The sequence below is a fragment of the Algoriphagus algorifonticola genome (assembly GCF_007655305.1).
Taxonomy (GTDB): Bacteria; Bacteroidota; Bacteroidia; order Cytophagales; family Cyclobacteriaceae; genus Algoriphagus; species Algoriphagus algorifonticola.
The window spans coordinates 173,014-223,982 of sequence record NZ_VLOG01000039.1; the positions used below are offsets into that span (position 1 = coordinate 173,014).

The 50,969-nt window shown below is 38.1% G+C and carries 38 protein-coding genes (1 of these 38 running past the window's edge); 29 read left to right on the forward strand and 9 right to left on the reverse strand.

Annotated elements, in window-relative coordinates:
- The 10 genes from FL972_RS09110 to FL972_RS09155 form a co-directional block, all read left to right on the forward strand.
- On the forward strand, nt 1-327 hold the 3' portion of the coding sequence (locus FL972_RS09110; protein ID WP_144604972.1) for a hypothetical protein. Its footprint begins 351 nt before the window's first position; the window shows 327 of its 678 coding nt (coding positions 352-678); its start codon lies beyond the left edge, outside the window; the stop codon is at nt 325-327.
- Nucleotides 314-1,978: a S8 family serine peptidase gene (locus FL972_RS09115; protein ID WP_144604974.1), complete on the forward strand. Its 1,665-nt coding sequence runs from the start codon at nt 314-316 to the stop codon at nt 1,976-1,978. Before FL972_RS09110 ends, FL972_RS09115 begins: the two co-directional genes overlap by 14 nt.
- Before the next feature lie 37 nt (nt 1,979-2,015).
- The gene (gene rpe, locus FL972_RS09120; RefSeq protein WP_144604976.1) at nt 2,016-2,666 is read left to right on the forward strand and encodes a ribulose-phosphate 3-epimerase; all 651 of its coding nucleotides are present in this window, start codon (nt 2,016-2,018) and stop codon (nt 2,664-2,666) included.
- 123 nt (nt 2,667-2,789) lie between these two features.
- Nucleotides 2,790-3,302, forward strand: coding sequence for a hypothetical protein (locus FL972_RS09125; protein WP_250161328.1), 513 nt, complete (start codon nt 2,790-2,792; stop codon nt 3,300-3,302).
- Nucleotides 3,303-3,391: 89 nt separating this feature from the next.
- Complete coding sequence (locus tag FL972_RS09130; RefSeq protein ID WP_144604980.1) at nt 3,392-4,411, forward strand: hypothetical protein; 1,020 nt, start codon at nt 3,392-3,394, stop codon at nt 4,409-4,411.
- A gap of 95 nt (nt 4,412-4,506) precedes the next feature.
- Entirely contained in the window at nt 4,507-7,029 is a 2,523-nt protein-coding gene (gene gyrA / locus FL972_RS09135) for a DNA gyrase subunit A (RefSeq protein WP_144604982.1), read from the forward strand.
- A gap of 25 nt (nt 7,030-7,054) precedes the next feature.
- Nucleotides 7,055-8,257, forward strand: a complete 1,203-nt coding sequence (locus FL972_RS09140) for a tetratricopeptide repeat protein (RefSeq protein ID WP_144604984.1) — start codon at nt 7,055-7,057, stop codon at nt 8,255-8,257.
- A 136-nt stretch (nt 8,258-8,393) separates the two neighbouring features.
- The gene (locus FL972_RS09145) at nt 8,394-9,530 is read left to right on the forward strand and encodes an acyloxyacyl hydrolase (RefSeq protein WP_186300067.1); all 1,137 of its coding nucleotides are present in this window, start codon (nt 8,394-8,396) and stop codon (nt 9,528-9,530) included.
- 78 nt (nt 9,531-9,608) lie between these two features.
- Complete coding sequence (locus FL972_RS09150; RefSeq protein ID WP_144604988.1) at nt 9,609-12,074, forward strand: PIG-L family deacetylase; 2,466 nt, start codon at nt 9,609-9,611, stop codon at nt 12,072-12,074.
- A gap of 102 nt (nt 12,075-12,176) precedes the next feature.
- A complete protein-coding gene (locus FL972_RS09155) occupies nt 12,177-13,877 on the forward strand; it encodes a sodium:solute symporter (RefSeq protein ID WP_144604990.1) in 1,701 nt (566 codons plus the stop codon).
- A gap of 48 nt (nt 13,878-13,925) precedes the next feature.
- Here the strand turns inward: FL972_RS09155 and FL972_RS09160 are convergent, their stop codons facing one another.
- Nucleotides 13,926-14,774: a DUF2911 domain-containing protein gene (locus FL972_RS09160; RefSeq protein ID WP_144604992.1), complete on the reverse strand. Its 849-nt coding sequence runs from the start codon at nt 14,772-14,774 to the stop codon at nt 13,926-13,928.
- 237 nt (nt 14,775-15,011) lie between these two features.
- On the opposite strand from FL972_RS09160, the gene FL972_RS09165 reads away from it, so the two are divergent.
- On the forward strand, nt 15,012-15,932 hold the full coding sequence (locus FL972_RS09165; RefSeq protein WP_144604994.1) for a 2-hydroxyacid dehydrogenase: 921 nt from the start codon (nt 15,012-15,014) through the stop codon (nt 15,930-15,932).
- 9 nt (nt 15,933-15,941) lie between these two features.
- Nucleotides 15,942-16,784: a universal stress protein gene (locus FL972_RS09170; RefSeq protein WP_144604996.1), complete on the forward strand. Its 843-nt coding sequence runs from the start codon at nt 15,942-15,944 to the stop codon at nt 16,782-16,784.
- Between the two features lies 1 nt (nt 16,785).
- On the opposite strand, the gene FL972_RS09175 is transcribed toward FL972_RS09170, so the two are convergent.
- The gene (locus FL972_RS09175) at nt 16,786-17,475 is read right to left on the reverse strand and encodes a tetratricopeptide repeat protein (protein WP_144604998.1); all 690 of its coding nucleotides are present in this window, start codon (nt 17,473-17,475) and stop codon (nt 16,786-16,788) included.
- A gap of 120 nt (nt 17,476-17,595) precedes the next feature.
- Between FL972_RS09175 and holA the strand changes: the two genes are divergently transcribed.
- Genes holA through trmB form a run of 9 tightly spaced genes read left to right on the forward strand, consistent with a single transcriptional unit; the run spans nt 17,596 to nt 28,257 of the window.
- The gene (gene holA, locus FL972_RS09180) at nt 17,596-18,618 is read left to right on the forward strand and encodes a DNA polymerase III subunit delta (protein WP_144605000.1); all 1,023 of its coding nucleotides are present in this window, start codon (nt 17,596-17,598) and stop codon (nt 18,616-18,618) included.
- 16 nt (nt 18,619-18,634) lie between these two features.
- Nucleotides 18,635-21,622 carry a tetratricopeptide repeat protein gene (locus FL972_RS09185; protein WP_144605002.1) on the forward strand — a complete coding sequence of 996 codons (2,988 nt, stop codon included), beginning with the start codon at nt 18,635-18,637 and terminating at the stop codon, nt 21,620-21,622.
- 2 nt (nt 21,623-21,624) lie between these two features.
- Nucleotides 21,625-23,322 (forward strand): TonB-dependent receptor, encoded by a 1,698-nt coding sequence (locus FL972_RS09190; protein ID WP_144605004.1) that lies wholly within the window; start codon nt 21,625-21,627, stop codon nt 23,320-23,322.
- Between the two features lie 56 nt (nt 23,323-23,378).
- On the forward strand, nt 23,379-24,263 hold the full coding sequence (locus FL972_RS09195) for an SPOR domain-containing protein (RefSeq protein WP_144605006.1): 885 nt from the start codon (nt 23,379-23,381) through the stop codon (nt 24,261-24,263).
- Between the two features lies 1 nt (nt 24,264).
- Nucleotides 24,265-24,954: a MotA/TolQ/ExbB proton channel family protein gene (locus FL972_RS09200; RefSeq protein WP_144605008.1), complete on the forward strand. Its 690-nt coding sequence runs from the start codon at nt 24,265-24,267 to the stop codon at nt 24,952-24,954.
- Between the two features lies 1 nt (nt 24,955).
- Entirely contained in the window at nt 24,956-25,345 is a 390-nt protein-coding gene (locus FL972_RS09205; RefSeq protein WP_091654043.1) for an ExbD/TolR family protein, read from the forward strand.
- Nucleotide 25,346: 1 nt separating this feature from the next.
- Nucleotides 25,347-26,303 carry an energy transducer TonB gene (locus tag FL972_RS09210; RefSeq protein ID WP_144605010.1) on the forward strand — a complete coding sequence of 319 codons (957 nt, stop codon included), beginning with the start codon at nt 25,347-25,349 and terminating at the stop codon, nt 26,301-26,303.
- A 2-nt stretch (nt 26,304-26,305) separates the two neighbouring features.
- Nucleotides 26,306-27,592, forward strand: a complete 1,287-nt coding sequence (locus FL972_RS09215) for a bifunctional folylpolyglutamate synthase/dihydrofolate synthase (RefSeq protein ID WP_144605012.1) — start codon at nt 26,306-26,308, stop codon at nt 27,590-27,592.
- 2 nt (nt 27,593-27,594) lie between these two features.
- The gene (gene trmB, locus FL972_RS09220) at nt 27,595-28,257 is read left to right on the forward strand and encodes a tRNA (guanosine(46)-N7)-methyltransferase TrmB (protein WP_144605014.1); all 663 of its coding nucleotides are present in this window, start codon (nt 27,595-27,597) and stop codon (nt 28,255-28,257) included.
- Here the strand turns inward: trmB and FL972_RS09225 are convergent.
- The 5 genes from FL972_RS09225 to FL972_RS09245 form a co-directional block, all read right to left on the reverse strand.
- Entirely contained in the window at nt 28,254-30,644 is a 2,391-nt protein-coding gene (locus FL972_RS09225) for a hybrid sensor histidine kinase/response regulator (protein WP_144605016.1), read from the reverse strand. The two genes, trmB and FL972_RS09225, sit on opposite strands and share 4 nt — an antisense overlap.
- Before the next feature lie 206 nt (nt 30,645-30,850).
- The gene (locus FL972_RS09230) at nt 30,851-31,726 is read right to left on the reverse strand and encodes a 3-hydroxyacyl-CoA dehydrogenase (protein WP_144605018.1); all 876 of its coding nucleotides are present in this window, start codon (nt 31,724-31,726) and stop codon (nt 30,851-30,853) included.
- A gap of 1 nt (nt 31,727) precedes the next feature.
- Nucleotides 31,728-32,753 (reverse strand): phosphotransferase family protein, encoded by a 1,026-nt coding sequence (locus FL972_RS09235; protein ID WP_144605020.1) that lies wholly within the window; start codon nt 32,751-32,753, stop codon nt 31,728-31,730.
- A complete protein-coding gene (locus FL972_RS09240; RefSeq protein ID WP_144605022.1) occupies nt 32,750-33,958 on the reverse strand; it encodes an acyl-CoA dehydrogenase family protein in 1,209 nt (402 codons plus the stop codon). The genes FL972_RS09235 and FL972_RS09240 overlap by 4 nt, the downstream gene beginning before the upstream one ends.
- Before the next feature lie 3 nt (nt 33,959-33,961).
- Nucleotides 33,962-34,729, reverse strand: a complete 768-nt coding sequence (locus FL972_RS09245; protein ID WP_144605024.1) for an SDR family NAD(P)-dependent oxidoreductase — start codon at nt 34,727-34,729, stop codon at nt 33,962-33,964.
- Nucleotides 34,730-35,098: 369 nt separating this feature from the next.
- On the opposite strand from FL972_RS09245, the gene FL972_RS09250 reads away from it, so the two are divergent.
- Nucleotides 35,099-36,067: a zinc-dependent alcohol dehydrogenase family protein gene (locus FL972_RS09250; protein WP_144605026.1), complete on the forward strand. Its 969-nt coding sequence runs from the start codon at nt 35,099-35,101 to the stop codon at nt 36,065-36,067.
- Nucleotides 36,068-36,147: 80 nt separating this feature from the next.
- Nucleotides 36,148-36,570, forward strand: coding sequence for a hypothetical protein (locus FL972_RS09255; protein ID WP_144605028.1), 423 nt, complete (start codon nt 36,148-36,150; stop codon nt 36,568-36,570).
- Nucleotides 36,571-37,108: 538 nt separating this feature from the next.
- Here the strand turns inward: FL972_RS09255 and trpS are convergent.
- Nucleotides 37,109-38,083, reverse strand: coding sequence for a tryptophan--tRNA ligase (trpS, locus tag FL972_RS09260; protein ID WP_144605030.1), 975 nt, complete (start codon nt 38,081-38,083; stop codon nt 37,109-37,111).
- Between the two features lie 70 nt (nt 38,084-38,153).
- Between trpS and FL972_RS09265 the strand changes: the two genes are divergently transcribed.
- The 6 genes from FL972_RS09265 (at nt 38,154) to FL972_RS09290 (ending at nt 50,411) form a co-directional block, all read left to right on the forward strand.
- Entirely contained in the window at nt 38,154-39,236 is a 1,083-nt protein-coding gene (locus tag FL972_RS09265; RefSeq protein ID WP_144605032.1) for a DUF1573 domain-containing protein, read from the forward strand.
- A gap of 38 nt (nt 39,237-39,274) precedes the next feature.
- The gene (locus FL972_RS09270) at nt 39,275-42,997 is read left to right on the forward strand and encodes a T9SS type A sorting domain-containing protein (RefSeq protein WP_144605034.1); all 3,723 of its coding nucleotides are present in this window, start codon (nt 39,275-39,277) and stop codon (nt 42,995-42,997) included.
- 845 nt (nt 42,998-43,842) lie between these two features.
- Nucleotides 43,843-45,303: a DUF3375 domain-containing protein gene (locus tag FL972_RS09275; RefSeq protein WP_144605036.1), complete on the forward strand. Its 1,461-nt coding sequence runs from the start codon at nt 43,843-43,845 to the stop codon at nt 45,301-45,303.
- Complete coding sequence (locus FL972_RS09280) at nt 45,300-45,878, forward strand: DUF4194 domain-containing protein (RefSeq protein WP_144605038.1); 579 nt, start codon at nt 45,300-45,302, stop codon at nt 45,876-45,878. Before FL972_RS09275 ends, FL972_RS09280 begins: the two co-directional genes overlap by 4 nt.
- A 37-nt stretch (nt 45,879-45,915) precedes the next feature.
- The gene (locus tag FL972_RS09285; RefSeq protein ID WP_222116017.1) at nt 45,916-49,266 is read left to right on the forward strand and encodes an ATP-binding protein; all 3,351 of its coding nucleotides are present in this window, start codon (nt 45,916-45,918) and stop codon (nt 49,264-49,266) included.
- Nucleotides 49,263-50,411, forward strand: a complete 1,149-nt coding sequence (locus tag FL972_RS09290; RefSeq protein WP_144605042.1) for a Wadjet anti-phage system protein JetD domain-containing protein — start codon at nt 49,263-49,265, stop codon at nt 50,409-50,411. Before FL972_RS09285 ends, FL972_RS09290 begins: the two co-directional genes overlap by 4 nt.
- 342 nt (nt 50,412-50,753) lie before the next feature.
- On the opposite strand, the gene FL972_RS09300 is transcribed toward FL972_RS09290, so the two are convergent.
- Nucleotides 50,754-50,969: acyl-CoA dehydrogenase family protein (locus FL972_RS09300; RefSeq protein WP_262710895.1), on the reverse strand; the 216-nt coding region annotated here is incomplete at its 5' end.

Below are 50,969 nucleotides of genomic sequence, written 5' to 3' on the forward strand. Positions count from 1 at the left end.
AATCAACCTATAGTTATTTTGATCGAATCAATTCGTGATGGAGTCACATGGGATGGCAATAAATATAGAAGTCAAAATTCAGATGAGTTTGTGGCCAAAAGAGTAGGGGACACATCTTCAGAAATATTTCAAATCGAGCAAGAGGATTCTGATGATCAAATTACATTCAGAGATATTCGCTATGAAAGCTATGAAAAAGGAGTTGGAATGGTGGAGTTGTACTATGAAGTATTAACTTATTGTTCTAGAAATGATTGTTTGGGTGAACAATTAATTGACTCCGGGAGTAAGATTCATATGAAATTATTGAATTATGAGAGCGAGTAAGCTATTGGTTTTAACCTTTATTTACTTTTTGGCAGTTGGATCTATTTGGGCGCAGGATAGATATGCTGTTTTTTATAAGTATAAACCTCAAAATGGATTAAGCTTAGAAAAGCCTCAGGATTTTCTGACTTCGAAAGCCATACAGAGAAGAGCAAGAGAAGGAGTACAGGCAGATAGTACTGACCTACCGGTGGCACAGAAATATGTAGATGCTGTATTTGAAAAGTCAAATTATATCCTTTACCAAAGTAAATGGCTGAATGCCTCGATTATCGTGGCTGATGAAGCTGGAGTGGCTGAGATAGCTTCATTCCCTTTTGTAGATAAAGTCACGCTCATAGGCAGGGGATTTCTTCCCAATCCAAATGCGAGGGTGAGCAGAAGACTTTTCGCATCATCTACCGCAAAAGCTTGTAAATCGGACAGTAAATCTGAAAGAGTTTTGGAAAGCTTGGAATCTCCTTCCGATTTCCAGAATAAACTTTTGGGAATCGATGAAATGCACAAATTAGGTTTCAAAGGAGCGGGCATTACCATAGCTGTCTTTGATGCTGGTTTTCCCGGTGCAAATACCGCATCTTCATTAAGTCATTTATTTCAAAATAATCAGATTGTTGCAACACGTGACTTTGTTAGACCTTGGAATAACAATGTTTATGGCGATAATCAGCACGGAACAAACGTATTGTCTTTGATAGCATCCAATGAGGATGGGAAAATAATAGCAGGAGCACCTGATGCCAGCTATATTTTGGCTATGACAGAGGAGGTGGCGACTGAATATTGGGTAGAGGAATACAATTGGCTCAGAGCAGCCGAATTTGCAGATTCTTTGGGTGTAGATATCATCAATAGTTCTGTTGGATACTGGGACTTTGATGATACTTCTATGAACTATACCATCAATGACTTGGATGGAAATACCACCACTATCACCAAAGCAGCCAATATTGCAGCATCTAAAGGTATTTTGGTAGTAAATAGTGTAGGAAATTATGGTTCTAGAGTTTCCTCTTTAGTAGCTCCTGCCGATTCTCCCAATATCCTAGCTATAGGGTCAGTAAATCAGGACCTTTCTGTTTCAGGCTTCAGTTCGAGAGGCCCCACAGGCGATGGCAGGATCAAACCTGATTTGGCAGCTTATGGTAATGGTACAGCTTTAATCAGGTCTAATGGGAATGTGGGTTTTGCCAACGGAACCTCTTTTTCAGCTCCACAAATAGCAGCTTTAGCAGCTGGCTTATGGCAGGCTAAACCAGAATGGACCAGAGCGGAGTTGATAGATAATCTTCTGAGAAGCGCAAGTCAATTTGAAAAGCCGGATAATCTTTTGGGTTATGGAATACCTAACTTCTTCAAGGCTTATTATGGAGAAATCCTAAGTGTCGAGGAAAATGAGGAAACTATTTTATGGAAGGTTTATCCTAACCCAATTGAGGAAAATGAGTTGAGCATTTATTTTGGAACCGGTAATGAAGCCTCATTTGAACTAATTGATTTCAGCGGAAAATCAGTTTTGAAATCCACCATCCTAAGAGGATCCAATCAAAATCCATATTGGATTAATTTGGAAGGAATCAAACCAGGCCTTTATCTAATTAGACTCCAAGAGGGTAAATTGATTAAGCAGACTAAGTTATATAGATATTAAAAAGGACAGGTTGATCGAAACAGTCCTTAAAAGAATTATGAAACCAAAAATTGCACCCTCCATCCTTGCAGCAGACTTCGCAAACTTACAGCGCGATGTAGAGATGCTTAACGAATCCGATGCAGATTATATTCATGTGGATATCATGGATGGTTTATTTGTACCTAATATATCTTTTGGGATTCCGGTTACCGAAGCTATTCACCGCCATGCAAGGAAGCCTTTGGATGTGCATCTAATGATCATGGATCCGGATAATTATCTGGAGGCATTTAAAAATGTAGGTGCTTCTATTATCAGTGTGCACTATGAGGCATGTAAGCATTTGAATAGATCGCTGCAGGCAATCCGTCAATTAGGAATTAAAGCTGGCGTGGCGATCAATCCTCATACGCCTGTGGAGCTTTTGAGCGATAGTTTAGAAATGTTGGATTTGGTTTGTATCATGTCTGTTAATCCTGGCTTTGGAGGGCAAAAATTTATAGAAAATACCTATTCCAAGGTTTCTCGTTTGAAGGAGATGATTGATACGAATGGTTGCGAGACTTTAATAGAAATTGATGGCGGGGTAAATCTTGATAATGCTCCCAAATTGATGGAGGCAGGAGCCGATATATTAGTAGCGGGCAGTTTTGTATTTAACTCTTCAAATCCCAAAGAGACAATTTCAGAATTAAAAAATATTTAAACATATAATTTAGGTTGATTACCATTTATCCTAAAAAACCTTAATTCTGGCGATTTTTACTTGATTTTTTGACTTTAAGGTATTTCTTTGAAAGCTTATCGTAAACTAAACTCACTAATGATTATGAAAAAAGTATTGCTATTTGGGTCTTTCTTTATGTGTCTAGCATTGTCCACATTTGCACAAGAAGCTGCGAATGAACCAGTAACAGATGAGGATCTAACCCAGTATGCAACGGTAGAAGTGATGACTTCATTGTACGTTGAGGATAAAACCGATGAATTGAGAAATATGATTCTTAATAATGAGGTGATTGACGGAGGAGCTCGATATAATGAGATCAAAGCTGCATGGGGAGATGACGCTAAAATGGCGGAAGCAAATGTAACAGATGAGGAGAAGGCGGCTTACCAAGCAATTTTGGATTTCCAAAACTCCTTGCAACAAAGCGTAGTGGATTACAAAACAAATTTGATCACTGACAGCGATGTAATCAGTGTATCTGTATACAATAAAGTTTTGGCTGCTATTAAAGGTGATCCTTCTGTGAAGGAAAAACTGGACTCAATGATTTTGACGATCAAAGAGGAAAAAGATGCTGAAAGAGCAGCCGCAAAAGAAGACGGAGAAAATTAATAGATCAATAAAAACACTGAAAGCCTCCAAATTTTGGAGGCTTTTTTTTTACTTTCACACTTTGAACAAATTTTGAGCGTTCTCTTCGTATGAAAAAATCCTGTTTTCTTCTATCTGCTATCTTGTTATTTTCTTTTTGTGACCTTCAAGCCCAAGACGAAGATATTTTTGGTATCAGTAGAAAGGCCAAAAATCCTAAAAGTGAGTCCTCTGTCGGAAATTTGAGCAGGAATATCTTAGAAATGTTTGCCGTGGAGATTTCGGGGGGAGCTGCTTATCATCAATTTGGAACAGGTTTTTATACTGAGAATTTAGGTTTGTATGATAATTTTAGCAGGTTTAGAGAATCTGATTTGACCTTAGATATATCAGAGGAAAATCCCCTGGAAATGAAATCGAATGATTGGACAGCTCCATTATTTAATGCAGGACTGAGAATTAATGTTTTTAACATTATTACCATCGGGGGTGGTTATGGACAAGAGTGGGGAAATCTAAGCCCAATGCAAGGAGGAGATTGGCAGTTTGATTTTGAAGGAGCCTCCTATCAAGTCAGTAAATTGTACGGAACAGTTGGATTGGTACTTTGGGACGCCAATAAAAGAGCAAAGTTTTTGCAATGGCAGTATAGAAAATATGCCGGTGCTAACATTTATATGCAGTCCGAATTGAAACAAAGAGTGAGGCAATTGTATCCTTGGAGAGTCATATTAGAGGGTGAATTTGGACAGTTAACACTAAAAAAAGCCTTTGATCCTTCTTTGAATGCCAATGGAAATTATACCCCCCGCTTGGCCGTTGCTAACGAACCATACTATGGAATCGGTCTGCGATTAGAGCGTGATTTTTCTGAATATACCAAATTGTTTATCAAAGGAGGAGCTGAATTTAGGAAGTTTACCTTTGCCTCCTCTGACTATTCTGAGTTGCAAAACATTGACCAACAGGTATATGCGATGCAGATAGGTTTTTCTGTGCGTTTCCCTGGAACAAAAAGATGTAAAGTTCAGGGCTGTGGTGTAGTAATGAAACACATGCACAATGGAATAGAATATAGAGGCAGTTCAATTTTTAATCTACAGAATAGAAAAATAGGCCAATGGTATTAAGCTCGTTTTTCCTTGCCTAGAGTTCACATTCTCTTTTCAAAAGCTTAGGCTTTTTACTATCTTGCAGGCTTAATATACCCTGTGAATAGCATACTATGGCTCAAGGAGAAAACGAGAACATTATACCCATTAACATTGAAGAGGAAATGCGCGGAGCCTACATCGATTATTCGATGTCGGTTATTGTTTCAAGAGCGCTTCCAGATGTCCGAGACGGACTCAAACCAGTTCATAGAAGAATCCTTTACGGGATGCAGGAATTGGGAGTATTACACAACAAACCTTATAAAAAGTCTGCCAGAATTGTTGGTGAGGTACTAGGTAAGTATCACCCACATGGTGACTCAGCAGTTTATGATACCATGGTTCGTATGGCCCAGCCTTGGTCTTTGCGATATCAGTTGGTAGATGGACAAGGTAACTTTGGTTCCATCGATGGAGATAATCCAGCCGCGATGCGTTATACCGAGGCAAGGTTGAAAAGAATCGCCGAGGAGCTTTTGGTAGATATCAATAAGGAAACTGTTGATTTTCAGTTCAATTTTGATGACTCTCTAAAAGAACCGATTGTTCTTCCTGCTAAGGTTCCTGCTCTATTACTTAATGGAGCTTCCGGAATTGCAGTAGGTATGGCTACTAATATGGCACCTCATAATTTGACAGAGGTGATCAACGGCATCGTAGCCTATATTGATAATAGAGATATTACCGTAGCAGAACTGATGGAGCATATTGTAGCTCCTGATTTCCCAACCGGTGGTATTATATATGGATACAATGGAGTTAAGGCTGCCTTCGAAACAGGTAGAGGTCGAATTGTAGTTCGCGGAAAAGCGAATGTAGAGACCAAAGAAGGTGGCAACAAAGAAATGATTGTCATCACCGAAATTCCATATATGGTGAATAAGGCGAGCATGGTAGAAAAAACCGCTGCCTTAATCAACGAAAAGAAAATTGATGGAATTTCTGCCATTCGCGACGAATCTGATAGATCAGGTATGCGAATCGTATACGAACTGAAAAGGGATGCGATGGCGAATGTTGTCTTAAACAACCTGTACAAGCAAACCCAGCTACAGACTTCATTCTCAGTAAATAACGTAGCCCTTGTTAAAGGAAGACCACAGACCCTGAACCTGAAGGATCTAATCGTACACTATGTAAGCCATAGGCATGAAGTAGTAGTAAGAAGAACTGAGTATGAGCTAAGAGAAGCAGAAAAAAGAGCTCATATTTTGGAGGGTTACTTGATCGCTTTGGATCATTTAGATGAAGTAATTGCTTTAATTAGAAATTCAGCTGATCCTGAAACTGCTAGAAACGGTTTGATGGAAAGGTTTGAATTAAGTGAGATTCAAGCCAGAGCGATTTTGGATATGAGATTGCAGCGTTTGACAGGAATGGAGCGCGACAAAATCATCCAGGAATACAAGGAGATTATGGCTTTGATAGAAGAATTGAAAGAGATTCTTGCTAACGAAGACAAAAGAATGGAGATTATTAAGACGGAACTTCAGGAAATGAAGGATCGTTATGGAGATGATCGCCGAACTGAAATTGAGCACAACGCGGAAGATTTCAGCTATGAAGACATGATCCCAAATGAGGAAGTAATTATTACTGTTTCTCATCAGGGATATGTTAAAAGAACAGCCCTTACAGAATATAAAACCCAGGGTAGAGGTGGAGTTGGTTCTCGAGGTGTTAGCACCAAAGAGGATGATTTCACTGAATACTTGTTTACCGCGTCTACCCACAATTACTTATTGATCTTCACCGATAAAGGGAAGTTATTCTGGTTGAAAACTTATGCCATTCCTGAGGGTGGAAAAACATCTAAAGGTAGACCAATCCAGAACCTGATAAATATTCAGCAAGACGATAAGATTAGGGCGATTATTCAAGTAGACGACTTGAATGATGAAGATTATGTGAATAATCACTTCTTGGTAATGGTCACTAAACAAGGCATCATTAAAAAGACTACTCTTGAACAATATAGCAGACCAAGGTCTAATGGAATTATAGCTCTGAATATCAGAGAAGATGATCAATTGGTTAATGTCGATATGACTAATGGAGATCAGCACATTGTGATTGCAGCGAAGTCGGGAAGAGCTATTCACTTCCACGAATCAGCAGTAAGGCCTATGGGTCGAACTGCTACGGGTGTTAAAGCCATAACCTTAAATAATCCTAACGACTATGTGGTTGGCATGGTATGTGCATCCGAAGAAAATGCAACGCTGTTGGTAGTTTCCGAAAAAGGTTACGGAAAACGTTCCAACCTTGACGAATATAGAATCACCAATCGTGGGGGTAAGGGTGTCAAAGCAATGAACACTACCGAGAAGACTGGCGCGCTAGTGGCGATCAAAGAGGTAGTTGACACAGATGACTTGATGATTATTAATAAATCTGGAATTATTATCAGGATTTCAGTGAATAATCTGAGAGTAATGGGTAGAGCCACCCAAGGAGTACGATTAATAAAAGTTGGGGAAAATGATGAAATTTCTTCTGTTGAAAAAATCTCGAAAGAAGAAGATGTAGAAGAAATAGATTCTTCCCAAATTGCAGAAAATTCTTCTGAGAATTCGGAAGATAAAGAAGAATAACCAAACAATTTATAACGCTAAATAAATGAAGAAGCTAATTCTATCATTGGTTTTGGTCGGCGCAACGACTTTGGCCTTTGGACAAAAGAAAGTGGTACGCTCAGCAGAGAAAAACTTTAAAAGTGGTGATTTAGCCACCGCTCTTTCTGAAGTGAATACTGCTCTACAGGACCCTGAAACTGGTGCTGATCCTGAAACACATTTGTTGAAAGCTAAGATCCAATTGAAAATGTTCGGATCTGACTCTTCCAATACAATGGAAACTTTGGAAAAAGGTCAAGCATCTTACGAGACTTTCCAGCAAACTCTGGAAAAAGCCGGTGCATCCTCTAAAGTTGGTGAAGCAATTCTGGAAGATGATATCCCAGGAGTTCCTGAAAACTTAAGACCATATTCTATTAACACCCTTAAAAATACCTCGTTTGATAAGGCAATTACGCAATACAATGAGGATGATTTTGAGATGGCCTATGAGTTCTTTAATCTTGCAGGTGAGGTAGATAAATCAGATACGACCATTCATTACAATGCTGGTTTCTTGGCCAATGATCTAGGTAGATTTGAAGATGCTAAAAAGCACTTTGGCTATTTACTAGAGATCCCTGAATACAATAAGCTAAATGCCTATTACTTCATGGTGCAGATTTTAAGTACTGAGGAAAAAAACCCAGAAGCTGCTTATGATATTGTAATGGCTGCTAGAGAAGATTATCCTTCAGATAAAATTTTGGCTGAGTATGAGATTCAGTTGTTACTTCAATTGAACAAAATGGATGAGGCTATGGCTCAAATCAAAGAGGCTTTAGCTAATGATCCAGAAAATACTTCCATCTTGTTGAGATCTGGTTACTTGAAAGAGCAATCTGGTGATATTGATGGTGCTTTGGCTGATTATAAAAAGTCTGTTCAGGTTGACCCTGATTTCTACGAAGGAAACTACTATGCAGGAGCTCTTCTATTGGAGAAATCTAGAGAAATTCTTGCTGAGCTTAACTCACTTTCTGATGCTGAATGGGAGAAGAGATCTGAGTCAATGGGCAAAGAAGCAAACCAGTATTATTCAGATGCAATTCCTTACTTTGAGAAGTCTTTGGAATTGAGACCTGATGATACAGATATCATGGGTATTCTCTACCAGATTCACACTCGTTTGAAGAACACAGCTGAAGCTGAAAAATATAACAATAAGCTGATCGAATTGTTAGGTCCAAATTGGATGGAAAGATAATCTCGGTTAAAAATTGAAATAAAAGGATCACATTTTGTGGTCCTTTTTTATTTATTAGGAATAAAAACTACTTTTTGAAACAAGAGTTCAGGTCTACATCGTATAAATGGACTTAAAATTGCACTCGAAAACCCTTATGAATACTATTATTTCTTTGCGGCTTTTTTTGGTTTTAGGAATAATGATTTTTTCTCTTCCATCACTGGGACAACAGAAGTATCAGAAAATTCTAGAATTGTCCTATGAAAATGGTCCTATGATCAGTAATGGGAAAGAGTGGGCTGATGAAATTAGAGACCTTGTGTCCTATCGTGGAGCAGATATTAGATTAGGCTGGAGAAAAACTTCCAATAATTTTTATAATAAATTATATCGTTACCCGACTTTTGGAATTGGTTTTTCTACGGCTCTTCCATATTATCCTGAAATCGGCAGACCTCAGGGTTTTTATGGTTTTGGAGAGTTTCCATTTTCAAGTAAAAACCTAGACAAAAGACTTTACCTGGCCTACTTTGCTCAATTGGGACTTGGTTTTAATCTCAATCCTTATGATTCCTTGGATAATCCATTGAACCAATATATTGGCTCAGAGCTCAATGCCTATATTCATTTTGGTTTCAAAGCAAATTATCGACTCAACCAAGACTTTGAGCTCTTTTCCACAATAGGATTGAAGCATTATTCCAATGGAGCTACGAAGCGTCCTAATGCCGGAATTAATCTCGCTCCAATTGCTTTAGGTGTACGATACAATATTGATAAAATTAGCCCCGAATCACTTAGATCAATCGATTATCCAGAACTTGAAAAGCGGGGATATTGGAATTTTGCTCTGTATTTGGGCTCAAAAAATTATGAGGTCGGAGACCCTTCTTATTTTAGAGGTGGATTTGGTGTCAATTACTTGTGGGATGCATCCTATAAGTACCGGATTGGACTTGGTTTAGATTACTTTATTGCTCCTGGATTCGAATCGAGATACCCGGGTAGAATAGGTACCTTTTCTAATCAGTCTTCTTTGGCAATAGTGGGCTCTTGGGAATGGAAACTGAATGATAGGCTGTATATGCCAATAGGTTTGGGAGCTTATCTCCACTACAATTCTGAAAATCAGGAAAGTTGGTTTTATGAAAGAATAGGTGTTAGATATAAAATGAATGAACATTTATTCGGTGGATTACAGATTAAAGCTCATAAAGCCAAAGCCGATTTCTTTGAATTTACTATCGGTTACACAATCCCCGGAAAAATACAAAAGGTAGTTGGCAATTGAACTTTTCCACTAATCACAAAAAATTTTTATTTCCGTCCAGCAAAAGGTAGTTTGTGAAAGTTTTCGCGAAAACTTCCTATGCTAAACCCAAAACTTACCCGCTGCTTGCTTGCCTTCATGGCGAGTATTATTTCTTTGCAATCACAATCTCAATCTCTTCCCTCTTCAGAGCTTTATCATGAGCTTTTAAAAATTGAAGAGACCAAAAGAGTGCTTTATGTAGCAGCACACCCTGACGATGAAAATACTCGGTTAATATCCTATTTGGCTAATGAGGAGATGGCTCAAGTTGCTTATTTGAGCCTTACACGTGGAGATGGTGGCCAGAATTTGATTGGGCCAGAGTTGGGGATTGGGTTGGGACAAATTCGAACTCAAGAACTACTCAAGGCTAGAGAAACAGACGGGGGAAGGCAATTTTTCACCCGGGCGAAAGACTTTGGCTATAGTAAAAATCCAGACGAAACCCTGACTAACTGGGGAAAGGAGCAAATATTAGCCGATGTTGTATGGGTCATTCGCAAATTCCGACCGGATATTATCATCACAAGATTCAATACAATTCCTGGGGTAACACATGGGCATCATACCACATCTGCCATTTTAGCAGAGGAGGCCTTTGATTTAGCAGGTGACCCAAAGGCCTTTCCTGAGCAGCTGAAGTATGTGGAAGTTTGGCAACCGAAACGGATTTTTTGGAATGCTTATAACTTCCGTGGAGAATTTGTAGAAGAGGAGGGGCAAATATATCACGCATTTCCTACTGGAAATTTTAATCCTCTTTTGGGACAGACATATAGTCAAATTGCCGCTGATAGCAGGACCATGCATAAATCTCAGGGTTTCGGCTCCACGGCTGGAATTGGAGAAGCTTTAGATCATATTCAATTTACCAAAGGGGAGGAATTTAACGATACACCTTTTGATGGGGTGAAATCAAGGTGGAATGAATTGTCTAACTCAAATGAAGTTCAAGATCTTTTGAAGAAGACTATTAAGGATTTTGACTTTATAAATCCTGAATCAAATCTTCAAAATCTTTTAGCCCTAAGGAGAGCTTTTGCTACTCAAAAAAGCAAAGCCACCTGGTTTCTTGAAAAGAAAGAAGCACTGGATCGCCTGATTTTGCAAGTGTTGGGTATAGATTTCGAATTCAATACAAATAAAGAAACCGGTTTTCCAGGTTCAGAAGTACAGGGCTTTTTCATTTTTAATAATCCTTCCAAAAGTGCTGTGGAAAATCTTGAGTTTGAGGTTTTCAATTCCATCTTAAAAGGCGAAATAGACCAAATCTCCAATAATCAGCCTGTAGAAATCGATGTGAATTTTAGGATTCCAGATAATGCTTCCTTTTCTCAACCTTATTGGCTAAAAGATTATAAGGAAGGAGACGCGATGTATACCGTCAAGGATCAGACCCTTATTGGAAAGCCTTTCAATGATATACAGATAGGTGGAAATGTGAACTTTACTTTAGGAGGAGAGCAATTTTATTTCCCCGTTCAGCTATTTCATAAATTCAATGATCAGGTGGACGGAGAGGTGAAGCAACCCTTCACCATAATTCCCAAAATAGATCTTAGCCTATCCAAAGAAGCAGTTTTTCAGTTGCCAACTTCTAACCCAACTTTGGAAGTTACAGTGAATTTTAGAGGTCAAATTTCTGATGGAAAGCTGAATTTTAAAGGGTTAGAGCCAAATCAATATCAAATATTAGAGGTAACTGATAATCCTGTTTTGAAGCAGAGAATTTACAAGGTTGGTTTTCTTCCGAATGGAAAGGGGAAAAAGGTGATTACTACTCAATATATTACCTCAGATGGAGCTGTATTCGATCAAATCACGCATCATATTCGATACAAGCACATTCCGAATTTGACCTACTTTACTACTGCAGAAGTTTCCTTAATTCAGGAAGACTGGAAAGTTTCAGGCGATGTTTTGGGATATATTCCCGGCGCAGGAGACGATGTGCCACAGGTACTTGAAGCTTTAGGTTATCAAGTAAAAATGATTGGACCTGCTGATTACACCGTAGAAAAATTAGCTGAATTCAAAACCATTATTGTTGGTATCAGAGCTTACAATACAAATCTAGATTTGGCCTCCAATCAGCAAGCTTTAATGGGTTATGTGCGTTCTGGTGGCAACTTGATCGTACAGTATAATACTTCATCTCCTTTACTTACCAACCAATTGGGACCTTATCCATTTACCATAACAAGGGATAGAGTTTCTGTGGAAGGGGCGGAAGTACAAGCAGATTATCAACATCCACTTCTAAAAGGGCCAAATCCAATCACTTCAAGTGACTTTGAAGATTGGATTCAGGAAAGAGGACTGTATTTTGCTGGAAAATTATCAGAAGAGTACAGCACTCCTTTGGTGATGAATGATCCAGGAGAAGACCCAAAAACAGGTTCATTGATTTATGCAAAGTATGGTAAGGGAACCTATGTGTACACCGGGCTTTCCTTCTTTAGAGAATTACCGGCAGCCGTTCCCGGTGCTATTAAATTATTCATTAATCTGATCGAACAATAAATTGGAAGAGCGAGATATCAAATGGAGAAACCTGTATATTGGCTTAATGCTTAGTTTAGGCGGATTGATCGTCCTATTTTTCTTGCTAATGAAATCCTTCTCATGAGTTTAATTGATTGGATTGTACTCTTTGGAACCTTGGGTTCCATCGCTGCTTATGGTATTTATATGACCAGAGGCAAAAAGAACCTAGATTCTTACCTAAGAGGGGGCAATACTATGAACTGGTGGACCATAGGGCTTTCAATTATGGCGACTCAGGCTTCTGCTATTACTTTTCTCAGCACACCAGGGCAGGCTTATGAAAGTGGAATGGGCTTTATCCAATTCTATTTCGGCTTGCCATTGGCTATGATCATTATCTCAGTTTTTTTTATTCCTATTTATTACAAACTGAAAGTCTACACTGCTTATGAGTTTCTGGAAAATCGTTTTGATTTAAAAACCAGAACACTCGCAGCCTTATTATTTATAGTGCAAAGAGGGCTAGCGGCAGGAATTACCATTTATGCGCCGGCGATCATCCTATCTACCTTATTAGGCTGGAACTTAACCTGGACTGTAATTTTCATTGGGGTTATTGTCATTATTTACACCGTTTCAGGAGGAACTAAGGCAGTGTCCATTACGCAAAAGCAGCAAATGGCAGTAATGATGGGAGGGATGATTTTGGCAGGAATTATAGTGATACAGCTGATACCTGTTTCATTAACTGAGGCGCTGCACGTGGCTGGAAAAATGGAAAAACTGAATATCGTCACCTTTGAATTTGATCCTTCTGATCGATATAATGTCTGGTCAGGGATGACTGCAGCGGTATTTTTGTTTTTATCTTATTTCGGAGCAGATCAAAGTCAGGTTCAGAGATATTTATCCGGTCAGTCCCTCGCTCAAAGCCGAATGGGGTTGATAATGAATGGTTTTTTAAAGATTCCAATGCAATTCATTATTCTTTTCATCGGAGTAATGGTTTTCGTTTTTTATCAATTCTATCAGCCTCCAGTCATATTCAATCAGGTTCAAACAGAAAAATTGGAAGATAGTCCTTACTCTGAGGAATATCAGGTTCTGAAAGACAATTACACTCGAAATTTTGAAACGAGTAAGTCCAGCTATATGGAAATGTTGGCAGCGATTGAAAAAGAAGATGAGGCCAAAGAAAGAGAGTTGCAGCAGCAACTTCAAACACTCAAGGCAGAGCAAAATCAAATAAGGGATGATGTAAAGGAGTTAATTGTCAAAAATGATCCTGTTGCTGAAACTAGGGATACGGATTATGTATTCATGCGCTTTGTCATGGATCATTTACCAAAAGGAATCATTGGGTTACTCTTTGCGGTGATATTTTCAGCGGCTATGTCATCCAGTGCCTCAGAGTTGAACTCATTGGGATCTACAACTACCATAGACCTTTATAAGCGTTCAATGAAAAAGGATGGAACGGATAATCATTACGTCTTTTCTTCTAAATTCTTCACCGCATTTTGGGGGGCAGGGGCTATATTATTCGCCATATACGCTTCCCTTTTTGAAAATCTAATCCAAGCTGTGAATTTGTTGGGATCCTTGTTTTATGGAACAATCCTTGGAATTTTCTTGGTAGGATTTCTGATGAAGTGGGTGAAAGGGCAAGCTGTTTTTATATCAGCATTGATGTCACAAGCCCTGATTTTATTGATTCATTTCAGAAATGGTGTAGGCCTTTTTGGAATTGAATGGGAAATAGGATTTCTCTGGTACAATGCCATCGGATGTTTGTCTGTAATGCTATTCAGTACAATCATACAGGCTATAAAAAAATAAAGGTTCCTCCAAAAGAGGAACCTTAAAGAAATCTTATCGTGAAGATTATTAATCCAAACTTTTGATCAATCGCTCATTGAGCCCTACATAATCAGGGTTTTTAGCTTCTTCAGCCAGTTTCATGGATTCTTGTGCAGACGTTTTTGCGGCTTCCTTTTTACCTAATTTGGCTTCAATTTTAGCTTTAAGATGCATGGTCCAATATTTTGGATCTGAGGATACAGATTCAGAAATCCACTCATACGCTTGGTCTAGATCTTTATTATTGGTGAAGTAATAGTTAGATGCAGCATAAAGTAGGCTTGGATCTTTGGTTTTAGTATCGATTACATTTTCCTTGATTTGCGCCATCACAATAGGATCTACCTCTGTTGTGATTCTAAAATCCACTCTGGTATTTTCCCATTTCATAGAAAGGTCAGCTCCATTATCAGTCATGTTATTGAAGCTGATTTCAAAAGTTTCGTACTTTCTGCTTAGTTTATTGGGGGTAACATCAAACCTGAGAATATCATCTTCTGGGCTATATCCAATCGCTCCCCAAAGCTGAGTGTTTTTGGATAGAACTACTGTCCACTTATTTTTCCCCGGAATGCTGTATAAGGCATATTTACCCTTTGGAATGCTATTACCTTGGATATTTACTTCTGTTGAAAATTCAACGGTAGTTGCCGAATTGGCACCGGTTCTCCAAACCTGTCCAAAGGGAACTAATTCCCCGAAAATTTTTCTTCCTTTGGTACTTGGTCTGGAATAATCTACAGTGACATCTGTTAAACCTACTTTCTGAGAAATTTTGGCAGAAGGTGATGCCTGAGGCATTTGAATTTGCTGTGCGAACCCAAAACTGAAGGAAAATAGGGTAAATAATAAAATTGGAATAATTGACTTTCTCATTGATATAAATTTAGTTTAAATGCGTTTTGTTAAGCTTCAAAGACGCATCAATTTATATGCCTTTAAATACCATTGCGGTATATTGGAATGAATTTTTTATTGCCTTTGTTTTAAGCTATAACTGTCTAACAGGGCTTAAAATTCTAACAAGCTCAAAAATAATTTCTTTTTTGATCAGTGGGCCTATGATTCTTTGCAGTTATTCGAAAGGAGTAAAGGAATTTAGAACTTTGCATTATGAATTTAGCAATCATTTGTCCGGGGAAGAATCCAGAACCATGGATTGAAGCATTAAAGTCTTACCAAGAAGACCTAGATATTCAGGTTTATCCAGAAATTACTGAACCTGAGAAAGTTGAAGCAGTTCTTGTTTGGCAGCATCCCAAAGGGATTTTATCTGATTTTCCGAATCTGAAGCTAGTTAGTTCTATGGGAGCTGGCGTTGATCATATTTTAACTGATCCCAGTATTCCGGCTCACCTTCCCATTGTTCGAATCGTAGATGATAGACTCACTTGGTCTATGACCAATTATGTGGTGATGGGAGTGTTGAACTACCATAGACAAATCACCCGATATCAAAAGGATCAAAAGCGTAAAGTTTGGGATATGAGTAATCCTGAGATTCCAGTTAAAGTTGGTGTCATGGGAGTAGGGGCTTTAGGCTATGATGTTTTGGAAAAGTTAGATTTTATGGGCTTTGAAGTCGCTGGTCTTGGTTTTACTGCCAAAGAGAATTTCAAGTTCCCATATTATACCAAAGAGCAACTGAATGAATTTTTGCAGGAAATAAATGTGGTCGTTTGTCTTTTACCACTAACCAAGGATACTGAGAATATACTTGATATGGAATTTTTCAAATCCTGTCAAAAAGGGACTTATTTGATCAATGTGGCTAGAGGAAAACATTTGGTAGAAGAGGATTTAATCAATGCTATAAATGAAGGATATATCTCAGGTGCCTTGCTTGACGTTTACAGAAAAGAGCCCTTACCAAAAAATCATCTATTTTGGGATCAAGAAAAAATCACCATTACTCCTCATATTGCTAGTGTTACTAACCCAAAAGCTGCCGTTCCTCAAATTTTAGAAAACTTTAGTAGAGTTAAGAATAACCATGAACTATTAAATTCCGTAGACCGTGAAAAAGGATATTAAACTGCACGAATGAATAAAACACATACTATACTTTGTCCGACTGATTTTTCTGAGTGTTCTCTGAATGCAATTGAATATGCTGCTAGGATAGGAGAAAAGTATAATTCAAGGCTAATTCTGTTTCATGTAGCCAATACGGAAGATTATCTTAAGCTATCTCCTATGGACATCAACGCTGTTTATCAGATGGATTTTTTAAAAGATAAACTTAAAAGCTTGCATAAAGCGATAGAACGGGAGAGTTTGCCAAATGGATTGGAATCCTGTGAGTGGAAAATAGTAGATGGAAAAATTGTGGAAGAATCCCTGTCTTTGGCAAAAGAAGTCAAGGCGGATATTATTGTTGTGGGAACCGAAGGAATGAATGAGTTAAGGAAAAATATTATCGGTTCTAGAGCGAGTAAAATAGTAGAGCAATCCGAAATAGATGTTTTGGTAGTCCCAAGAAAAGTATTTTTCAAGAGACCTAAAAAATTGATTTTTGCCACCAATTATTTGGAAGAAGATAAATTGGCCGTGCAAAAAATCATAGATCTTGCCAGGTACTATGATGCTGAGGTGGATATAGTTCATGCGAGTCAGGGTAAACGTGCCACGGATAAATCTCTTCATCAAATTATGACAGATGAACTTAGGCCCTTTATCAAGTATGATAAGGTCAACTATGTGTTGAAAAGCTTCCGCGACGATCTGGCTTTGGGTTTGGAAAATTACCTGCAAACCTCCAAAGGGGATATGCTGATAACTCTCAGTGAAAAGAAGGATTTTTTCGACCGGGTATTTACTAGGAGTCTTTCAAAAAAAATGGCTTATTTCATCAATAAGCCACTTTGGGTAATCAAAGGTTTTTGATTTATTGAAAAGGTTTTTTCAGGAAAGTAATAAACTCTTTCCTGGCCTTTTCATCCACAATTACTGATTTTAAAGTTTTGAAAAAATAGGATAAAGTCAGCTTTTCTTCCTCTTTGGCAATGGGCTGAATAGGCTTCTTTTCTTCAGTTCCAATCTTCGGAAGTGCGTCTTCTTGATCTTGGTTTGGTTTGTATCCTACCAATTCATCCGCTTTTTCAAAACTCTTTTTTGAATGTGACTGATAGCCGAGTTTTTCTTCCACCAATCCTTTATTGTTATAAGCTACTGCATCCTCAGGATCCAGTTCAATTGCTTTTTCATAATCCTCAATAGCTCCCTTCAAATCACCGATTCTGTCTTTGAAAAAAGCCCTGCTGCTATATCTATAGGGATTGGATGGGTCTAAGTTAGCTGCCTTATCAAATTCAGTTAAGGCTTCTTCATTTCTTTTGAGCAGGTGAAGAACAACAGCTCTATCAGAAATGAAATTGGTATTGTATGGTTCCAGGGCTACGATTTTATCAAAATCAGCCAAGGCATTTTCTGTTTGACCTAGCCTGGATAGTATTCTCCCTCTATATAAAAGCAACTCTGTGGAAGAGTCATCCTTTTCTATCAGGAAGTTAAAAACCTCTAGCGCTTCCTGAAACTTACCTTCTTTATATAAACTGATACCTGTTTCGAAATTCATATTCAATCGTTTTATTTAATACAAAATTAAGCCCTGAATAGTTTAGCCAAATAAACTTCCTTTGGTTTTTGTTCCCATTCGGACTGTCCTGTTATCTTTAAAGCCGAATCAATTGAGTCTATGCCACAGAATCCAGTTAATGTTCTTAAAGATCTGCAAGGAGGGAAATTTGCTCCTATTTATTTTTTAGATGGAGAAGAGCCTTTTTACGTGGATTTGATTACCAGTTTTATTGAGAAAAATGCCATTGCTGAGCATGAGAAAAGCTTCAATCAAATTGTGCTTTATGGAAAAGATTCCAATATGGGGTTGATTCTCAACAATGCCCGAAAGTTTCCAATGATGGCTGAAAGGCAAGTAGTCATTGTCAAGGAATTTCAGAGTTTACCAGATCTAGGCAAAGAGGATTCAGTAAAGCTTTTGCAGGGATATCTTCAAAATCCTTTGCCCAGCACCATTTTAGTTCTGGCGCATAAGCATAAAAAATTGGATGGTAGATCTGCGCTATACAGAGACTTAGATAAAAAAGCAGTCTATGTAAGATCTGATAAAGTTCAGGATTATAAACTTCCGGCTTGGATAGATGCTTATTTCAAAGATATGGGGCATAGCATTGAACCCAAAGCTTGTCAATTATTAGCAGACTCCATTGGAAATAACCTGGAGGTATTGACCAATGAGGTAGGTAAAATGTTGATCAATTTTCAGGGAGCCACTCAGGTAACTGTAGATCATATCTCCAAGTACATTGGCATCAATAAGGATTACAACAATTTTGAATTACTCAAAGCGATTGGTTTTCGGGATGTGGGAAAAGCTAATAAAATCATTCACTACTTTTCTCAGAATCCAAAAGCACATCCGGTAATTCCACTTTTCTCCCTGATTTACAATTACTTTACCAGGATAGCGCTGATTCATCAATCCAAGGTATATTCAGATTCCCAGGTAGCCAGTGTAATCGGAGTTCCTCCCTTTGTTGCAAAGGAATACGTGATCGCAGCCAGAAACTATAAATTGGGCAAGGTAATTGAGGTGTTCAGATACATCAAAGAGGCTGATCTTCGTTTTAAAGGAGTTGACTCCGGAAGTTTGAGCGAATCAGAAAACCTCCGCGAGCTTGTGTATAAGATTTTACACTGAACCCCTTATTCCATTTATGAAATACCACCTGGTGCTTCTAGCAAGCCTGGGTCTGTGTTTGAAAGTCCAAGCTCAATCCGGTTTGTACCAAACCAGTCCCCAGCGATCTATCGATGAGCAAGTCGAGTTGTTTGATAAGCAGCTTTTTTCTGCCGCTCTTTTGGATAATCTGCAAATCCAAAACTTACCATTAAGTTCCGAACAAAGTAGAAGTGGACAACTTCATGCAGCCATGTCTGCTTTGCAGTTGGAGGCTCCCAATGGACCCGGCTTAATGAAAACCTATATACTGGAAAATGGAAATCATCCATCTGTAGCTACTGCGGGCTTATATATGGGGGATCATTTTTTCTATAAAAGAAATTATAGGGAAGCTCTAGAAGGATATAGCTTAGTCAAAAGCGAAAAATTAGATGCGGAAGCTAGGGCAGATGTATTATTTAAGCAGGGTTATGCTTACTTCCAATTGAATGAATACTCCAAGGCAGCTCCTTTTTTTGATCAAGCAAAGACTTTAAACCAACCGGTAAGTTTTGATGCCTATTATTACTCAGGATATATCGCCCTGAAAAACGGGAATTCACAGAAAGCTATCGCAGATCTTCAAGCGGCTTCTAAGTCTCAGTTTTATGCCAATAAAGTTCCTTATCTATTGGCGGCCATGTATTATGAGCAGAAAAATTTTGATGAATTGATTTCTTACGCAGAACCCAAATTAGCATCAGTTTCTAATCTGGAAAGGAAAGAAATGATTCACTTGTATTTGGCAGAGGCTTATTTTGCAAAAAAACAGTTTAACAAGGCAGCTGAGAATTATGATGCTTTCGTCAATGCCAGAAAAGGAGAATTGACTCGTGAGCAGGTATATAAAGGAGGGATAGCTCAATTTGAAATCAAAAATTATCAGCGTGCAGCTGATTACTTAAAAGTCTCTGCTTCTTCTAATGATGAATTGGGCCAAGCTTCAAGCTACTATTTAGGACATTCTTATCTCAAATTGGATAATTTCCAATTTGCCAGCACTTCTTTCAAGGCTGCTTCAACTTCCACATTCAACAAGAATATTCAGGAGGAAGCTATTTTCAATTATGCCAAGGTCAATTTGCAAAAAGGAAGCTTTCAGGCTGGAATTTCAGGCTTGGATGAATACTTGGAAACTTATCCTCGAGGCAAATTTAAAGGCGAAGCTGAAACCCTATTATCAGAAGCTTTGATTAACACCAATGACTATCTGCGTGCAATAGAGCAGATGGACAAAATCAACAACAAGTCACCAAGAATAAGAGAAGCCTATCAAAAAGTAGCCTTTTATCAGGCAATGGTATATTACAGGGATCAGCGATTCCCAGCCGCTATTTCTTATCTCAACAAATCTTTGGAGTATCCCATTGACAAGGATTTGATTTTGGAATCACATTTTTGGAAAGGGGAGATTTATGCTGCTTCCGGTGATTTGAATGCTGCTATTAAATCCTATGAGACAGCGATCAATTTGGGTCGTACCACTTCAAGTTCCTACATCAATAAAAGTCTTTATGGATTAGGTTATGCCTATTTCAATAGCCAAAAATATGCTCAGGCCGAACAACAGTTTAAGACCTACACAGATAGACTCAGAAATAGGAATGATAAGGAGAATTATGGTGATGCTTTACTGAGATTAGGCGATTGCTATTATGTTCAAAAGCGATTCAGAGAAGCTGAGCAAACATTTCAATTGGCAATTACAGAAAGAAATGAAGGGATAGATTATGCCTATTTCAGATTAGCTGTTGTACAAAATTTCCAATCAAACAATAATGCAGCATTGGCCAATCTGGAAAGGTTGATTTCAAACTATCCGAACTCGCTCTATTTAGAAGACGCACTTTTCCAACGAGGTCAGATTTTCATGGAGGAAACTCGCTACTCCGAAGCTGCCAATGCATTTACTGAATTGATCAACAAAAGACCAAACAGTCCTTTTGTTCCTTATGCCTTGGAGGGTAGAGCTGTAGCCAATTTCTCTATGAGAAATTATGATAACACGATCAGGGATTATAGAGCAATTCTAGATCAGCATCCAAATTCGCAATCATCAGAAACGGCACTGAAAGGATTGCAGGAAACTTTGGCTTTGCAAGGAAGATCCGGCGAGTTTTGGGATTATTTAGAAAATTACAAGAGGTCCAATCCGGATGGTGGATCAGTGCAGTCTTTAGAGTTTGAAGCTGCTAAAAGCTTGTATTTTGAAAAAAGCTATTCACAGGCTACCAGATCCTTTGAAAACTATCTGAGATCCTACCCCCAGTCTGCACAGCGTTCCGACGCATTATACTTCTTGGGAGATTCCTATTTGCAGTTGGGAGATAAAGAAAAAGCATTGGTTTCATTCAGAGCTTTGGAAAAAGAGCCTGCTTCTCCACAAAGATTGAAGGCTATTCAGAAAATTGGTAGCATAGAACTTTCCAAAGGAAATTATGAGCAGGCGATTCCTTATTTGGAGACTTCCTCTCAGAATGCAAGAACCAAAATAGAAGAAGCGGAAGCTTTGGAGGGCTTAGTGTTGGCTTATTTCCAAACACAAAAGCATAATCAAGTGATAAGCACTGCTGAGAGGCTGGAAAAACTGGATGGGATCCTACCTCAGGCTAAACCTAAAGCCCTGCTCTTCAAAGCAAAATCCCAATTAGCATTAGGTCGAAGAGATGCAGCCGAAATCAGTTTGGCAATTCTGGTGGATGGATTTAAAACTGTGCAAGGTGCAGAAGGCTTATTCCTTTTGGCAGATTCTTACAGAGCAAAAGGTCAAATTGAGCAATCTAACAATGCCATTTTTGATCTGTCAGGACCTTTTGTGGATTTTGACTACTGGTATGGAAGGATGTTTATCCTGCTTGCCGAAAATTATATTCAATCAGGAGAAAGCTTCCAAGCGAAAGCAACACTAGAATCTATTGTAGAAAACACTCCAAATGCTGAGATTAAATCAATGGCTCAAGCTAAACTTCAAAACCTTAAATAATCATGAAAAAGCTTTGCATACCTTTCTGTTTAGCGCTGGTATTTGGTGCAGGTGCTGAAGTTAAAGCTCAGATTCAATCTCGTGGAGAAGTTCAGGATCAGGAGTTTGTCATCCGTAAAGACAGAGTTTTGACTTTGCCCACTCAGCCTAGAATTTTTGAGAAACTTCCTGTTTTGCCTCAGCCCAAAGGTCTGAGTGATTTTAATTACCAGGTGAATTTCTACGAATTAAATCTGCCTCCGGTAAAACTGGAAGCTGAGCCCGTTCAAAAAAATTATAGACAGGAGAGAATAGATTTATATCCGGGCTTTCTGAAGGCGGGTTATGGTAATTTTGCAAGTCCCTTGTTGGAAGCCAGATTTATGGCTACAGAGGTTTATGATTGGAATTACGCCATAGATTTGAGACATCAAAGCTTTGGAAAGGGTCCAGTTTTGGCTGAAGAGTCCAAAGAGTCTCACTCTACTTTGGGAGGTTCGGCTAGTTATTTCATGGATCAGGTTGAACTATTTGGAGGACTTCGTTGGGCACAGGATTCCTATTCCTTTTATGGAGTGGATAGTGCTTTTTATAATAATCCCAATTTGGAGTTCATGGGCTTTGATGGAAATGTCCTGAACACGATCAAAATTGAAGCCGGAATTCGGGATATTGAAAAGACCGGACCGGTTTCATATGAAGGTAAAATCAATTTCAGAAACTTCAAGGACAGTTATTTTGTCAATGAAAATGAATTTGGTTTGAATGCTAAAGGTAAGTTTCGACCTAGTGATGACTGGACAGGTAATCTAGGTTTCGAATACTTCTTTACAAACACAGAAGATGAATTATACCAGGGGAATAGGACGTATTTCGCCATCAGGCCGCAAGTAGCTTATCAATATGAAGCTTTCAATTTTTCCGCGGGACTGAATATTATTTCTGAAAATGATAGTATACCGGGGAAATCAAGTGATTTTAGGATTTTTCCAAATTTAAAAGCCAGCTATCAGTTTGCTGAAGAGTTTGGTTTTTTTGGAGAGTTTAGTGGTGATGTTCAGCGAAATACCTACTACAGTTTTGTCATGCAAAATCCTTTTTTGGGTCCTTCCGAGCAACTCCTTAATACGGTTAATAATTACAAATTAGCAGGGGGAATAGAAGGACAATTCCAGGGGAATTTTCATTACAAGGCAGGAATTGATATCAGCCGGTTTAATCAATATCATTTCTTCGTGAATTCTGGTGCAGATACCTCTCGCTTTGAAATAGTTTACGATGATAAGGTCAGTGTATTAAATATCAATGCTGAATTAGGTCTCAAATTATCTTCCATTTACAGCCTCAATTCGAGGCTGGATATATTCCAATACGACCTCAATCAACAGCAAGAAGCCTGGCACCGACCAACTTGGCAATTGGGAATCAACAACCAAGTTACTCCATTCAAGCAATTGCTAATTCAGGCTAATGTCAATGTAATGGGTGGTTTGAAGGGGAGAGGATATTTGTCTCCTTCAGACGCTGCAGCGATGCTTCCTTATCCTGTGGTCAATCTAAGGACAATTGCAGACCTCCAGTTAAAAGCAGATTTTAAAATCACAGAAAAAATCGGTGTATTTGCTGAAGGCAACAATCTATTAAATGCTCAAAACACCCGTTGGTTAAACTATCCAGTGAGGGGAGTGCAATTAATTGGTGGAGCTTGGCTGAAATTCTAAAAATTGGTTTGCCTTTCCGGGCAAATAACTTAGTTTCGTAGCTACCTTTTTATAAAATGGCAGAAAAGAACTCTGAACAACGTATGTGGTCTGATCCGAAAGATTATGGACTTCCTTATGTGGAAGTTAAACCCTTGCATAATTCGAAGAGTGAGGCTACCAAAAATTTAGATTCTGAATCCAAAGAAAAAAAAGTAGAACAGGTGATCCCTGTAGCCAAGCCTGAAGAAAAAGAGAAGGCCAAAGTAGCTACAGAAAAGCCTGAACAAGTCTTGCCGGTAAATGAAAAAGCGAAGGCTAATGATAAGGTAGAAGCTGAAAAACCAGCTGAGCCTAAAATTATGGCCAAAAAGCCAGAGCCAGTAAGTCCGAAACCGACTCCAAAAAAATCTAATTCCTGGGTTGTATATGCTGCCATCATTGGCTTGCTATTGGTCTCGACCATTGTTTGGCAGTTGATGAAAGAGGAGAAAGCAGACTCTCCTACAGAACAAGCATCTCAGAGTTCCATGACCCCAACAGAGAGTCCTGCGAATACTACCGAAGAAATAAATAATACATCAAAAGAAGAAAATCAAGTAACTGAAAATCAGGATTCTATTTCAAATTCTAATGCTCTTTCCTCATCACCTCAAGAAAGTACTGAAACTGGTACAACTATTGATCGTAAAGAGGAGAGTTCTTTGATTCGAATTGAAGCAAGAGAGGCAAGACCCCGATATTTTATAGTTGTGGGTAGTTTGCCAAACGAGCGACTAGCAATTCAGGAGTCTGACCAGTACAGAGATCGCACGAAGGAGCTTTATTTAATCTCTCCTTATGATGAGGTCTCTAATTATCGATTGGCCATAGGGAAATATAATTCCTTTAGTCAAGCGAGTGCTGAGTTGGATAAAATCAAAGAAAACTACACCGAAGCATTATGGATTTTGAAATATTAATATGATTCTTCTTCAAACCCTCTCAACAGATTCATTTTCTGCAGCTGACAGTCTTGGAATGGATGCAGCTGGACAAAACATCGGATTACTTGACCTCCTGATTAAAGGTGGTTACATGATGATTCCGCTTTATTTACTCTTCATCTTAGCAATTTTCATTTTTATTGAAAGGCTATTGACCTTGAAGAAAGCTACTGCAACATCTTCCCATTTATTGGATCAAGTGAAAGTTTTGGTTTCCAGCGGTCAAATAGAAAAAGCAAAAATTCTTTGTGCAGGTGAAAAAACGCCAGTGGCTAACATGATCGCTAAAGGAATTGAGCGAATCGGTTCTCCATTGAAAAACATTGAAGTTTCTATTGAGAATGTAGGTAAAATCGAAATCTACAAGCTTGAGAAAAATCTCAATCTATTGGCAACTGTTTCAGGTGCTGCTCCTATGATAGGTTTCTTGGGTACAGTGGCAGGTATGATTCAGGCATTTATAGCAATTGCCCAAGAGGAGGGGATGGTTTCTCCTAAATTGCTTTCCGAAGGGATATATGAGGCCATGATCACTACAGCAGCAGGACTGGTTGTGGGTATTTTGGCTTATTTAGGATACAACTACCTGGTTACTCAGGTTTCTAAGTTGGTACACAGCATGGAATATTCTTCCATAGAGTTTATCGAATTACTTCAAGAGAAATAAGATGGGACTCCAGTCAAAAAATAAAGTAGAAACTGCTTTCAGCATGTCATCCATGACAGATATTATCTTTCTGTTGTTGATATTCTTTATGTTGACCTCATCATTCATTACGCCATCAGGTCTTCCAGTAAATCTACCTTCCAGTGAAACATCTGACATTGCTCTTCAAGAGGTCACAGTATCGGTAACCAAAGACCTGCGTTATGCAGTAAATGATAGAGTAGTAGCACGAGATCAGATTAAGGCAGAATTGACCAATTTGTTGGCAAATAAAAAAGGACAAGTCGTATTACATATTGATAAAGAAGTACCTGTGGAGTATTTGGTGGAAATTGGCGGTATAGCTGCTGGTTTGGAAGCCAATGTTTCTATCGCTACAAAACCTTATTAAAATGGAATTTTGGGATGCAGATAAAGTAGAAAATCAAAATAAAAGGAGATCAGGTTTGATCACCCTTTTGATCAACATCCTATTGTTGATTGCTTTTTACTTTATTGTAGTCTGGAAGCAACCTATTCCACCTTTACCTACTTTTGGATTGGAGTTAAACCTAGGATTTACTCCTACAGGTTCTGGTGATAGAAATTCAGCAAATGCCCCTTCCGAAACGGTAACTCCCGTTACTGAGGCCGCTGCTCCTGGAGAAATTGCGCCACAAGTAACTCAGCCGGCTACACCCGCTCCAAGTACTAAGACTGAAACAGCAAAACCCAAAGCAACATCTAAGCCAGCTGCAAATGAAGCAGTAACCACTAAGCCTTCTCCCATTAAGGGTGAGAAAAAAGCCGTGGAGACTACCAAAAAACCAGAGCCTACCAAAACTGAACCGGCAAAAACAGTGACTACCCCTGCAGAATCTAAGGCAGAAGAAACTGTTCAGAGAGCGCCTGAACAACCAAAAATTGATCAGAGAGCGATTTTCGGTGCGGGAGGCACAAAAGGTAAGGGAACAACTCCTGCCTCTGGAGGTGCACAAGGAAGCTCAAATGAAAAGGGTGACGAAGGTGATCCTAAAGGTACTGTAGACGGTAGAGCGATAATGGGCCAAGGTTCCGGACAAGGTACCAATTCAGGTGCGGGCTACAGCTTGGATCTTGCTGGATGGGATTTTGCTTCCAGACCTAATATCAATGACCGGGTAAGTACAAGAAACGGCAGGATAGTTTTTAAAATCACAGTGGATGACTCAGGTCGTGTGGTTCAAGCAGTACCGTTGGAGTATAATGTATCCAATGATGTATTGGCTTATTACAGACAGGTAGTCAATCAGATTTCCTTCAAAAAACAGGGAGGAGCTGTTGCCGATTTCTCCACTGGAAAAATTACTTTCATTATCAAGGTAGATTAATTATGACCTATCAGGAAACGCTGGATTACCTGTATCAGGCACTTCCTATGTTTCAAAGGGTAGGTGCTGCTGCTTTCAAAAAAGACCTGAGTAATACTATTGCCCTTTGTGAGCACTTAGGCAATCCTCAGCATCAATTCAAATCAATCCATATAGCTGGAACGAATGGAAAGGGAAGTTCTTCCCATTCTATAGCAGCAATTTTGCAAAAGGCTGGTTACAAGACCGGATTGTATACCTCACCACATTTAAAATCCTTTACCGAACGAATAAAGATCGACGGAGAAGAAATTCCGGAAATCTCTGTGATTGATTTCGTTGAACAGAATAAAGCTTTTTTAGAGGATTTAAGGCCCAGTTTTTTTGAAATGACTGTGGGTATGGCTTTTTGGTACTTTGCCAAGCAGCAGGTAGATATAGCAGTAATTGAAGTAGGTATGGGCGGACGATTGGATAGCACCAATGTGATCAGCCCTGAGATTTCACTTATCACAAATATAGGCTGGGATCATATGCAATTTTTGGGAGACACCTTGCCTCAAATCGCCGGAGAAAAGGCAGGCATTATTAAGCCTCATACGCCGGTAGTAATTAGTCAAACTCAAGAGGAGACCACTTCGACATTTAAAGAAAACGCAGCTAAGCAGAAAGCACCTCTTTATTTTGCTGATCAAATCTGGAAGATTGAAAAGAATGGAGAAGAGGCGGGGAAAGCGATTTATCAGGCTAGTTCCGACAAAGCAACCTTTTCATTTAAATTTGAGCTATTAGGGAATTATCAAAAATGGAATTTGCCTGGAATTTTTGAGACTGTTTATCAACTGAAATTGAAGGGTTGGAATATAGAGTCTCAGGCAATCATTGAAGGTTTGGATAGTGTTGTTGCCAGTACTGGTTTGAAAGGAAGGTGGCAAACCTTGTATGAAAAGCCTTTGACAATCTGTGATACAGGGCATAATGAGCCTGGTATGAAAGAGATTGTTACTCAGATTAAGACTTATTCTTATGAGCAATTGTGGATGATCCTAGGAATGGTGCAGGATAAAGATGTAACCAAAATTCTCAGGCTCTTACCTCAATCTGCAAATTTCATTTTTTGCGAAGCGAATATTCCCCGTGCTATGAAGGCCAGTGAGTTCGCTAAGAAAGCAGAAAGTATAGGGATTAAGGGCCAAATAATGGTTGATGTAAATGAAGCAATTCAATTTGCGAGAAAAAAAGCAGGACCAAATGACTTGATATTTGTAGGAGGCAGTACTTTTGTGGTCGCTGAAATCGAAGAGCTGTAATAATGAGTAGAAAAAAACTGGTTCGTTTTAAGGAAAACGAATTAAACCCGAACGTAGTCCAGGCTGGCAAAGTAATTTTTGAAGAAATCAAAGGCAATTGGAATGAAAAGCAGTTTAAAAATTCTAACCCTCTTGTGGTTGAATTAGCCTGTGGGCGTGGAGAGTTTACTGTGGGTTTAGCCAGAGTTTTTCCTAATCAAAACTTTATTGGGGTCGACATCAAGGGAAGTAGAATTTGGAAAGGCAGTTCTACTGCCACAGCGGAAGGAATTGAGAATGTGGCTTTTTTGAGAACTCAGATTCAACAGTTGGATCAGTTTTTTTCAGAAGAAGAAATATCAGAATTATGGATCACTTTCCCAGATCCATTTCCAAGGGACGGAGATGAAAAAAGACGATTAACCTCTCCCAAGTTTTTGGATATGTATAAGTCCTTGGTGAAAAAAGACGGAATTATTCATTTTAAAACAGATAATACCGGCCTTTTTGATTACTCATTGGAGTTGGTTCAGTCCAGAGAAGACATAGAAATTCTAGGGTTTACTCATGACTTTTATCAAAGTGAATGGAAGGATGATCACTTTGGAATCCAAACCCGATATGAAAAGATGTTTTCCGAAAAGGGTGAAAAGATCAAATATTTGAAATTCCATTTCAGGAATTAATCAAACTTCAATTTGACCTTCTCAAGGTAAAGCGTTCCTAATACCTTTTCCAAAAGCAAATCCCTATCCACAGGTTTTGTGAGGTATTCATCCATTCCTACAGATATGGCTTTTGCTTTGCTTCTTTCTGTAGTATCGGCAGTAACTGCTATAATTGGGATATTTTGATGATGTGAACCTGCCTGACCTGCTCTTATGGCCTGAGTAGCTTCATACCCATCCATTTCAGGCATTTGAAGATCCATCAAAATCAAATCACATGGTTGAGCATGCAATTTATCCAGCGCTTCTAATCCATGATTTGCAAAATCATAACTGGTTCCTTCCCACTTTTTGAGGATGGACTTGATTACTAGCTGATTGACAGGATTGTCCTCTACCACTAATATCCTTTTTCCTTTCAATAGGTTTTTTTTCTCGGCTAAGATCAGCTCATTGGTCTCTTTTGCTGCTTTTTCAAATTCTAGTTTAATAATGACCTCTGTGCCCTTATTCACTTCACTTTTAATGTTGATTTTGCCATGATGTAATTCGACCAAAGCTTTAACGATGCAAAGCCCTAAACCAAAGCCACCAAACTTTCTTTTATCATCAATTTGCTCTTGGATAAAAGATTCAAATATTCTGTCAAGTTTAGCCTTTTTTATGCCTGCGCCTGTGTCTTTGATGGAAAATATCAGTAGGTGTTTGTCTTTTTTATCTTCATAATCAAGCACATCGAGTTTTATCGAACCTTCATTGGTGAACTTGACAGCATTATTCAAAACATTACCAAGAATCTGACGGAATCTAGTAGCATCTCCAATTGCGCGTTCAGGCAATATTGCTTTTTCTTCATAAGCAAACTGAAGGCCTTTATCCCTAGCTTGTTGATAAGTGATTGCTTTTAATTCATGAATGACCTTATGGACACTGAATGGTCTGCTTTCTAACTTGAGTTCATTCTTTTCAATTTTCGAATAATCCAGGATATCGTCAATGGAGGAGAGTAGGGAGAGAGATGAGTATTTGATGACTTCCAGGTTCTCCTTCACCTTTTCATCTGGCAAATCCCGCATGATGGATTCTGATAGTCCTAAAATCGCATTGAGAGGAGTTCTCAATTCATGACTCATATTAGAAAGAAAATACGATTTGATCTGATTACTCTCCTCTGATTGCTGTAAGGCCTCTTCTTGTGCTTTTTCTTTCTCTGATCTCAGTAGACTGATTCGGTTTGCCATGGAGAGTGACAAGAAAATTATTTCAAGTCCAGTTCCGATTTTAGAAGCATTTTCTGTGATAAAGGTATTGGGTATTACACTGAAATTATTCAGTATAAAAAGAACAAAGCCTAGGGTAAGGAAGAATATACCAATGGTGAAAAATGCGTCTATCTTTTTTCCTTTGATGTACCCAATAATTATGGAAGAAATTACTAATAGCAATAAAATTAGAGCTAAGCCATTTGCCGCTGGATAGTACAGTGGTCTCCCGGAATCCACGAATATCACAAAAACAAAAAGAGCAATGATACCAATAATTAACCCAGAAAAAATCTTATTTAAACCTTTACTGATTTCTTCAATTTGGATATAAACCTGAGTATATCTTCCAAATGCTAAAGTTGAAAAAACTGCAGCGATTAGAATGCTTTTATCTGCTAAAAAACCGGGCGATTGAAAGATGTATTGGTAGAGGTAACCATCTAATCCTAAGTGTAATAATGCTACAGAAAACACATAAGTGATATAGAGTAAAAAACTTTTCTCCTTAATTCCAAAATAGAAAAATAAATAGGTGATCCCTGTCAATAATAGGATTCCATAGAATATACCATAGATCAATTGATCAAAATAAGAACTGCTGATCAATGAGCTGGGAGAGTTGATTTCCAAAGGGAGATTGATAACCTCCCCATCACTTTGATAATTGATGAAGAAATCAGCATTTTTTCCGGCTTCTAGTTTGATTGGGAAAATTATCTTTCTGTGGTCAAAGGCCCTATCTTGCCATGCGACTAAATCTCCATTGTTTAGTTTTTCATTAATTTGACCTTCCTGAATTTTATAAAGAACCACTGAATCGGTAATGGGTCTGCCGGTTTCCAAGAAAAATACTTTATCCTCTTCACTGTCATTTACCAATTTAAACTTGACCCAATAATTTGAAGTAGTAAATCCTAGATTTGAATTTCTATTTGGAATATCATTAAATGGTAAAATCTCTTCACTAGAGAGTATATTTTGTATGGTATAGATAGAGTCTTCTGCATCGAAAAGCTTAGAGTCACGGTATACAGAAAATGGGTATTCTGTAATTTGTGAAACTTTTACTTGTGCAGAAGTCAATCGCGGCAAAAATAGGATAAGACCTAGGATGATGATCTTAACTATTTTATTTTTCATAGGAATCTAAAATTAGGGTGTCAAGATTACGACTGATATACGAGATTCCTTTCCAATTCAGATTATTGAACTTGAAATTATCAAAAATGTAATCCTTAATAATTTAATTAAATGATAAGTGCTACTTCTAGTTACCTATTCATTTATATAAATCATTTCCGATGATGTATAAATAGATCCGATCAAATAAAAATATAGCCAAATCCTTAAATCACGAAATTTGGATCTTTATAAGACGGATTGGGATATTTATAGAATCCTTCCCCTGTTTTCTCACCTAGTTTTCCTTGATCAATATAAGTTTTAAGGTGTGCTGCGAATGCTTTAGACGCTGAATCTTCCCTGGATTTGGTCACATGCCAAGCTGTATCCAATCCAATGCTATCCAAAATTCCAAAAGGCCCCATTGGCATGTGGAAGTTGACCATCCAAGATTTGTCTATATCCTCTATAGAGGCCACTTCTCCTGTTAATAACTTACCGGCTGCACCTATCAAAGCTAATAGCATGGTATTAAAAATATATCCCGGATTTTCCTTTTTCACCAAAACCGGAACTTGATTCAAACTTTTTCCAAATTTCTCCAACAAAGGAATCAGACTTGGTTCAGTTCCGGGATGAGGCATGATGTCTACAACCCGAGAGTAGAAGACGTCATGAAAGTGTAAAGCACAAAATTTCGAAGGCTTACCTGAGATATCGGCAAACATGGAAGGAAGCAAATAGGATGTATTCGTTGTAAGGATAGTTTTTTCAGGTGCTAATTCACCAAACTGCTTCCATACCTTCTTTTTCAATTCAATGTCTTCTGTGACACTTTCATTGATTAGATCAGCATCTTTTACAGCCTTTTCTGGATCTAAAGTAAAGTAGACCCTAGAAAGAATTTTTTCCTGACTTTCCTTCAGGTAACCTCCTTTATCGAGTTGTGCCAATATCTTTTTCATTGTTTCAAATGAAAAATCAAGCGCTTTATCTGTAATGTCAAAAATTGAAACCTGATACCCTGAAATAGCTGCCTGTAATGCTACTCGGGATCCCAAGGTTCCTGCTCCAAGGATACTAACGTTTTGGATTTCCATATTAAATATTTTCTGTGATGATACTGTTTTTAGCTTTCTTTCCGGCGGCCTTTACTACTTCAATCAAAGCTGCAAATCGAGGGTCTGCAGCCTGTCCTAACTTATACCTTTTATAAATCTGCTGGGCAATAACCCCGACCTTAAATAGCCCAAAGACGTAATAGAAAAGGATATTGCTCAGATCAAGTCCGCTGTGTAAATCATAATAGGAGATAACTTCTTTCCGCGTGAAGTTTCCGGGAAGATGAGTCAGGTTAAACATCTTGAGGATTTCAGGGTCATCTGATTCTGCCCAATAAGCCAAACTTGTCCCCAGGTCCATCAATGGATCCCCTACAGTTGCCATTTCCCAATCCAAAAGAGCCTTGATTTCAGTGATATTTTTAGGATCCAATACCAGATTATCATATTTGAAATCATTGTGGATGAAGCCCACATTTTCTTGATCGGGAATATTTAATTTCAACCATTCTGAGGTTTTCTCCATTTCTGGAATCACCTCCGTTGCAGCGCGGGAATAACGGTCTGCCCAACCCAAAACTTGCCTATTGACATATCCCTCGGGCTTTCCGAGATTAATAAGGCCAGATCGATTCAGCTCCAAATGATGTAGCTCTAAAAGGGTATCTAAGGTATGTTTGGATAGATTTTGGAAATCAGACTCATTGATTTGAACTCCTTGGGGAATTTTATTTCTTAAGACAATACCCTCGACAAATTCCATGATGAAAAATGGCGATCCTAAAACTGTCTCATCCTCAAAAAGTAAAACAGGTTTGGGACTTTTGGAATATCCTGCACGTTGCAATGCTTCCAATACATTACTTTCCCTGACCATGTCATGAGCACTGCTGATCTGATAACCAAAGGGAGGTCGTCTCAGCGCATAGCGATGGGTGGGGGTTTGTACCAAGAAAGTAAGATTCGAAAAACCCCCTGATAGCGCTTTGATTTCTATGGTGGAAGGATCCCAGTTAAACTTTTCATGCAACAAGTCCTTGAGTTTGTCAAATTCTAGCTCTTTCATTTTCGCTGGTAATTTTTCAAAATACTTCTTGCCAGAGAGGATTTATGCACCTCATCCGGTCCATCGTAAATTCTGGCTCCTCTTTCATGTCTGTACCAAAAAGAAAGAAGCGTATCATCGGTAACGCCCAAAGCTCCATGTACCTGAATCGCTCTGTCTATTACTTTCATCAATACATCGGCTACAAAAAATTTGATAGTGGAAATCTCCTCCTTGGCAGCCTTGGCACCTTGCTCTTCCATTTTTCTGATCGTATCCAGCACCATTAATCTGCTCGCATTGATTTCAGCTCTACTTTCCGCTATCCAATTTTGAATGGTTTGCTTTTCCGCAAGACTTTTTCCCGGTGACAGCTCTCTATCAACTGCTCTCTGACACATCATAGAAAATACACGTTCACAAATGCCTATCCATCTCATGCAATGATGAATTCTGCCAGGCCCCAATCTTTCTTGGGCTAGTACAAAACCTTGGCCTTCCTCTCCGATCAAGTGAGTTGCAGGAACTTTGCAATCTGTGAATTTTACTTCGGCATGGGAAAAATAATCTTCTCCAGCTTCCCCCATAATAGGAATGTTTCGCAGTAATTGATAACCAGGATTATCTAAAGGAACGATCACCATGCTAGCCTTTTGATAAGGTGAATCTGCTTCCGGATTGGTAACAGCCATGACTATCGTAAAAGATGCTCCATCAGCAGCCGTGGTAAACCATTTGTGGCCATTGATGATGTAATGATCTCCTTCTCGTCGGGCTACTGTGCTCAGATTGACAGGATTACTGCCTGCATTTTCTGGCTCTGTCATCGCAAAGCAACTTCTGATTTCTCCTTTTTGTAAAGGTTTCAAAAACTTTTCCTTCTGGAAATCAGAGCCAAATAAATGTAACAGCTCCATGTTCCCTATGTCCGGTGCATTGCAATTGAAAACGTAATGTCCTAGCGGGCTTTGACCCAGAATTTCTGACACATGAGCAAATTCCAAAAGGCTCAACCCTAAGCAGCCTTCTTTTTCGGAAAGATGAGGCGCAAATAAGCCAAGCTTTTTCGCCTTTTCTCTCAAGGCATTTAATTGAGGTAGGTATGACTTAAAAGGTCCTTGGACAACTTCCAAATCAATAGGAAATAGCTCTTGCTTTACAAACTCCCTGTATTGATTTAAAATGCCAGCAAGATCGGTTTTGGGTTTATTTTTCGAATCAATCATACATTAAATAGTAAATCCTCCATCAGCTGTAAAAACTCCTCCTGTAGTGTAGGAAGAAGCAGAGGAAGCTAAAAACAAGGCCATTGCTCCGATTTCTTCGCTGGTTCCGGCACGCTTGATCGCGAGCTGCTTCATCACCATAGACATGATTTTATCATTACTCCAAAGTGCTTCAGAAAACTTCGTTTGAATCAAGCCAGGGCAGATGGCATTTACTCTGATTTTTGCATCTCCCCATTCCTTTGCATATACTTTTGTCAGGGAAATTAAAGCTGATTTGCTCACTGAGTATATTCCCAGTCCATGTTCAGGGGATATTCCTCCAATGGAACTGATATTAATCACTGAGGCATTGGATGATTTGCGAAGGTGCGGAAAGCAGAGCCTAGTAAGCTCAAAAGGAGCTTTCACATTGACATCCATGATTTTGTCAAATGCTTCCAAACTGGTTTCATGAACAGGACCAAAGGCGGGGTTAGAAGCAGCGTTATTGACCAGAATATCAATTTGACCATATTTCTCTACTGTTTTTTCCACCAATTGAGGAAGCTCTTCCATATTCCCCACATTACAGGCAATTCCAGTAGCTTCATAGCCACGTGATTTAAGATGATTGGCCATTTCATCCAATGCTTCTTGCTTTCTACTGCTGATGACCACTTTTGCACCTGCTGCTGCAAATATTTCGGCAATTGCCAGTCCAATCCCTTTGGATGCTCCGGTAATCAGAGCTACTTTGTTGTCTAATGAAAAAACGCTTGATAAATCCATTGAAAGTTTATTTTTTATCTCTTGTTCAAGATAGAAAAAAATCAGGCTGATGGTAGGGCTATCAGCTAATATATTCCTAGTTTTAATACTTATTTATTCCTGAATTGTCTGGGGAAAATTGTTTGGCGACCTGATTTGCAGTTTTTGGAAAACAAAATCTTTTGATTAAAGGTAAAATGGTAGGATATAAATTTTATCCCAGAAACAATTGATAGATCTGAAAGCTATAAAGAAAGTCACTCAAGGATTTTGATTTTCTTATATTTTGAAAACTAAATAAAAGATGAATTGTCTTTTAAAAAGTGTTCGAACACTTTTAAGCGATGATCTAAGGTATTTTATGAAAACGTAAAAAATAATTTTATACATATGCAAGAAGTAATTTTTGAAAAAACCGGTCTTCCTTCGGAAGTCCTAGAACTGAAAGAATCTCCAATGCCTCAGCCTAAAGAAGGCCAAGTGTTGATTAAAGTCACTGCCAGGAATATCAACCCATCGGATATCATGTTTATCAGAGGGATGTATGGGATCACTCCCGTATTACCAAGTAGTGCTGGTTTTGAGGCTGCTGGTGTGGTAGAAAAAGGAGATGCTGGTGGAATTTTGAAAGAAGGGACCAGAGTAATGTTTTCCGCAATCGGTACTTGGAAAGAATATGTTTGTGTTCCTGCATCTCTGGCGATCCCAATCCCAGAGGGAATGCCAGACGAGGTGGCATGTCAGGCCTTTGTCAATCCCATGACGGCCTATGGTATGTTAGAGAAATCAGGTCTGAAAGAGGGTGACTGGTTGCTCATCACAGCAGGAGCTTCTGCATTTGGGAAGTTTGCACTTCAGATGGCCAAAGAAAGAGGAATTAAGGTGGCTGCCACTGTAAGACATGATGACCAAATTGAGTATTTGGAAAAAATGGGTGCAGATCTAGTGATCAATTCTGAAAAAGAAAAAATACAAAAAGTATTACCTGAAAAAACCGATGGCGGAGTTCATGTGGTATTCGATGCGGTAGGAGGCACCTTGGGAGCTAAAGCACTAGCTTCACTTCGCCCAAAAGGAAAAATGATGGTTTTTGGGGCATTGAGTTTGGAAAATATGCCTGTTAACAGTGGTTTGATGATTTTCAATAACCTTCAAATTGAGGGGTTTTGGTTAAGCACTTGGATGGATGAAACTGATCCAAAGACTAGAGGTCAGGCCTTTTTGAAAGTTTTTGGCTTTTTGATGAAAGACGATTCCAAAATCGATATTGCAGGAAAATTCCCTTTGGCAGCATTCAAAGAGGCTTTGAATTCCTATGAAATGCCCGGTAGAAATGGAAAAATTCTTTTAGTGAGTTAATTTCTCGCAAATCATTCTTTCTAAAAAAAGGGAATGGCCATCTTTGTACTTTGAAAACTAAAACAAAAAGACAGAACGTAATGAATTGGGACAAGCTGGATAAAGAGCTAACCGAAATTGTTGAAAAAAGAAATCAACTCGCGCAGATGGATTATAATCATGAAGATTACGATGATCTTGAAGAGGAAATTCATGATTTGGAGGATGATTTCAATGAGGATTATGAGACAGTTTTAGAAAAAGAATTAGAGAAAATTTACTCCGTGTTGAAATCGGATACAGATATTCTTCTTCCAACGGCTTATATCGCTAACAAATACAAGCCCTTATTACCGGATGCCAATGGCATAATCAGTTATGAAGTAGGAGGTCAAGAAGGTGTCCCTATTGAATCGGATCAATTTGACAGGCAGGATGTGAGGATCGTATTGATTCCAAACCCTGCGAGATTTGTAATGTTGATCAATGGAAGACAATTAAAAGATCTTTGGAGAAGCCGTTAAAAAAAATGAGGCTGTTTCTCAGGTAGTTTTGATGTAAGCCTGAGTCTAAAAAATTCTTTGAACATACAAAAAAGAGGACGACAGGATAATCCAATTTGGATTATCCTGTTTTCATTAAGCAGGTGAAAACAATTTTAACGAGAACTTATTTTATGTGGGCGCGGTGGGCTGACGCAGCAGCGGGCCAGCGTCCGGCCATGTGCGGGTGAAGCTTCCCCCTGCACTCACTGGCTCAAAAACTATCGTTTTTGCCCTGTCTTGAACTTTTGGTTCTTTTGGTTCAAGCCAAAAGAACAAGGAGAAAAAAGAAAAAATGTTTAATTAAAGCGGCAAATGCTTAAATAATTTAGAACAAATTTTAAATAACAAAGAATTAAATCCCGAAATGATTGAACTTTCGGAATTTGGCTTAACCTTTCATTGATAGCTGAGTCGAAATGTGGGCCACAACGATGGAAATGGCCTTCGCCTCCCTGTATGACCTCAGGCAGGCGCTCAGGCTGACATTAGAGCTATTAATGAGACAGCTTCTTATCTTTTATCTAAACCCTAATTTTTCTCTGACTTGGTTGAGTAACTTCTCTCCAACCTGCCTGGCCTTTTCTTCACCCGCTGCCAGCTTTTCTTCAATTTCTTTAGGGTTTGACATGTAAAAGTCAAAGGCCTTCCTTTCCTCAGCATACTTGGTAAAGATCAATTCAAAAAATTCCTTTTTGGCATGTCCGTAGCCATAGTTTCCACCCTGATACTTGGCTCTCATTTCTTCAGTCTGTGTTTCAGAAGCGATTAGGCTATATAGCTTGAATACATTACAAATATCAGGATCCTTAGGCTCTTCCAAAGGGGTACTATCAGTGACAATCGTATTGACCACCTTTTTCAACTGCTTTTCAGGCAGGAAAATGTCAATATAGTTATTGTAAGATTTGGACATTTTCTGTCCATCTGTACCTGGGATAGTTTTCACTGTTTCAGAAATTCTTGCTTCAGGAATGGTCAAAAGATCTTCTCCAATAATCCTGTTGAATGTAGAAGCAATATCTCGGGTCATCTCAAGATGCTGCATTTGATCTTTCCCAACGGGCACCAAATCGGCAGAATACAATAATATATCCGCAGCCATCAGAACAGGGTAGGTAAAGAGACCGGCATTTACATCAGCCAATCGCTCCGATTTATCCTTAAAGCTATGTGCATTAGCAAGCATAGGGAAAGGAGTAAAGCAGTTCAAGTACCAAGTGAGTTCCGCTACCTCAGGCCTTCTTGATTGTCTGTAAAAAACTGTTTTAGAAATATCCAGTCCAAAAGCTAACCAAGCGGCGGCCACTGCCAAAGTATTCTGCTTGCGTAGCTCGCTGTCTTTGGAACTGGTTAAAGAATGAAAATCTGCAATAAAAATGTATGATTCTTCCTGGTTTTCCTTTGCTAATTGGATAGCAGGAACGATTGCCCCAAGAATATTTCCCAAATGAGGTCTTCCACTACTTTGTATTCCTGTCAGTACTCTTGCCATTGGTCTAATTTTGGCGCAAAATAAGTAAAACAGCCTACAATTCGGTTGGATTTATACGTTATTTGTTGACATGAATACGAATATAAAAACCCTTTTCAGCTGCCTGATTTTCATTTTTGGGTCACAAATTGGTAAGGCTCAGACTCCTAAATTAATTTGGGAGATCAATAAAATCGATTTGGGTACTATTCTGGAAGAGCAAGGTCCGGTTACTGCAGAGTTTAAATTCACCCATACCCAGGATTCGATTTTTGTAATTGAAAAAGTATATACCGATTGTGGATGTACCACTGTCGACTTTACCCAAGATAGTTTGAAAGTAGGGGAAAAGGGCTCTGTCATAGTTTCTTTGGATCCCAGTTCTGCAGCAGGTTTTTTCTCAAGAATGATTGTAGTAAAAGGCAATCTTTCCGGAACTTCAGATACACTTTTTATTGAAGGAACAGCTATCCCGTATCCTCAGAATCCCGAACTGGAATACCCTAAAAAGCAACAAGGAGTAGGATTTAGACTCGATAAAATCAATATGGGGGATGTGTTTACAAACGAGCCTAAAATCAAGGAGATTGAGTTTTACAACTTTTCCAAAAAAACGCTGAATAGCAAACAGTTTCAGTATAAAGGCCCAGAACATATTCAGCTTTCAATGGAGTATGATTCTGTGAGATCAAATGAAAGGGGAATTTTGAAATTGGCCTACTTTGGAGACAAGAAAAATGATTTGGGCTTTTTTGAAGATCAATTTCAGTTTTCCTTCAGAGATGGAGAGGAAATTAGCTTGGAAATTATTGCCAATATATTTGAATACTTTCCTCCATTCTCTAGAGAGGAGCTAGGAAACGTACCAAATTTGGCCATCAACCCTGTGGAAATCGATCTAAAAGAAATTTCTGCTGAAGAAATTGTCAACAAAACAGTGAGTCTGACAAACAAGGGACAAGAAATTTTGGAAATAAGAAAGGTACAGGGTAATTGTAATTGCTTAACTTTAAGTGTACCAAAAACTCAGATTAATCCCGGGGAGACCGTTGAATTACAAATTACCTTTGACCCTAAAGGACGAAAAGGAATAGATCAAAGGAATATTTACATTTTCAGCAATGATCCCTTAAACCCTGTTCAATCATTGATACTTAAATCCAGGGTTAAATAGGAGAAATTCTGAGTTGGTTTTTCATTAACTACTGCGCTATGAAACCGCTTAGATTTTTATTTTTCCTGGCTTTCTTAATCTTTTCAGGCTCTTTTGTCAGAGTTGCAGAACCTACATTCCGTGTAAAACCCTACTTGCAGGTTTTTCAGGATGGAAAAGTTCAAATCACCTGGTTTACCAGTTCTGATGCTGCCTCAGAAATTAAGGTTTTTGATGAACTGGGAACCCTGGTTTTGAGTCAAACAATCAATGGGGAAGAGGTACCGGAAATTTTTTACACCAGCCAAGAATTAAACCAAAGTATTGATGGCTTGGATAAGGGAAGCTGGCTTTATCAGGCTCAGGTATTTAGGTTTAGAATTCAGCTAACCAACCTCAAGACAAATCATACCTATCGATACCAAGTTATTCGGAATGGAGCCGTTTTTGAATCAAATTTCACCACAGCGCCAGATAAAAGTAATTGGGAAAATATTCGATTTATAGCTCTATCCGATAGCGAAACAGAGCCCTTGGGCAGAGTTAATAGAAGGGCATGGTTTCCCAGAGACTTGAGTTATAGACCCTCCGCCAATTCCAGTAAATGGAAGGATAAGTTTGGAGTAACTGTAGAACAGGGAATACCCATCCTCAACTATGCCTTAACTGAAAAAGAAGGCTATGCCCATAATCTGAAAATCATCAATTCCAGAAACCCCAACTTTATTGTGATGCCGGGTGACTTGGTTCAAGGAGGAGGATACCAGCCAGCATGGGATGAATTTTGGAGGCATAATGCAGGTGATTTTGATAATGGCTTGAGCAAGTATCCCATCATTCCGGCTTTGGGTAATTGGGAAAATTTTGGTGGTATCAGTGGCGGGTATGGGAATAATGAAAATGGTCAATTTGCCCCAGTTGTAGGAAGAAAACGCTTTCATGCCTACTTTGAAACACCTTCTACTGACCCTTTACAGAAGCATAGGCAGAGCTATTATAGAGTTGATTATGGTCCTGTGACCATTTTGACACTAGATTCCTCCAATGGCACACCTGATCAAAGCCGCAGTGATTTTCCTGAGAATTCCAGACTGAAAAACCAGGAATATACTGTAGATGGAACAGATACCCAGGAAAACTTTACAGCCTCACAATACGCAGCAGCAGGAGGAACGGATTTGAGTGGCTTTGGTCCGGATTCAGAGCAATATGTTTGGTTAGAGGCAAATCTAAAAAGTGCCAAAGAGGCAGGCCAGTTGATTTTTGTGCAATTTCATCACATTCCATTTAGTTCGGGTGAGCATGGAGTTCCTATGAATCATGAATTGGCTACTGGTCAGGGTGGCACTCCCTTAAGAGTATTACATCCACTTTTTGAAGCCAATGGAGTTATAGCAGTTTTAGCTGGTCACGATGAGCTCTTTGAGAGAAGCCTGGTGGATTTGGATGGGGATGGAAAAGGGGTTTTGTACTACGATGTAGGAGTTGCGGGCGATGGAATGCGTGGAGAAAAGCGAAATTGGCTCAGAAATCCACTAGAGCTACTCAATTACAATCCTTATAAAAAATGGACAGCTGACCAGAATGAACCTGAACAATGGGATACTTCCGGATCTACCCCTCTTTTAAAAGATGGGGGAAAGCACTATGGACACTTGGAAGTCAATCTGAAAAAGATCCAAGACGGCGGAAAGACATTCGCCCAGATTGACTTTGATCCTGTCTATGCATTTCCTGTGCTGAATAGCAATTATGATCTTGAAAGGGTGGAACGAAGAGTCTATGGAGATTCTTTTAGAGTGATGGTTGAACTTTCTCAATCAAGTGAAGTGATTGCTCCTCAATTCAAGGAGAAAATTACTGTTGAGTTGAATGAAAATGGCATTGCAAATACCAAGGCTCAAGATTACTTCAACAACAGCATTCAGGATAATTGGACAATTACATTTTCCAGAGATATCAATTTTTCCTGTGCCGATTTAGCTGGGACCGAAGTGGAAATCCAAGTAAAGGATGATAAAGGAAATACCTGGACTAAAGTGGTGCTTGTCTCTGTGTTGGATAAAATTCCTCCAAAATTGGTTGGTAAAACACCGACTCCAAAATTGGATTTGATTTTGGGAAAACTGGAATTGATAGCAGAAGATTTCATTGCCTCGGCTTTTGATAATTGCGGAGAGATCAGATATGAATTAAGCAAGCAGAGCTTTACCTGTGAGGATGTTGGAAAGAAGCATGTGGTGAAAATTTTCGGCATTGACTCATCCGGGAATCAGTCTTTTATTGAAGTTGAATTTGAACTTCAATCTTTCCAATCTAAGGACTTGTCTATTAGTCCTGTTTCAGGAACTCAAATTCCATTCGGCCAGCAAAAGTTGGTGACTTTGGGCAATGAATTTGACTACGAGGTCCTTGCATGGTACTATAATGAGGAGGTGATTCCAAACCAATTTGGGAAAAGTATAGAAGTTTCTAAGCCAGGTCAGTACTTCGCCAAAGTAAAACCCTTACCCAATGGATGTCCTATTTTTAGTAAGAAAACAAGTCTTACTCAGGGCAATGATCCATTTGCAGGGATTAAAAAAGAAATTATCCTGATTTTGAATCCCAATGGAATTGCTGAGCTTGGCCCTAAATCACTATTTGATAATTGGACTACCGAACTTGAAAAGTACACCTACATTTTTTCTAAAGACAGGTTCACCTGTGAAAATATAGGGACGAATGAAATCAATTTGGAGATCAAATCAGGAAATGATCTAGTTGCTGAGTACACGATCATAGTGGTTGTCAAAGATACGCTAGCTCCGGTTTTAACAGTCAAGGAATCATTCCAATTGGAGATTAAACTGGAAACTGGAAAAGGGATTTTGAAAACATCAGATTTGGTCATAGAGGCTAGGGATATTTGCTCCATTACTTCTTTGACAGTAAGTAGATCAGAGTTTGGATGCGAGGATATTGGGAAAACTATTCCAGTGAAAGTAACTGCAAAAGATCCTTCCGGCAATACCAAAGAAGCTACTACACAGGTGAAGGTAGTGGGAGTAGAAACGGCAAGACCAAAGATAGTGGGCAATCAAGCACTTTGTGAAGGAGCAACTGGAGTTCTGGAAATTGAAAGTTCTCAGGATTTTGAGGTACTGAAGTGGTTTAGGAATGATCAGGAACTAGTTGGCGAGAAAAATAAAAAGCTTGAGATTCAAGAAGGAGGCAAGTACCAGGCAGTAATTCGATATGTCGGTGCTTGTTTATCAGAAAGTTTGCCTCTGGAAGTTAGCCTAAAAGAAAATCCTGGAGGTGAGATTAAAGTGGATGGAGATATTCTGAGGGCTCCGGAGGGAATGGCTTCCTATCAATGGTTTAAGGATGGAGAAAAAATTCCTGAGGCTACCCAAAGAGAGCTGAAAGTTACCACTATGGGTACCTATAAAGTTCAGGTTACCAACGAGGCAGGATGCACAGCGATGTTGAAAGAAGTTGTCATGACGATAGCAGGTTTGCCTGGAGGTAAGTTGCTGGTAGATAACCTGAAAGTTTATCCCAATCCAGCGAAGAACCATGTGAAATTGATTGCAGAAAGTGACTTGGAGCTGGACTCAAAGACTGTATCCATTTTTGATCTTTCAGGAAAAAATGTAAGTCAGCAAATTATTCTAGTAAGCGCTAATTTGAGTGAAATCAACTTAGATGTAAGTCTACTGCCTTCAGGTACTTATACCATCATAGTTTTAGATATTGATCAAAAAGTTTTGATAGGTAAATTGATCAAGTTGGATTGAAAAAAACTGATTATTTGCAATCGTGCAACTTACCATATTTTCTCTGCTTAACCTATGGGTAGACCGATGACCGATGACCGAAGCTTCGGAATTCTGATCCTTTGGGTTAATTCTTAGCCGTATTCATCTTCTTTCTGGAAAGAAAGCGAATATTCTTGAAAAATAAGGCTTTCAATGAACAAAGGAGATTGAGATATGAGTATGTCTCATAAATAACTCTAGTGTCAGCCTGAGCGCCTGCCTGTCGCAGACAGGGAGTCGAAGGCCATTGGGCATACATTTCAATCCTGTACAATTGTCGGGGCGCTCCATAAGACAAATTGTACTTTTGAGACAGCCTCATCTTCCTTTTTTAATTCGAAATCCTATTGTTCTGTTTTTCATTCCTGCCAGTTATTATCGATACGCTTGCAAAGCTCTGTTTATGGATACTCGTACTCCTTCTAAATTTTCACAATTCCTGTCCCAAAATGTCAAAAAATACCCTGTTTAGGGTATAGATTTTTTAGTTTGAAATGCTTTTCTTTGAGTGTAGCGAAGGGGATAGTTTTTTAGATCGATCAAACTCTAGTGAATCAGAAAAGATTAAAGTCGTTTTTGGAGGATTTGAGATAAATGGTAGAAAGGTGCATTTATGCACTCAAAATCAATGAATAAATGTACCAAAAGTGCATAAATAAATAAGTTACCGCCAATGCTAAAAGACAACGACAGTGAACAAAATGGACGAAAGAAATAGAAAGCCAACCGCGCATTCAGGCACATTTGCTTGCCCCAACACACGGGCGACCGCTTCGCAATCAAAAGAGCCTGAATTTTTTCCAACGTACAGAAAATAATTATATATGGCAGACATTTCTCAAATACTAAACACGCTAAAAACTTCACCAAGTGTTGGTTTGTTACGTTTACGAAACAGAGAAATGATTATTGAATTTCTAGTAAGAACTTTCGTTAATAAACAAAGCTCCATTTCATCTGAAAATATCCATTCTCAATTAGCGGACTTTTTAGAAGGACAGAGAATTGAAATTGATGAAGAAAGTGAAATCAATTTTTTCGACACCTATGAAGAAAAAGCCAAAAAGTATATTCAAAACTGGACTAACAATGGCTTTTTGACGAATTATCCTGATGAACAAGGTGAAGTTTTTTATGAACTATCTTCACATTCAAGCAAAACCATAGATTGGTTGGCAAGTTTGAAAAAGGAAGAGTTTGTTGGTACTGAATCCAAATTCAACAACATACTGAATCAATTAAAAGAGTTGGTTGAGTTTACCAATGAAGATGCAGAAAAGCGTATTCAGTTGTTGGAAGAGAAAAAATTAGAAATTGAACAACAAATTCAACGAATTAAAATCGGAGAAGACGTAAAAGTATTTGAAGAATTTGAAATCGTACCCCGTTTCAGTCAACTCAATCAATCCGCTAAAGAATTATTGTCCGACTTTAAAGAAGTTGAAGACAACTTTAAAGAAATTACAAAAGGTATTTATCAAAAACACGCTGACGGAAGCCTATCCAAAAGTGACATACTGGAATTTACTTTTGATGCACTTGAATCATTGAAAGAAAGCCAACAAGGAAAAAGCTTTTACGCCTTTTGGTCATTCATATTGAATCCAGACTTACAGTACAAATGGGAAAGCCTGACTAAAGATTTATACACAACTTTAGAAGAAAAATCAATCCCAATAAGGGATACATTCCTGATAGGAATGAAAAAGCATCTCCATAGTTCAGGACAAAAAGTTTACAAAGCCAATGACAAAATGGCTGAAAAACTTAGCCGTATAATTCGTGAGAATGAAAGTTCTAAATCAGAAGCAACGAAAAAAATAATTCAAGACATTAAGAAACAACTTGTAGAAATCAGTAAATCGAAGAACAAACCTGATATTTCATTTGAATTAGAAACAGCAACAGATATAAATATTCCATTTGAACGCAAACTCACGAAAGAGCAATCCGAAGAAGTTACATACACCAACAGACCCAAAATTGCTAATGAAGACATTACATCATCTAATCAATTAGGACGGCTGTTTTCACAGTCTAATATTGATAAAGAATTGTTGAGAAAAAGAGTTAAAGATGTACTTAAAGAAAAGTCGCAGACCACACTTTTAGATATTGTAGAAAGTTATGGTGGTCTTGAAAAAGGGTTGCCTGAGTTGTTCGGTTATATAGGCATTGTGAAAGAATTCAAACACATTATCAATCCTGATAAAACTCAAAGTATCATTTTTGATGCGGACAACCGCAAGCAAATTAAAATTCCTGAAATTATTTTGACCAAATGAGCAGTTTAGAAAAGCATATTACTCCTTTTAGCAAAGCCATTGTAAGATTGTTGAAATCAACAGTAGAACGAAACTCCAATGTATGGGATGAGGTAATAAATTATCAAACTGAAATCCAGGACTACATTAGTAAAATTGGTTTAGAATTAATCGTTAAAAAGGATGAAGGATTTGCTTTTGTAAAGCAACTTGAAGATAGTGAAGGTAACACTCTTGGATTAGTTCAAAGACGACAAATCGGCTTTGAAACCTCTATTGTGCTTGTTGTTCTAAGACAAAGCCTAGAAGATTTTGACAGCAATCCTACACAATTGGCAACCGAAAAATTTATCACAAATACAGAAATAAAAGACGAGTTAGAATTATTTCTTCCAGAAAAATATAACAAGGTCAAATTCATAAAAGAGCTTGATAAATATATCAATGTAGCTGTTGATTTAGGCTACCTAAAAGAAATCAGCAAAAAAGACAATGAAACGAAGTATCAAATACACAGAATTATTAAAGAAAAAATCACTCTTGATATTTTACAAGATTTTGAAAATAAGTTAAAAGATTATGTTGAGTCTGTTTAGTACAAGTTCCGACAAAGCGGGGTTCAGACTTCAATATATGGAAGTTTTCAACTGGGGAACATTTAATGAAAAGGTTTTTAGAATAAATCCGAAAGGAAATAATTCACTTTTGACTGGTGCAAACGCATCTGGAAAGAGTACTTACATTGACGCATTACTTACTCTAATTGTTCCTGCAAAGAAAGACCGTTTTTACAATCAATCTTCGGGGGTAGAAAAAAAAGGCGACCGCACCGAAGAAACCTATGTGTTGGGACATTACGGAAACATTCAAGAAGAAGGAAAAACTTCCACTTCCACGCAAAAATTGCGTGATACAAATACATATTCAGTAATTCTTGCTTCATTCTCCAATGCCGACCAAAAACAAATTACACTTTTTCAAGTACGGTGGTTTTCGAATAATGAATTAAGACGGCAATTCGGAATTGCTCACGTTACTCTTGAAGTAGAATCTGATTTTGGTCAATTCGATTCAAAAGGAAATTGGAAAAAGGTTTTAGATAAAAAGTACAACTCGAATGTCACGAAGAAGAAAATTGAGTTCATAGATGGACCTACTGCTTATGCAGAAAGAATGGCGGACTTATTTGGTATGCGTTCAACAAAAGCGTTGACTTTGTTCAATCAAGTTGTTGGGGTAAAAGTATTGGAAGACTTAGATGATTTCATAAGAACCAATATGTTGGAAGAACAAGATGCGGAAGCAGAGTTCATTCAACTTAAAGAAAGTTTCTTGACTTTAATGGATGCTAAAACCAACATTGAAAAAGCCAAAGAACAAATCAAACAATTGACTCCAATCAATGAAATTGCAATAGCACTAACCAACATTAAAGCAGATTTATTTCAATTAGAAAAGTCAAAAGAAACCGCAGTTTATTGGTTTGCCAAAAAAGGTGTTGAGTTGGGTGAAAAAGAATTGGAGAAATGTAACGAAGAATTACTACGCCTGAATAATGAACTAGCGGAATTAAAAGAAAAGGAAAGCGACTTGAAAAATCAGGAAACTGATTTGACAGTTCAAATAAAGTCTGATGAAGTTGGTAATCAAATTGAAAAATTGAAAACTGAAATCACAAGATTAGAAAAGAGTAAAAAATTAAGAAGCGAAAAACTAGACGATTACAATAAAATCGCCCAAAGCATTGATTTAGAAACCAATCCAAGCGAAGAAGCATTTATTCCTAACCGTGAAAAAGCAAAAGAATTAAAACATAAAACCCAACAAAATATTGATTCTGAAAATGAAAATCTCCGTTCCTTGAAAAACAAGGAAGATGATTTAAATAAATCAACCGAAGAATTAGTAGCAACAATTCAAACACTTCAAAAAAACAAGAACAATATTCCTATTAATGAAGCTCGTATTCGTGAAGAACTAATTGAGCATATTGGAGCAAGTAGAGAAGAAATTCCTTTCATCGGAGAATTGATTAAAGTAAAAGATGATGAAATGAAATGGGAATCTTCTATTGAAAAAGTACTTCACAATTTTGCTTTGAGATTGATTGTTCCACATAAGTACTATTCATCAGTGAATCAATATGTGAACAGCAATAATATGAAAGGCAGAATTCGCTACGACAAGTTTGAAGACCAAGACTATCTCAAAAATTTTAAGAACAAAGGTTTTAATGAAAAGTCATTAATCAATAAAATTGAAATTAAGCCAAAAACACAATATTACGATTGGATTGAGAACTATTTTGAATCACAATTTGACTTTGTGTGCGTAGATAATCTTTCGGAATTTGAGCAATTCCACGAAATGGCAATTACTCAAAATGGATTGATAAAATTCAAAAGGGGCAAACACGAAAAAGACGACCGACCACATATTGCTCGGAAGGAAAATTTTGTGTTAGGATGGGATAACAAAGAAAAACTCACCTCCTTAAAGAAAGAATTGATAAATCTTCAAAATCAACAAACAGAAAATAAGAAAGCGATTGCAAACAAAAATATTGAAATAAAAAACTTAGGTATATTCAAGGATGAATGCCATAATTTATTTTCAAAATTTGAAAAGTATGATGATATAAATTGGCAATCGTATGCGAACGAGATTCAAGAAAAAACAGAACAGAAAGATAAACTAGAAAAAACAAACAATCGAGTAAAGCAGCTTCAAGAAGATTTAAAAAAGGTTCAAGACGCTTTGAAACAGCTTTCAGATGTTCAAATTTTTAATAAAGGACAAGAAATATTTACCCAGAAAAATGAAGTTGCCACGATTGAACAATCAATCAGGATTAACAAATCTATTTATGAGCCATTGGGAATTGTTGACGTTTCAATGTTTGAAAAACAACATTCCGATTTGCGGAATATTGAATACGCAACCTTTGAAACAAGTCGTGAGAGATTCCAAAAGGAAAATTCAAGACAAACAAGAGAACTTGAAGAACAAAAGCAAAGGAAAGAAAGAGAAGTAATCATCAAGATAAACGAATTTAAACAGCCCTCAGAAGCTATATTAAGTAAATTCAAGGATTGGCGTTCTGATGTTAATTCCCTACCCGATTCAACACATTTAGAGTTAATCAGTGAATATCAAAATTTCCTTGCTAGGTTGGAGAATGATAATCTTCCAAAGTTTGAAAAGAAATTCAATGACTATTTGCAAGAAACAATTACCAATAAAGTAGGTGATTTTAGAATGTTCTTTGAAAACTGGTCAGATTCAATCAAAGAAAACATCAAACATTTGAACGAATCTTTGAAAGAGATTGACTTCAAAAATAAACCCCAAACCTACATTCAGCTTGTTGCACCTAACAAGATTAATGACGAAGTGAAAGAGTTTAGAAAACTTTTAGAAGAAGCCGTTCCCAATGTTTACCAAATGGAAAAAAATATTGAAGGCAGGAAACATCATTTCAATAATCACATTCAACCATTTATAGAACGATTAGATAAAGAAGAATGGCGGAAAAAAGTAATGGACGTTCGTTTTTGGTTTAGTTACAAAGCCGAAGAATTTTATAAGGAAACAAGTCAAAAGTTTAAGACATATGAAGCAATGGGGCAACTTTCAGGTGGTGAAAAGGCTCAACTTACTTATACTATTTTGGGTTCTGCCATTGCTTATCAATTTGGATTAACAAGATATAATCAAGGGTTAGAATCTAAATCCTTTCGCTTCATTGCCATTGACGAAGCATTCAAGGCTCAAGATGAAGACAAAGCACGGTACTTAATTACCCTTTGTAAACAACTTCATTTGCAATTACTTGTAGTTACCCCAAGTGATAATATTCACATTGTAGAAAACGATATTTCATTTGTTCACTTTGTTGAGCGTAAGGAAGAAAGACATTCGTGGCTATACGATATGCCAATTGAACAATTCAAAGAAGAAAAAGCGAATTATCTGACTAAATGATTACACCAAAGGAAATAAAGGACAAAACCGAAAGAAAGTACATTTCATTTCTTCAATCTTTGGTTGAACAGCGACCTTTTGAGAAATTGGTTATTCGTGGCGATAAGTCGTACACCAAATCTTCACTGTCGGAATTTGAAAGAGAAATTCAACAAATTCATAGCCATTCAAAAGGAAAAAAGGGTTTTGGCTATACATTGGACTTTCAAAAAGTAAAGACAAAGTTTTTAGGAGTTCAAGATTTGCCAATTTCAATTTACTTTGACAATGAAAAAGATTTTTTGAAATTCTTAGGTAAAGAGTATGAAGTAGATTCTTTCAAATCAAATATTGAGATAATCCTTCGGGAATTCCCTGAACTCAAAGATTGGATAATTAAAAATCCTAAAAAGGTTATTGACAATGCGAACGAATGGATAAACATTTTGCAAGTGTGTCAATACTTCAAACAAAATCCAAAACCAAATTTCTACATCAGAGAATTGCCGGTTAAAGTTCACACAAAATTTGTCGAGAGAAATAAAAGCATCATCAGGGAACTACTAGATGTTCTAATCTCGGAACACGTAAAAAGTGAAGAAAAAGAATTTGAAAATAGGTTTAATTTAAAATACGCTGAACCCCAAATTCGGTTTAAAGTTCTTGACAAAACAATATCGGACAGATTTTTTTCGGGTATTGATGATATTGCAATTCCAGTTAGCCAATTTGAAAAATTGGATTTACCAATCTTTAAAGTATTGGTCGTAGAAAACAAGACAACACTTTACACCACTTTGACACTTCCAAAAATGAATGACACCATTGCAATTTTTGGTAGTGGATTTAGTGTTTTCAATCTTAAAAATGTGCGTTGGTTTGACAATCTTAAATTACTTTATTGGGGCGACATAGATGTTCAAGGTTTTGAAATTCTTTCGCAATTCAGGACTTACTTTCCGCAGACAAGAAGTGTATTAATGGACAAACAAACCTTTGACAATTTTTTTGAAGACGATAATGGAACACCGACAAACATTTCAACGAAACTTACCTTGACAGACGAAGAACAACTGCTTTACGACATTTTGAAAACAAACAATTGGAGACTTGAACAAGAGAAAATCCCATTAGAATATGTAAACAAATACTTTGACAATGAATAACCCAACCCTTCAAAGCCACACACATTGCCAAGTCGCACCAGCCGACCCGCAATCCAAAACTTGGCAAAGAGTGTGTCTGCCCCACCGCACAACGGACAGACAATTAGGACGAAAAAGAGAACAACGAAACGCTAACAGCGTGTATGTGGCAATAGCGGGTGAAGTGGTAAATCGAAGGTCTGTGCTTCTAAGAAACTTTGTGCCAAACGGAAAGGTAAGTGCTTCTAATCCGCTACTGCACATACACGCAAACCGTTATTATTCCCCTAATTCAATCCTTTATTTCTTTAACTCCGGTCCCGTCGCTCACAGTGACGGGGACTTTAGAACCAATCAAAAACCTTATTTAAAAGCCGGAATCCCGGTAATTTCATTACCTAATATCAGCAAGTGAATATCATGGGTGCCTTCATAGGTAATCACAGATTCTAGGTTCATCATGTGTCTCATGATAGGGTATTCACCGGTGATTCCCATTCCTCCATGAATTTGTCTGGCTTCACGGGCTATATGAAGCGCCATATCCACATTGTTGCGCTTGGCCATGGAGATATGCAC

Excerpts from the sequence above, each read along its gene's own strand:
- trmB (WP_144605014.1), top strand. The coding sequence starts at position 27,595 with ATGAGTAGAAAAAAACTGGTTCGTTTTAAGGAAAACGAATTAAACCCG.
- FL972_RS09285 (WP_222116017.1), top strand. The coding sequence starts at position 45,916 with ATGGAAGTTTTCAACTGGGGAACATTTAATGAAAAGGTTTTTAGAATA.
- FL972_RS09280 (WP_144605038.1), top strand. The coding sequence starts at position 45,300 with ATGAGCAGTTTAGAAAAGCATATTACTCCTTTTAGCAAAGCCATTGTA.
- FL972_RS09230 (WP_144605018.1), bottom strand. The coding sequence starts at position 31,726 with ATGGAAATCCAAAACGTTAGTATCCTTGGAGCAGGAACCTTGGGATCC.
- FL972_RS09115 (WP_144604974.1), top strand. The coding sequence starts at position 314 with ATGAGAGCGAGTAAGCTATTGGTTTTAACCTTTATTTACTTTTTGGCA.
- FL972_RS09210 (WP_144605010.1), top strand. The coding sequence starts at position 25,347 with ATGGAATTTTGGGATGCAGATAAAGTAGAAAATCAAAATAAAAGGAGA.
- holA (WP_144605000.1), top strand. The coding sequence starts at position 17,596 with ATGCCACAGAATCCAGTTAATGTTCTTAAAGATCTGCAAGGAGGGAAA.
- rpe (WP_144604976.1), top strand. The coding sequence starts at position 2,016 with ATGAAACCAAAAATTGCACCCTCCATCCTTGCAGCAGACTTCGCAAAC.
- FL972_RS09185 (WP_144605002.1), top strand. The coding sequence starts at position 18,635 with ATGAAATACCACCTGGTGCTTCTAGCAAGCCTGGGTCTGTGTTTGAAA.
- FL972_RS09160 (WP_144604992.1), bottom strand. The coding sequence starts at position 14,774 with ATGAGAAAGTCAATTATTCCAATTTTATTATTTACCCTATTTTCCTTC.
- FL972_RS09225 (WP_144605016.1), bottom strand. The coding sequence starts at position 30,644 with ATGAAAAATAAAATAGTTAAGATCATCATCCTAGGTCTTATCCTATTT.
- FL972_RS09275 (WP_144605036.1), top strand. The coding sequence starts at position 43,843 with ATGGCAGACATTTCTCAAATACTAAACACGCTAAAAACTTCACCAAGT.
- gyrA (WP_144604982.1), top strand. The coding sequence starts at position 4,507 with ATGGCTCAAGGAGAAAACGAGAACATTATACCCATTAACATTGAAGAG.
- FL972_RS09165 (WP_144604994.1), top strand. The coding sequence starts at position 15,012 with ATGAATTTAGCAATCATTTGTCCGGGGAAGAATCCAGAACCATGGATT.
- FL972_RS09245 (WP_144605024.1), bottom strand. The coding sequence starts at position 34,729 with ATGGATTTATCAAGCGTTTTTTCATTAGACAACAAAGTAGCTCTGATT.
- FL972_RS09155 (WP_144604990.1), top strand. The coding sequence starts at position 12,177 with ATGAGTTTAATTGATTGGATTGTACTCTTTGGAACCTTGGGTTCCATC.
- FL972_RS09235 (WP_144605020.1), bottom strand. The coding sequence starts at position 32,753 with ATGAAAGAGCTAGAATTTGACAAACTCAAGGACTTGTTGCATGAAAAG.
- FL972_RS09255 (WP_144605028.1), top strand. The coding sequence starts at position 36,148 with ATGAATTGGGACAAGCTGGATAAAGAGCTAACCGAAATTGTTGAAAAA.
- FL972_RS09250 (WP_144605026.1), top strand. The coding sequence starts at position 35,099 with ATGCAAGAAGTAATTTTTGAAAAAACCGGTCTTCCTTCGGAAGTCCTA.
- FL972_RS09190 (WP_144605004.1), top strand. The coding sequence starts at position 21,625 with ATGAAAAAGCTTTGCATACCTTTCTGTTTAGCGCTGGTATTTGGTGCA.
- FL972_RS09215 (WP_144605012.1), top strand. The coding sequence starts at position 26,306 with ATGACCTATCAGGAAACGCTGGATTACCTGTATCAGGCACTTCCTATG.
- FL972_RS09240 (WP_144605022.1), bottom strand. The coding sequence starts at position 33,958 with ATGATTGATTCGAAAAATAAACCCAAAACCGATCTTGCTGGCATTTTA.
- FL972_RS09265 (WP_144605032.1), top strand. The coding sequence starts at position 38,154 with ATGAATACGAATATAAAAACCCTTTTCAGCTGCCTGATTTTCATTTTT.
- FL972_RS09175 (WP_144604998.1), bottom strand. The coding sequence starts at position 17,475 with ATGAATTTCGAAACAGGTATCAGTTTATATAAAGAAGGTAAGTTTCAG.
- FL972_RS09140 (WP_144604984.1), top strand. The coding sequence starts at position 7,055 with ATGAAGAAGCTAATTCTATCATTGGTTTTGGTCGGCGCAACGACTTTG.
- FL972_RS09195 (WP_144605006.1), top strand. The coding sequence starts at position 23,379 with ATGGCAGAAAAGAACTCTGAACAACGTATGTGGTCTGATCCGAAAGAT.
- FL972_RS09170 (WP_144604996.1), top strand. The coding sequence starts at position 15,942 with ATGAATAAAACACATACTATACTTTGTCCGACTGATTTTTCTGAGTGT.
- FL972_RS09125 (WP_250161328.1), top strand. The coding sequence starts at position 2,790 with ATGAAAAAAGTATTGCTATTTGGGTCTTTCTTTATGTGTCTAGCATTG.
- FL972_RS09270 (WP_144605034.1), top strand. The coding sequence starts at position 39,275 with ATGAAACCGCTTAGATTTTTATTTTTCCTGGCTTTCTTAATCTTTTCA.
- FL972_RS09200 (WP_144605008.1), top strand. The coding sequence starts at position 24,265 with ATGATTCTTCTTCAAACCCTCTCAACAGATTCATTTTCTGCAGCTGAC.
- FL972_RS09290 (WP_144605042.1), top strand. The coding sequence starts at position 49,263 with ATGATTACACCAAAGGAAATAAAGGACAAAACCGAAAGAAAGTACATT.
- trpS (WP_144605030.1), bottom strand. The coding sequence starts at position 38,083 with ATGGCAAGAGTACTGACAGGAATACAAAGTAGTGGAAGACCTCATTTG.
- FL972_RS09205 (WP_091654043.1), top strand. The coding sequence starts at position 24,956 with ATGGGACTCCAGTCAAAAAATAAAGTAGAAACTGCTTTCAGCATGTCA.
- FL972_RS09150 (WP_144604988.1), top strand. The coding sequence starts at position 9,609 with ATGCTAAACCCAAAACTTACCCGCTGCTTGCTTGCCTTCATGGCGAGT.
- FL972_RS09130 (WP_144604980.1), top strand. The coding sequence starts at position 3,392 with ATGAAAAAATCCTGTTTTCTTCTATCTGCTATCTTGTTATTTTCTTTT.
- FL972_RS09145 (WP_186300067.1), top strand. The coding sequence starts at position 8,394 with ATGAATACTATTATTTCTTTGCGGCTTTTTTTGGTTTTAGGAATAATG.